At 65.6% G+C, this 57,671-nt stretch carries 44 protein-coding genes (2 of these 44 only partly in view); 12 read left to right on the top strand and 32 right to left on the bottom strand.

What is annotated here, in order from left to right:
- The 7 genes from CA951_RS24735 to CA951_RS24710 all read right to left on the bottom strand — a co-directional run.
- Positions 1–87: the beginning of a zinc-binding dehydrogenase gene (locus CA951_RS24735; RefSeq protein WP_256974053.1), read on the bottom strand. 609 nt of this gene lie to the left of the window's left edge; the window shows 87 of its 696 coding nt (coding positions 1–87); it begins with the start codon at positions 85–87; its stop codon lies beyond the left edge, outside the window.
- Between the two features lie 18 nt (positions 88–105).
- Positions 106–441: an alcohol dehydrogenase catalytic domain-containing protein gene (locus tag CA951_RS44445; RefSeq protein WP_256974052.1), complete on the bottom strand. Its 336-nt coding sequence runs from the start codon at positions 439–441 to the stop codon at positions 106–108.
- Positions 442–505: 64 nt separating this feature from the next.
- The gene (locus CA951_RS24730) at positions 506–2,020 is read right to left on the bottom strand and encodes a sugar ABC transporter ATP-binding protein (protein ID WP_087559343.1); all 1,515 of its coding nucleotides are present in this window, start codon (positions 2,018–2,020) and stop codon (positions 506–508) included.
- A complete protein-coding gene (locus tag CA951_RS24725) occupies positions 2,017–3,123 on the bottom strand; it encodes a hypothetical protein (protein WP_087559342.1) in 1,107 nt (368 codons plus the stop codon). The genes CA951_RS24730 and CA951_RS24725 overlap by 4 nt, the downstream gene beginning before the upstream one ends.
- On the bottom strand, positions 3,120–5,306 hold the full coding sequence (locus tag CA951_RS24720) for an SMP-30/gluconolactonase/LRE family protein (protein ID WP_087559341.1): 2,187 nt from the start codon (positions 5,304–5,306) through the stop codon (positions 3,120–3,122). The genes CA951_RS24725 and CA951_RS24720 overlap by 4 nt, the downstream gene beginning before the upstream one ends.
- Before the next feature lie 10 nt (positions 5,307–5,316).
- Complete coding sequence (locus tag CA951_RS24715; protein WP_087559340.1) at positions 5,317–6,396, bottom strand: substrate-binding domain-containing protein; 1,080 nt, start codon at positions 6,394–6,396, stop codon at positions 5,317–5,319.
- Positions 6,397–6,446: 50 nt separating this feature from the next.
- Entirely contained in the window at positions 6,447–7,460 is a 1,014-nt protein-coding gene (locus CA951_RS24710) for an ABC transporter permease (protein WP_087559339.1), read from the bottom strand.
- Positions 7,461–7,726: 266 nt separating this feature from the next.
- Between CA951_RS24710 and CA951_RS24705 the strand changes: the two genes are divergently transcribed.
- Positions 7,727–8,806 (top strand): LuxR C-terminal-related transcriptional regulator, encoded by a 1,080-nt coding sequence (locus tag CA951_RS24705; protein ID WP_087559338.1) that lies wholly within the window; start codon positions 7,727–7,729, stop codon positions 8,804–8,806.
- Positions 8,807–8,875: 69 nt separating this feature from the next.
- On the opposite strand, the gene CA951_RS24700 is transcribed toward CA951_RS24705, so the two are convergent.
- From CA951_RS24700 to CA951_RS24680, 5 genes are all read right to left on the bottom strand, one after another.
- The gene (locus CA951_RS24700) at positions 8,876–10,303 is read right to left on the bottom strand and encodes an aldehyde dehydrogenase (RefSeq protein ID WP_087559399.1); all 1,428 of its coding nucleotides are present in this window, start codon (positions 10,301–10,303) and stop codon (positions 8,876–8,878) included.
- 249 nt (positions 10,304–10,552) lie between these two features.
- Positions 10,553–12,043: an aldehyde dehydrogenase gene (locus CA951_RS24695; RefSeq protein ID WP_087559337.1), complete on the bottom strand. Its 1,491-nt coding sequence runs from the start codon at positions 12,041–12,043 to the stop codon at positions 10,553–10,555.
- 62 nt (positions 12,044–12,105) lie between these two features.
- Positions 12,106–13,122 carry an alcohol dehydrogenase catalytic domain-containing protein gene (locus tag CA951_RS24690; RefSeq protein ID WP_087559336.1) on the bottom strand — a complete coding sequence of 339 codons (1,017 nt, stop codon included), beginning with the start codon at positions 13,120–13,122 and terminating at the stop codon, positions 12,106–12,108.
- Positions 13,122–15,080 carry a hydantoinase B/oxoprolinase family protein gene (locus CA951_RS24685; protein ID WP_087559335.1) on the bottom strand — a complete coding sequence of 653 codons (1,959 nt, stop codon included), beginning with the start codon at positions 15,078–15,080 and terminating at the stop codon, positions 13,122–13,124. Before CA951_RS24685 ends, CA951_RS24690 begins: the two co-directional genes overlap by 1 nt.
- Before the next feature lie 2 nt (positions 15,081–15,082).
- Entirely contained in the window at positions 15,083–17,125 is a 2,043-nt protein-coding gene (locus CA951_RS24680; RefSeq protein WP_087559334.1) for a hydantoinase/oxoprolinase family protein, read from the bottom strand.
- A gap of 436 nt (positions 17,126–17,561) precedes the next feature.
- On the opposite strand from CA951_RS24680, the gene CA951_RS24670 reads away from it, so the two are divergent.
- Positions 17,562–18,542 carry an AraC family transcriptional regulator gene (locus CA951_RS24670; protein WP_087559332.1) on the top strand — a complete coding sequence of 327 codons (981 nt, stop codon included), beginning with the start codon at positions 17,562–17,564 and terminating at the stop codon, positions 18,540–18,542.
- A gap of 260 nt (positions 18,543–18,802) precedes the next feature.
- Here the strand turns inward: CA951_RS24670 and CA951_RS24665 are convergent, their stop codons facing one another.
- From CA951_RS24665 to CA951_RS24630, 8 genes are all read right to left on the bottom strand, one after another.
- Positions 18,803–20,230, bottom strand: coding sequence for an MmgE/PrpD family protein (locus CA951_RS24665; RefSeq protein ID WP_087559331.1), 1,428 nt, complete (start codon positions 20,228–20,230; stop codon positions 18,803–18,805).
- Positions 20,231–20,264: 34 nt separating this feature from the next.
- Complete coding sequence (locus CA951_RS24660; RefSeq protein ID WP_087559330.1) at positions 20,265–21,728, bottom strand: aldehyde dehydrogenase family protein; 1,464 nt, start codon at positions 21,726–21,728, stop codon at positions 20,265–20,267.
- Between the two features lie 107 nt (positions 21,729–21,835).
- Positions 21,836–22,600 (bottom strand): SDR family NAD(P)-dependent oxidoreductase, encoded by a 765-nt coding sequence (locus CA951_RS24655; RefSeq protein WP_087559329.1) that lies wholly within the window; start codon positions 22,598–22,600, stop codon positions 21,836–21,838.
- A 37-nt stretch (positions 22,601–22,637) separates the two neighbouring features.
- Positions 22,638–22,898 (bottom strand): hypothetical protein, encoded by a 261-nt coding sequence (locus CA951_RS24650; protein ID WP_087559328.1) that lies wholly within the window; start codon positions 22,896–22,898, stop codon positions 22,638–22,640.
- Positions 22,899–22,911: 13 nt separating this feature from the next.
- A complete protein-coding gene (locus tag CA951_RS24645) occupies positions 22,912–24,831 on the bottom strand; it encodes a hydantoinase B/oxoprolinase family protein (RefSeq protein WP_087559327.1) in 1,920 nt (639 codons plus the stop codon).
- A 10-nt stretch (positions 24,832–24,841) separates the two neighbouring features.
- Positions 24,842–26,908, bottom strand: a complete 2,067-nt coding sequence (locus CA951_RS24640; protein ID WP_087559326.1) for a hydantoinase/oxoprolinase family protein — start codon at positions 26,906–26,908, stop codon at positions 24,842–24,844.
- Positions 26,909–27,048: 140 nt separating this feature from the next.
- Complete coding sequence (locus tag CA951_RS24635; RefSeq protein WP_087559325.1) at positions 27,049–28,158, bottom strand: response regulator transcription factor; 1,110 nt, start codon at positions 28,156–28,158, stop codon at positions 27,049–27,051.
- A gap of 19 nt (positions 28,159–28,177) precedes the next feature.
- Complete coding sequence (locus CA951_RS24630) at positions 28,178–29,545, bottom strand: MFS transporter (protein WP_087559324.1); 1,368 nt, start codon at positions 29,543–29,545, stop codon at positions 28,178–28,180.
- 181 nt (positions 29,546–29,726) lie between these two features.
- Between CA951_RS24630 and CA951_RS24625 the strand changes: the two genes are divergently transcribed.
- Positions 29,727–30,494, top strand: a complete 768-nt coding sequence (locus CA951_RS24625) for a hypothetical protein (protein WP_087559323.1) — start codon at positions 29,727–29,729, stop codon at positions 30,492–30,494.
- A 107-nt stretch (positions 30,495–30,601) separates the two neighbouring features.
- On the opposite strand, the gene CA951_RS24620 is transcribed toward CA951_RS24625, so the two are convergent.
- From CA951_RS24620 to hppD, 3 genes are all read right to left on the bottom strand, one after another.
- Positions 30,602–32,977: an FdhF/YdeP family oxidoreductase gene (locus CA951_RS24620; RefSeq protein WP_087559322.1), complete on the bottom strand. Its 2,376-nt coding sequence runs from the start codon at positions 32,975–32,977 to the stop codon at positions 30,602–30,604.
- Between the two features lie 14 nt (positions 32,978–32,991).
- The gene (locus CA951_RS24615; RefSeq protein ID WP_087559321.1) at positions 32,992–34,539 is read right to left on the bottom strand and encodes an FAD-dependent oxidoreductase; all 1,548 of its coding nucleotides are present in this window, start codon (positions 34,537–34,539) and stop codon (positions 32,992–32,994) included.
- 68 nt (positions 34,540–34,607) lie between these two features.
- Positions 34,608–35,813 (bottom strand): 4-hydroxyphenylpyruvate dioxygenase, encoded by a 1,206-nt coding sequence (gene hppD, locus CA951_RS24610; protein WP_087559320.1) that lies wholly within the window; start codon positions 35,811–35,813, stop codon positions 34,608–34,610.
- A gap of 182 nt (positions 35,814–35,995) precedes the next feature.
- Here hppD and CA951_RS24605 point away from each other — a divergent pair, with 182 nt between their 5' ends.
- From CA951_RS24605 to CA951_RS24590, 4 genes are all read left to right on the top strand, one after another.
- Entirely contained in the window at positions 35,996–36,523 is a 528-nt protein-coding gene (locus CA951_RS24605; protein ID WP_087559319.1) for an Lrp/AsnC family transcriptional regulator, read from the top strand.
- Positions 36,524–36,728: 205 nt separating this feature from the next.
- Positions 36,729–37,955, top strand: coding sequence for a Glu/Leu/Phe/Val dehydrogenase dimerization domain-containing protein (locus tag CA951_RS24600; RefSeq protein ID WP_087559318.1), 1,227 nt, complete (start codon positions 36,729–36,731; stop codon positions 37,953–37,955).
- Positions 37,956–37,971: 16 nt separating this feature from the next.
- A complete protein-coding gene (locus CA951_RS24595; protein ID WP_087559317.1) occupies positions 37,972–39,393 on the top strand; it encodes an amino acid permease in 1,422 nt (473 codons plus the stop codon).
- Positions 39,394–39,530: 137 nt separating this feature from the next.
- Positions 39,531–40,700, top strand: coding sequence for an NADH:flavin oxidoreductase (locus CA951_RS24590; protein WP_087559316.1), 1,170 nt, complete (start codon positions 39,531–39,533; stop codon positions 40,698–40,700).
- Between the two features lie 193 nt (positions 40,701–40,893).
- On the opposite strand, the gene CA951_RS24585 is transcribed toward CA951_RS24590, so the two are convergent.
- The 6 genes from CA951_RS24585 to CA951_RS24560 form a co-directional block, all read right to left on the bottom strand.
- The gene (locus CA951_RS24585; protein WP_179220296.1) at positions 40,894–41,676 is read right to left on the bottom strand and encodes an SDR family NAD(P)-dependent oxidoreductase; all 783 of its coding nucleotides are present in this window, start codon (positions 41,674–41,676) and stop codon (positions 40,894–40,896) included.
- 117 nt (positions 41,677–41,793) lie between these two features.
- Positions 41,794–42,753: a sugar ABC transporter substrate-binding protein gene (locus tag CA951_RS24580; RefSeq protein WP_087559314.1), complete on the bottom strand. Its 960-nt coding sequence runs from the start codon at positions 42,751–42,753 to the stop codon at positions 41,794–41,796.
- 77 nt (positions 42,754–42,830) lie between these two features.
- Positions 42,831–43,856 (bottom strand): ABC transporter permease, encoded by a 1,026-nt coding sequence (locus CA951_RS24575; protein WP_087559313.1) that lies wholly within the window; start codon positions 43,854–43,856, stop codon positions 42,831–42,833.
- Positions 43,853–44,815, bottom strand: a complete 963-nt coding sequence (locus CA951_RS24570; RefSeq protein WP_087559312.1) for an ABC transporter permease — start codon at positions 44,813–44,815, stop codon at positions 43,853–43,855. The genes CA951_RS24575 and CA951_RS24570 overlap by 4 nt, the downstream gene beginning before the upstream one ends.
- The gene (locus tag CA951_RS24565; RefSeq protein WP_087559311.1) at positions 44,812–46,332 is read right to left on the bottom strand and encodes a sugar ABC transporter ATP-binding protein; all 1,521 of its coding nucleotides are present in this window, start codon (positions 46,330–46,332) and stop codon (positions 44,812–44,814) included. Before CA951_RS24565 ends, CA951_RS24570 begins: the two co-directional genes overlap by 4 nt.
- 568 nt (positions 46,333–46,900) lie before the next feature.
- Positions 46,901–48,355: an NAD-dependent succinate-semialdehyde dehydrogenase gene (locus tag CA951_RS24560; protein WP_087559310.1), complete on the bottom strand. Its 1,455-nt coding sequence runs from the start codon at positions 48,353–48,355 to the stop codon at positions 46,901–46,903.
- Between the two features lie 373 nt (positions 48,356–48,728).
- Between CA951_RS24560 and CA951_RS24555 the strand changes: the two genes are divergently transcribed.
- Complete coding sequence (locus tag CA951_RS24555) at positions 48,729–49,763, top strand: LacI family DNA-binding transcriptional regulator (protein WP_087559309.1); 1,035 nt, start codon at positions 48,729–48,731, stop codon at positions 49,761–49,763.
- Between the two features lie 50 nt (positions 49,764–49,813).
- Here CA951_RS24555 and CA951_RS24550 read toward each other — a convergent pair whose 3' ends face one another.
- The 3 genes from CA951_RS24550 to CA951_RS24540 form a co-directional block, all read right to left on the bottom strand.
- On the bottom strand, positions 49,814–50,779 hold the full coding sequence (locus tag CA951_RS24550; RefSeq protein WP_087559308.1) for a zinc-binding alcohol dehydrogenase family protein: 966 nt from the start codon (positions 50,777–50,779) through the stop codon (positions 49,814–49,816).
- 100 nt (positions 50,780–50,879) lie between these two features.
- Positions 50,880–52,178: a dihydrolipoamide acetyltransferase family protein gene (locus CA951_RS24545; protein WP_087559307.1), complete on the bottom strand. Its 1,299-nt coding sequence runs from the start codon at positions 52,176–52,178 to the stop codon at positions 50,880–50,882.
- Between the two features lie 3 nt (positions 52,179–52,181).
- Positions 52,182–54,359: a thiamine pyrophosphate-dependent enzyme gene (locus CA951_RS24540; protein ID WP_087559306.1), complete on the bottom strand. Its 2,178-nt coding sequence runs from the start codon at positions 54,357–54,359 to the stop codon at positions 52,182–52,184.
- A gap of 142 nt (positions 54,360–54,501) precedes the next feature.
- Here CA951_RS24540 and CA951_RS24535 point away from each other — a divergent pair, with 142 nt between their 5' ends.
- The 4 genes from CA951_RS24535 to CA951_RS24520 all read left to right on the top strand — a co-directional run.
- A complete protein-coding gene (locus tag CA951_RS24535) occupies positions 54,502–55,008 on the top strand; it encodes a VOC family protein (protein WP_087559305.1) in 507 nt (168 codons plus the stop codon).
- Positions 55,009–55,025: 17 nt separating this feature from the next.
- On the top strand, positions 55,026–55,706 hold the full coding sequence (locus CA951_RS24530; RefSeq protein ID WP_256974051.1) for a GntR family transcriptional regulator: 681 nt from the start codon (positions 55,026–55,028) through the stop codon (positions 55,704–55,706).
- Positions 55,707–55,771: 65 nt separating this feature from the next.
- Positions 55,772–57,175, top strand: coding sequence for a dihydrolipoyl dehydrogenase (gene lpdA / locus CA951_RS24525; RefSeq protein ID WP_087559304.1), 1,404 nt, complete (start codon positions 55,772–55,774; stop codon positions 57,173–57,175).
- 113 nt (positions 57,176–57,288) lie between these two features.
- On the top strand, positions 57,289–57,671 hold the 5' portion of the coding sequence (locus CA951_RS24520) for a DUF5709 domain-containing protein (RefSeq protein ID WP_087559397.1). 67 nt of this gene lie beyond the right edge of the window; only the first 383 of its 450 coding nucleotides appear in the window; it begins with the start codon at positions 57,289–57,291; the stop codon falls past the right edge of the window.

The raw sequence follows: 57,671 nt of genomic DNA, 5'->3' as shown, positions 1-57,671 counted from the left end.
CAGCTCATCGGGCAACCGGATCAGGGTGCGAGCGGGCACTTTGATGTAGTCCGCGTGCCCGCCGTGGGCGGTCGCGCCGTAAATCACGTTGCCGCGATCGCACAGTTAAGGCCATCCGGTCCGGCAATTGTCACAGAACCCACACCCGTCGTAGTGGTGCACCATCATCCGGTCACCGATACGGATCACGCTCGGATCGATGGCGGCACCGACCTCGACGACCACTCCGCACGGTTCGTGTCCCCCGATAAACCCGGCGTCGTCACCGGCCATCCCGAACGCGGCGAGCGCCTGCCCAGCAGGTGCCCGGTAGAAATGCAGGTCGCTGCCGCACATCCCGGATGCCTTCATCTCGAGCACCACCTCGTCGGGGCCGGGGTGGGGATCCGGGAAGTCCTGGATCTCGAGCACCCGCTCGCCTTTGAAGATCACTCCACGCATCTGGTACTCCTTCAAATTCTGTCAAGGTTTGGTGTCTGTCACCGAAGTGATTGCCGGACTACCGCTAATGCGCGGCGGCGAACATCAGGCTCTCCTCGTCGGCCTCGTCCGGGAAGAATTCGGCCGCGATGCTGCCCCCGCGGGCGACTAGCACGCGGTCGGAGAGGGCCTGGATCTCTGGGATGTACGACGAAATCACGATCACGGCAACACCTTCGTCGGCGAGGGCGCGGATCATGGCGTGAATCTCGGGGATGGTACCCAGGTCCACACCGCGGGTCGGCTCGTCGATGATCGCCACCCGCGGCTTGCGCGTCAGCCCCTTGGCCAGCACGACTTTCTGCTGGTTTCCGCCGGAGAGCTCCTCCACCACGGCCTTGCTCGGAGCCAAGGTCCGGACTTCGAACTGCTCAACGAATTTCTTCGCGATCGCCCGGCCCAACCTGGGACGGAACAGCAGCGGCAGGCGCAGCGCGCTGCACAGATGCCCGAGGAAGATGTTTTCCGAGATGGTCAGGTGACCGAAGAAGCCGGATGCCTTCCGATCCTCAGTGATGTACACGATCCCAGCTTTCCGAGCGTGCCGTGGGGTGCGGAAACGGACCCGCTCGCCACCCAGCCACACCGTGCCGCCACGCATGCGCCGCCGCTTCACCACACCGCTGATGATTTGCGCGACTTCCGAACGCCCTGCCCCGACCAGACCGTACAAGCCGAGGATCTCGCCGCCGTAGGCGGAGAAGGACATACTGCGAACCGCCGGGAGCAGGGTAAGGTCCTCGACCTGGAGGGCAGGAATGATGTCGGGCCTTCGGCTCGGTGACTTTCTGCCCATCTCGACGGTGCGGCCGACCATCATCTTCACAACCCGGTCGTGACCGAACTCTGAGCGATTCAGGGTGCCCTGGACCACCCCGTCCCGCAAGACGGTAATCCGGTCCGCCTGCTCGAATGCCTCATCCAACATGTGGGTGATGAAAACCACCCCGATGCCGCGACGACGAAGACTCTGCATCGACATGAACAACTGCAGGCGTTCCTCCGGGGTCACCGAAGCGGTGGGCTCGTCCAGGATCACCACTTTGGCATTGCGGTGCACGGCCCGCGCGATCTCCACCATCTGTTTCTGGCCGATGCCCAGCGCACCGGCCTCTGCGTCCGGCCGGATGTGGAAGTTGTGCGACTCGAGCAGTTCGCGGGCAACCACATTCAGAGTCCCGAAGTCGTTGAACACCCGCTCGTCCCCGAGGAACAGATTTTGCGCCACTGTCATGGATTCGACGAGCGAACCCTCCTGGTAGACCATCGCCACCCCGGCTTCGGTGGAGTCCCGCGGCGCGGCGAAGCGCCGCTCGGCACCCTCGACTTCGAGAGTTCCCGCATCTTGGGTGATAGCTCCCGAGATGATCTTCACCATCGTGGACTTGCCGGCGCCGTTCTCACCCAGCAGCGCGTGGATCTCACCAGGCCGCACGTCGAAGTCGACACCCTGAACTGCGAAGGTCCCGCCGTAGCGCTTGCTGACAGCGGCCAGTCGGATAACTGGGGTGATGTCGACACCAGTGCTGTGCTCCGTCATGAGCGCCCCTCCTGTGAAATCTCGTCGGTGTGCAGTCGCAGAACTGAGCCGTGACCCTGCAGTGCGGCCACGACCCGGCCGTCGGCGACGGCCACGCCGGTGACTCCGTGCCGCGGACTGTCCACCCGGGCATGTGCGCTCTCCGCGATGCGCCCGGTGTCGTCGAGCCGGAACACCACGCCACAGGACCTTGTGGGCGCCCAGCTCTTGACCTGACCGAACACCCGCAACTGCCCCATCTGCATCGCTTCGGTGAACAGATTCCCGCTGCGCAACTGCGGAACGAACCACTCCTCCCGATCGATCGTCTCGACCATCTCCGAAAGCAGTGACCGCTCATCGAGAAGCATCTCGGTGATCCGATTCCGCGGGTACGGCGCAACCACCCAGTGGCCATTCGGCACGGCGACGATTCGTCCGGGATACACCGGTAGGTTGGTAGCTATGGATCGGACCGGCTCGCTCGGATCGCTCAGCGATCGGATCTCCAGGCGGTGAGTCAGGCTCGTTGCCACAATCACCTGACCATCACTGCTGAGGGCAATTCCGGATGGCCAGGCCAACCCCTCGGCGACCACAGTGGCAGCGCCGTCCCGCACCCGCACGATCCGTCCCGACGCGTCGCCGGCGAGCAAGGCACGCGCCCAATCGCCGCGCACCTCGGCGGTAGTGGATCCGACCGTGACCAGCAGGTCACCTCCGGATACGCCGGTCAGCGCGGTGACACCGCGTGCGACCGCTGGGTCGGCACACAGGGGAGTCACCACTCCGCTCGCGTCGACCGTGACCAGACCGGTGCCTTCGACGGCCGCGACCACCGCGTTCCCGACCGTCGTGACCGCGGCGATGCGCGCGGCACACCGGGCGAACAACCGGATACCGTCTCGCTCCAAACGCAGCAGCTCACATCCGCTGGAAAGTACGACGGTGCCGTCCGCGGTGACCGTGATGTCGTCCGGAGTGTGCACACCGGCGGCAAGCAGCTCCTCGGCCTCGTCCAGACGCAGGTTCGGGCGGAGGCCGGTCTCCATCCGGGGCACAGAGCGATGCCGCACCCTGTCCGGATTGATCCACTCTTTGACGGTGTCGAGGATCGAACTCATGAGCCCACCTCCGCGGCGGTCCGGGTGCCGAACGTGCCAGGCACCAGATTGGTGTCGATAGTGCCGACCTCGTCGGGGTCGAGCTCGAGCCGGCCCAACCGGTTGTTCGAGACGCCGGCGAAGTAGAGGTAGCCATCCCGCTCGGTCGCGGCTGTCACCATCGGATAGTTCTTCAGGCTCTTGTCCCACTTGACGGCAATGATCTCTCCTTTGTCGGAGAACTTGACGATGCAGGAGACGTTGAGCTGCGGCACCATCCAGTTGTCCAGCGAGACCTCGCGCGTCATCCGCCGCCGCACCTCCGGATAGCGGTTGAGCAGATCCGACATCGGCGTCCGCAACGCGACCAGGGGCATCCAGTAATTTCCGTCCGACGAACGGTGGATGTTGTCCGGATAGCCCGGCAGATTCTCCAGGACCGGCTCGAGCAGGCCCTCTTTCGGGCCGGAGATCCACAGCCGATCGACCCGGCACAATCCCGTGCTGGAGACGAGGATCGATTCGCCGTCGTGCGCGGTGCATACACCGTTCGGGAACACAAAGTTCGAGGCCACGACCTCCGCCTTCCCGTTCGGAGCGATTTTGATCAACCGGCCGTTCGGGCGGAACTCCACCAGTTCCAGGAGGAAGTCGGTGGAATTGTTGCGGATGGAAAAGTCCGAGGCGTAGATCGATCCGTCGGGTGCCACGTCCAGGTCGTCGACAGCACGCAGACCGGAGTCGTCGACCAACGACAACGGGCTCCGTGAGACTCGGTTCGCCACCATCTGCGGTTCCCCGTCGGCGTCGATGCGGTAGACGCCCATGCCGCCGACCGCCACCAGCATCCGTCCCTCCCGGTCCCATGCGTGCCCGCAAGGGAAGCCTCCGGTGCGCGAGAAGATCTCACCCTCGGTGTCGTCCGGTCCCCGGAAGCGCCATACCCAGCCGCGCTGGTCACCGGCGTAGATGTTGCCCTCGGGGTCGACGGCACACGCCTCGGCACCGCGGATCCTGCCAAGTCCCACAGGCGGTGCGTCGGTCAACGCGCAGTTCGGGGTCCACACGGTGCCTGGCGCCGTAACATCGGTCAGCGGGCCGAGTCGCACGCGCGCCGGATCGATCTTGAGCTTCTCCACCGCACGTCGGCGGTACTTTCCCCACTGCAGGTCGAGGATGGTGAAGGCGAGCAGCGCTGCGGCGAGGATCACCGTGTAGTAGTTGAAATCGAGTCCTTCGGCGATGGTTGCCTGCCGGATGACGGCCACGACGATGACACCGACGGTGGCACGCAGGACCGACCCGCGACCGCCCTTGAGGCTGACTCCGCCTAGTACAACCGCGGTAAGCACGATGAGTTCCCAACCGCGTCCGATCGCCGCATCGGTGCGACTCAGCCGGGCGGTGGTCAGGATGGCGGCGCTGCCTGCCATCGACCCGGAAAGCACGTAGGCCCAGAACGTCACCGCGCGCACGGGGATGCCGTTGCGGCGGGCGGACCGACGGTCGGATCCGGTAGCGGTGACCCACCATCCCCAGCGCGAACGAGTGAGCATCACGTGTGCGACCACGAGCACGCACAGGAAAGTGAACCACGCTGTCGGGATGCCAATGATCTTGCCGTAGGGGATGGCGTCCCACACCAGCGCCGGGCGCGCGATCCCAATTTGGGTGGTGTGCGCGTTCTGCAGGGCCACTGCTGCACCACCGAATGCTATGAGCGTTACCAGGGTGGTGATGAACGGCCGCATACGCAGGAAGGCGATGAGATACCCGTTGACCGAACCGAGCAACGCACCGAGAACTACGGTTGCAGGGATCACCCATCCCGGCGGCCAGTACCAGACCCGGTCGGAGATCAGTGCGAACATCGAGCACAGACCGACTATGGAACCGATGGAAAGATCGATGCCGCCGGCGACCAGCACCACCGTCAGACCGATGGCGAGTAATCCCCATTCGGCGACGTCGTCGATGGCGAGCGGTGCGTTCGCGGTGCCCACATCGGTCGTGGCGATCACTGTGAAACACAGCAGCAGTGCCAGCACCAACGGCACCGCGCCCTCCATCCAGCGTTTCTCGAACAGATCGGATACGGCGCGGTAGCGGGCGATCCGATCGAAGGCCCGGCCCCCGGTCATCCGGTAGGCGTCGATTCCCCGGCGAAGCGGATTGGGTCCGCGGCGGAGTGTGGTCGTCGTCATTCGTCGACTCCTAGTTGGACCGGTAGCAGGCGATGGTCGTCTCGTCGGCGGTCTTGCCGTCCACCACGTGGTACGAGACGTAGCCCACGTCGTGGCGGCTCCCCGCGGGCGCGCCGTTGATCAGGAGGTTCTGCACCGCCACCGCGCCTGCAGCCCCGATACCCTGAACGTCGTACGCCGCTGTGGCGGTAACCGTGCCGCGTCTGAGTTCCTCGCAGGTCGCCGAGTTCGCGTCCAGGGTGTAAACCCCGATCGCGGCGGGCTGAATCTGCCTGCGGCTCTCGGCGGCCTTCACCGACTGCCCGACCGATACCGCGTTCAGGTCGAAGGTGACCAGGAAGCCGCACAGATCGTTGCCGTTCTGCTGCATCGCCGCCTCGGCCGCTGCCTGCGCCTTGGAATTGTCGAACTGCGAATGGCTGATCTGTACCTCGTAGCCCTCGTGCTCGGCGACATCCTTGATACCGGCGTTCCACAGCAGGGACGCCGGATCATTGCCCATGCCGTCGATGATCGACAGCTTCTTGGTGGTGCCGCGGGCGTTACAATCCGTGACGGCTCGCTTGGTGATCGCCTGGGCTGCACCGTATACATCGACGCCGACGAACGCGTCGCTGAGCCGGGTGGACATCATGTTCAACACCACGGTGTAGATACCCGCCTGCGCTGCACGTTCAATGACGTTGTCCAACAGTCCCTGCGCCGAACTCTGCAGCACCAGCACATCGGCCTGTTTCCGCGCGATTATGTCGTTGAGGATCGCCAGCATGCGATCGGGGTCGAAGTTCGGATCGTGGATGGTGACCTGGGCTCCGGAGGCCTCGAGCGAGCGTGTGAGCGACGTGCCCCAGTTTTCGGTGAGCTGATACCCCTTGTAGAGCATCGGAACGAATGCAACCCGTTTGCCCTGCATGATGTCCTGTACTTTCTGCCGGGCCGGCAGCAACTCGACGTTGGCGCTGAAGCCCTGCCCGTCTCCTCGCTCACCGCCGGTTCCGGCCTCGGCACCGGTGTTCACTGTGCAGCCGGCGATCATGCCGACTGCCAGCAGCACCGCACCGACACCTGTCCACTTCCTGTGTGATGACATGTGGTTCTCCTACGTTGGGATGATTTTCGGGGAGCGACGCCGGTGCGGCGTCAGAGCTCACCGGACTTATCGGTCTCGTCGTTGCGTGGATGCAGCCAGGCGTCGAAGCCGATGGCGCCGAGCAGAACCGCTCCCCGGATGAGGTCCTGCACCGCGGTGGACAGTCCGTGCATGACCAGCAGGCTGTTCAATATGCCGACGAACAGCGCACCGGCCAGTACTCCGAGGACAGTTCCGCGACCACCCGACAACGAGACACCGCCAATCACCACCACCGTCAACGCGGTGAACAGGATCGGGTCGAACGAGCTGGATGTGGTCTGGATACTGCCCTGGATTGCGACGGTGACGAATCCGGCCAACGCGGCCAGTAGCGCGGACACTACGTAGGTGAGCACCTGCAGAGGACGTACCGGGGCGCCGGAGGACCGGGCAGTGGCGAAGTTGTCGCCCATCGCCCGGATGAGCCGGCCCGGTGTAGTAAAGGTGATGAACAGCCATGCGGCGAGGAAGATGATCGCCGCAATCAGCACTGGCCGCGGAACCGACCAGAACGCGGTACCGCTCAGCTCGGCCAGCACAGAGTCCGCCGGAACCGAGTACACGTTCTGGTCGAGGATCAGTATCCCGATTCCTCCTATCGCCAGCATTCCGGTGGCCAGCGTGACGAACAACGCCGGAACCTCGACAAAGGCGATGATTACACCGTTGACCAATCCGATGAACGCCGCGAGCAAAATCATGGCCCCGACGGCCTCCCACTGTCCCCACCCCTGGTTTATCAGCGCGAGGGTGGCCTGGGCGCAGCCGAGACCGATTCCAGCAATCGACAGGTCGAGGCCCTTCCCGATCACTACGATCGCCTGCCCGACTGCCATGATGCCGAACGCAGCGGAGAGATTGAGGATGGTGCTCAAGTTCCCTGTGGTAAGGAAGTTCTCGGTGGTGGCACCGCCGACAAGTACCAGTACCAAGGTGATCGCCAGGACCAGGTATGCCTGGTCGAACGACCCGATCCTGGCCCGGAGCGAGACCCGGGGTCGCTCGGTAAGGGCTGCGGTCATGTCATCTCCTGGTCTGTGGGTGGGGCGTGGCTCAGCGACAGCTGTTCATCGGTCATGTACGTCTCGGGGTCCGGCGATGGCACACCCTTCGGGTTCTGGCGGGGAGTGAGCTGTGGCGGCCGGAGGGCCAAGTGGTGTCAATCAGTGTGAAGCCAGACACACCGGGCGACATCTGCCGTTGGTTCGATCTTCAGTACGACCTAAGGACGATGTTTTGGATCGCGTATAGTATATTATCTGTGATATGAAACACGCCTTGAGACGACGTGGAGGCCGTGGTCATGCGATCGAGTAATAGCCACCCCGTGCACGACGGCATACTGTCTCCGGACCTGTACGCAGAGGTCCGGTCAATGGGCATGCACGCCGAAGCGGTCCTCGACCGTCCCTTCATCGAACACGGGGTGATGTCCGCAGATTCGGCGAAGCGAATACTCGATCGTGTGTGGACGGTCGCTCTCGGCGAGCTCACCCAGCTTCCGCCCACGACTACTCCTGGCAGAATTAGTTGCTTGACTTCACTGCTCGGCTCCGTCCGCAATCTCGAAAGCCGCGTCAACGAGTCGCGCGTGGCGGCGAGCGTCGAAGTGATGCGGTCGATCCACCGCTCCTTCGTACGATTACAGTCCGCCAAGACAGTCGACGAGTTACTCGGAAGCGCCGCTGAGGAAGTAATCACCATCGGTTTCGACCGCGCCCTGATCTCCACTGTGGAACGCGGGCGCTGGAATCTGCACACGATGGTAATCGAGAAGGACCCTCGTCTCGCCGACGAAATGGTGGCCGCCGGAAGAGAACATCCGCCGACCCTGGACGGCACTCTGGTGGAGTCGGACGTCGTTGACCGTGGTGAACCCGGTCTCGTCTACGACGTACAGGACAACCCCAGGGTGGATCGCACACTCGTGGCGATATCCGGGTGCACGTCCTACGGGGTCGCGCCGATCAACGTGGGCGGGCGGGTCATGGGTTTGGTCCATGCCGACGCCTACTATGCACGTCGTCCAGTCGACAACACCGATCAGTCAATCCTCAACCTTTTCGGCGAGGGTCTCGGCCACGCACTGGCCCGGGCTACCGTGCTGGAACGAGTGTCGGCGCTCACCACCACACTGTCCGACCTCACCGGAGGCGCAGTCTCGCCGACTGTGCACAATTCCTCATACGGTCTGTCCGGCCGCGAAATCGAAGTACTCGAGCGGATGGCAGCCGGCGACAGCAATCGCATGATCGCCCGCCGCCTGACGATCTCCGAAGGCACCGTCAAGACCCACATCACGCATATCCTGCGCAAGCTGGATGCCGGCAACCGCGCCGAAGCAGTGGCGTATTGGCTGCGACGCTGACGCGTGTGCACGGCTCCGAAGCATCCCGAACGACGGTGGAGGCGAGGTCGATCGCCCCCCGCCGCATCGTCACTTGGCGCGGAACAGGGTCTTGTACTCGAGATAGGCGTCGAGCGCCTGTGGGCCGAGCTCGCGCCCCATCCCGCTATTCTTCACCCCACCGAACGGGGTTTCGATCGGCAGTGTCGAGGTATTGATCCCCACGCTTCCGCTCACAATCCGCCGCGCCACCTCGGTGGCCTTCTCACGATCTGCGGAGAACACCCCACCGCCCAGGCCATACTCGGAATCGTTGGCGATCGCCACGGCTTCGTCGACCGTCTCGTACGACATCACTGCCAATACCGGGCCGAAAATCTCCTCACGCGCGATGCGCATGTTGTTGGTGACGTCGGTGAAAATGGTCGGCTCCACGTAATAGCCCCGCTCGAGACCTTCGGGTCGTCCACCACCCAAAACCACAGTGGCGCCCTCCGCGCGGCCGAGGGCAATGTACGACTCGACCCGTTCACGCTGGGGAGCATTGACCAACGGCCCGAACATGTTCACCGGATCGCTGGGATCGCCTTGAGGGATCGAGCTCAGCGTCTCCTTCAGCATTTCGACGATCTCATCGTGACGGGAGAAGGGCACCAGCACTCTGGTCAGTGCGCGGCAGGTCTGGCCGGTGTTCGGCGAGCACGCCGACAATACGAGCGGCCGGAAAACATCGAGGTTGACATCATCCAGAAGAATTCCGGCGGACTTGCCGCCCAGTTCCAGAGTCACGCGCTTGAGTTGAGCTGCACATTCGGCGGCGATTGCCCGACCCGCGCGGGTGGAACCGGTGAATGCAATCTTTCGAACGCCTTGATCGGCAACCAAGGCCGCGCCCGTTTCTCGTCCTCCGGTGACGATGTTGACCACACCGTCGGGAACGTTCGCCTCGGTCAGAATCTGGGCGAGAATGAACGCATCGAGCGATGTCTCCTGCGCCGGCTTGATTACCACCGTGCAGCCCGCCGCCAATGCCGGACCCAGCTTCCAGGCGGTCAATGGCTGCGGACCGTTCCACGGGATGATCGCGCCGACCACGCCGACCGGCTCTCGCCGAACGATCGCATCACCACTGGCGGTTTCCACCAGTTCTTCTGGTTCGAAGGCTTCGGCGAGATCGGCGAAGTAGCGGTAAACCACGGGCACCTGGGACTGCATGGCTCGGGCGATCGAGATCGGCGTTCCGTTCTGCCTGGTGACCAGTGCCGAGATCTCATCCATCCGCAATTCGAAGGCATCGGCGATCGCCCGCAACACGGTCGCGCGTTCGGCGGGGCTCTTCGCCGCCCAGGCCGGGGCGGCCGCTTCGGCTTCTCCGACGGCTGCTGCGATGTCACTGCCGTCACCGTCGGCGATCACCCCGATGACCTCTTCCGTGGCCGGGTCGATCACTGTGATGCGACCAGCGGAGTGTGAGTCCACTAGCTTCCCACCGATAAAATGCTGATGGTGCTCGATCATCATGTGTGGTTACCTCATTCCGGTGAACAGAATCTGGGGTCGTAGCTGTGAAAATCATCGTCGGGCTGTTTGACAGTGAATCTCATCGCTGTGTTGCCGTGCATCTGCCGCTGTTCGTATTGCGCATCGTCCGAAAGGGGGAGTTTGCGCCCGCGCTTCGATGAAGTCAGGCCCGCCGACGGCGCGTGCGTCGGCGGGCCTGACTCCTCGGAAAAATCCGCAGCCTGATCGGACTACACCATTACCCCATCAACCGAGGTTGATGTAGACCGCTTTCGGATAGAGATAGCTTTCGACGTGCTCCTTGGCGCCCTTCCAGCCGTACCCGCTCATTTTTGTGCCGCCGAATCCGACGGCCGGATCGAGTACGCCGTAGCAGTTGACCCATACCGTGCCCGCATTGATTCCGCGTGAGACCTTATGTGCAGTAGCCAAGTTTTGCGTCCACACCCCACCCGCCAGTCCGAAGGGTGTGTCGTTGGCGATGCGCAGCGCGTCTTCGGGTTCATCGAATGGGATCACGGATGCGACGGGACCGAAAATTTCTTCCTGCGCGATCGTCATCTCGTTGGACGCACCCGCGAATACGGTTGGCTCCACGAAGAAGCCGTTCGCAAGTGCTCCACCGAGTCGGCCACCGCCGCTGGCCAACTGAGCGCCTTCGCCTCCGCCGATGTCGATGTAGTTCATGACGCGGTCGAGTTGCCGTTGTGAGATGAGTGGGCCGAGTTGCGTGTTCGGGTCCAGCCCATCTCCGACCTTGATCGTTTTCGTGAATTGTGTCATTCGCTCCACGAATTCGTCGTGGATCGAGCGCTGAACGAGTATGCGTGTACCGGCGACGCATACCTGGCCGCTGTTGGTGTACACGCCCATGGACGCACCGGGAACGGCCTTGTCCAGATCGGCATCCGCGAAAATGATGTCCGGTGATTTGCCTCCCAGTTCCAACTGGAGACGCTTGAGGTTGCCTGCAGAGGCTCGGACGATCGACTGGGCTGTGCCGATGGACCCCGTGAACGCGATTCGGTCTATGTCCTTGTGTTCCGCCAATGCCTGTCCCGCGTCTCGACCGAATCCGGTCACGACGTTGATCACGCCGTCGGGTAGACCGGCTTCCGACATCAACTCCGCCACGCGTAGCACCGACAGTGATGCGTCTTCGGCGGGCTTGAGGACCGCGGTACAACCGGTGGCGAGCGCCGGCCCGAAGATCCACCACAGACCGATCAACGGCCCATTCCAGGGGATGATTCCACCCACCACACCTACAGGGGCAAGACTTCGCAGTGTGAGAAAATCACCTGGCAGCGAGTTCTCCGGAGTCGCTACGGTTCCGGCGCCACACTGTGAAGCGAAAAAGTGCAGAACTTGCGATGTCCACTCTGCGAGCCCCTTCGTTCGCGACAGCGGAGCACCCATGTCGAGGGTTTCGATCAGAGCCAGTTCCTCGAAGTTCTCCAGAACGAGATCGTGAATCCTCAACATCAACTTGCGGCGCTGATGCGGGGTCCACCGGCTCCACTCACCTTCGAACGCCGACCGCGCCGCCGATACTGCGAGATCGATGTCGGTGCTGTCACTTGCTGCGATCTCGCACATCTTTCCGCCGGTAGCGGGATTGACGACATCTATTGTTCTTCCGGATGTAGCGTCGACCCACCTTCCACCGATCAGGTTCTTCTTTCTACCCGCGATGAAGTCGGGCCGGGGAGGTGAAAGCACTTCTTGTGTAGTCATAATGACTCCTTCTTGGTCTACCGCGATCGCTCGTGATGTCGCGTGCGTACGGACGGGACGTATCAGTCGAACTCGAAGACACCCTTGCCCGCGTCTTGCTTGGCGAACCACTCGTAGGCCTCGGCTGCCTGATCGATCGTCCAACGGTGCGAATACAGGTCGTCGACCGGCAGGTTGTGGGAGACCACGTAGTCGGCGCAGCGCGCTTGTTCGATGGACGACATGGTCCACGAGGTCATGACCGTCCACTGCTTCTTGTATACGGCCTGCGTCGTGAATTCCACGTCACCGGGCAATCCTGAGAAACATGCCCGGCCGAATGTCCCCAGCACGCTGAAAGCGTCTTTGGTCGCCCGCCCAGACGTCTCCATCACGACATCAGCCAAACGCCCACCGGTGTAGTCACTGACAACGTCGAACAACGATTCCTCACGAGAGTTCACGACGACGTCCGCACCGAAGTGTTTCGCGCGCTCCAACCGCGTCGCATCGATGTCCACGCCGATTACGGTCGCACCCATGGACGCCGCGAACATCGTGGCGGAAAGTCCGACTGGACCCTGGCCGATAACAACGGTGACGGTGTCACTGACTCCGCCGAGTCGCTTGATCGCACCCCAGGCAGTTCCTGTACCGCACCCGATCGCCGCGCCGGCTTTGAAGGACAGTTCGCTGGGCAGCGGCAGTATCGAAGTAACCGGTACGACTGCGAACGGTGCATGTCCCCCGTTGACGTGGACAGCCATCGTCTTGCCTTGACCTGTTTCACACATCTGTGGCCAGCCTGCGCGACAGCGCCTGCACATACCGCAACCGAAGTAGTGGTGGATCATGACGCGGTCGCCGACGGTTGCGGCGGTGGGCGCGACACCTTCACCGATTGCGTAGATCTCTCCGCACGGCTCGTGTCCCTGGATTACAGAGTGGTCGAAATCGAAATTGCCGTGATAAAAGTGCAGATCCGATCCACACATCCCCGAGGCCCGGATCTTGACGACCACCTCGCCGGGGCCGGGTGTCGGCTCCGGCACGTCCCCCAGCACGGTAGTGCCATCACCCGGAAACAGTACGCTTTTCATCACTGTGCCTTTCCACGGAGCGCATCGGTACCGGCAACGTCGATCCGCAGACCTTCCGGGTCGTTGCGTGGGTCACCGACGACGACGACGCCGTATTGTGTTGCAGCAGCCTCGATGCTGACGTACTCGTTGCGTACGTCGGCCAGTACTCGTTCGGGGTCTCGAGCGAAGGGATCACCCCAACCCCCACCTCCGTTCGTCAAACAGCGCAGGATGGTGTTCGGTGCGGTCGTCCACACCTGCTGACGTGCGAAATAGTTATACTCGCCGTTTTCGGGGTCGAGCGCATGCGTCGACGGATCGAGAACGCCGGCGACCGGTTCGCTGTGTTCGTAGGCGCTGTCCGCGGTATCGACGAGGCCTTGCACCGGGGCACCGGTCGTCGGTGGAAATAGCCACATCGCCCCGTTCGGTCCTGCATCGCCCCCGTTGGCGCCGACACCACTCGGCTTCTTCGTCCGGAAAGGCGACAAATAGTGCTGGCCGGCAGTCAGCCATAAGGTGTCTTTCAGATTCGCCGCTCCACCTCGGAACGTACCCGCGCCACCCGTGTCGATCGCGTGCTCTTTCCGCAGAACGACGACCGGTGAGTCGTGTTCGATCGTTTCGGTTGCCGGGTCGAGGTTGTTGAGGGTCAGCAGCACGGTGTAGCTGTCGCCGTCACCGGCCTTCGATGCACCCCACGGACCGTGCTCCCCTCCACATTGGGTCGCGCTCGTCCATGGTGTGCCGTCCGGCCGCACGCCCGAGGCATTGTGGGTATTGGTGGAACCGTAGTCTCCCCCCACACCCTGCACTCCGAGAACAGGATTGAGCGCATCGAAGATTGCCGATGCGATCGCGCCCGAGGCCTCCCAGAACATCATGATGCCGCCGTCCGGGGGCAGCGAGGAGACGATAGTCCCAGCGGGAGCGGCGATGTCGATGTTTCGCCAGGTTCCGGATGTGAACGGAACCTTCGGATCCAGCAGGATGGTCAAGGCGACACCCACCGCAGTCTTTGCATCGAGTACCCCGCAGTTTATGCATGTCCGCGCTTGAGCCGAGGTCCCTGACAGATCGACCTCGATATCATCTCCTCGTTTGCGCACCAGCACGCGGACCGTGTAGTCGAGGGTGTCGTCCAATCCGTCCGCATCGATCAGCGCAGACCCGGCGTAGTCGCCGTCGGGAACGCGTCCGATAGCGTCGCGCATCCGTTCGGCCGACGTGTCGCACGAATAGTCGAGTGTCCCGAGGTAGGAGTCGAGTCCGTAGCGGTCGATGTTTTCCAGGATCAACCGCTCCCCGAGCTTCAGTTGCTGATAGATGCTCTTGAAGTCCGGGAGCAGCATTCCCCCCCATCGGGTGTTGTCGAAGATCAGGCTGAAGGTGGATCGGACCGGCTTGTCTTCCGACCACAACAACATCGGTGGGATGACGAGGCCATTCTCGTAGACGTTCGACTTGGTGGCCGAAAATCCGCCCGGTACCGTGCCACCCATGTCCAACTGGTGGGCGCACAGGTTGACGTAGGACACGATCTTTCCGTCCACGAAGACCGGGCGCGTGAACGCGACATCGTTGACGTGCCTGCCTCCGCGGTACGGGTCGTTGCAGATCAGAACATCTCCGGGGCGCAGATTTTCGGGGCCGTACTCCTCGACGGCGTTGCGAACCGCGTCACCCATGGTTCCCAGGAAGACGACGAGGCTGTTGCTCACGACGGCCATCGGGTAGTCCCGGTCCGCCGGGCCACTGATGGTGCACGCGAAGTCGTACCAATCGCGGATGATCGGAGAGAACGCCTCTCGCATGAAACCGGTGGACATATGCTCTACGGCGTATCGCAGCCGGTTCAAGATTACGGATGCGCTGAAGCGGTCGCACCCGTAGGTGTCCTTGAATTCGCTGTCGCTGAGGTCGCGAAGTCGCCGAGTCGATTCCGGCGACACGGCCGGGACGGTCAGAGTGGACATAGCTATTTCCTCCGAATGATCAGTTCGCCGTACTCGCCGACGGTCGCCTGCTGGCCGGCGCCCACATGGGTGGTGGACAGTCCCTCGTCGATGATGGTCGGGCCGGGAAGCACATCACCCGCGCGCAGCGTCGACCGCTCGTATACGTGGGCCTCCTGAGCACCGTCGCCGCCCCCATCGATGTCGCCGAGGAAACGCAGTGTGGTTGTGCGCACCGGCATCAGGGGCTCGTCGGCTCGGCGAACGGGGACATGTGGGAACTCGATTTTCGACGTCTCGACCACGGCGCGTATCCGAAATGTCACGCCTTCGACCGGCATGGCCTCGAAACGGTTGCCGGAACGACTCTCATACGTGTCGTGGAACGAGGTCACCATCGTCGCTACGGCGTCTGCGTCGATCACGCCGTCGGGTACCGGCACGAACGGTGTATCCCAACTTTGACCGACGAGATGCGCGTCCATGCTGCGGAGGAAGGTCACCGCGGTGGTATCACCTACCTGTTCGCGGAGCTGAGTCTCCATTTCGGTGAACACCGCGTCGATCGACGGTGCCTCGTCCGGCGACAGCAGCAGGTATGCGCTTCGGTTGACCGTGAACACCTGGTCGGCGGCCAGCAGACCGATAGCCGAGAACAGACCGGGATTCGGCGGCACGATCACCTGCTTGCAATGCACGGTGTCGAGAACGGCGGGTAACAACATCGGTCCGGCTGCACCGAAGGCGACGAGACTGTAGTCACGCGGGTCGACGCCGTTCTTGATGGCGACATTGAACACGCCTTCGGCCATGTTGTTGACCGCCATCTCGTACGCGTAGCGGACTCGCTGTGCGAGGCTGAAGTCGGTGTCGAGCCCTTCGAACGCACGCTCGGAGGCCGTGATGTCAAGATCGAGTTCACCGCCGGCAAAACCTTCCGGTTCGATGATTCCGATCATCAGACACGTGTCTGTGGTCGTGGGTACGGTACCGCCGCGCCCGTAGCACGCGGGGCCCGGCTGTGCCCGTGCACTGTCGGGACCAACCAGAATTTCCCCGGACTGGCCGATCGCGACGATGCTTCCGCCACCGGCGCCGATGCTGGAGATGTCGTTGGCGAGTGCGTTGACGACCAGATCGTGTTCCAGTTCGAAACTGGTGTTGACGAACGGAGCCCCGCCCGTTACTACGCTGATGTCGCACGAGGTTCCGCCGACATCGGCACACAGTAGGTCGGTTTCACCGATGAGGTCGCCGAAGTGAGCGCATGCGACTGTGCCTGCGGCCGGTCCCGAGAACACGATCCTGAACGGCAGGTCCATTGCGCGCGAGGCGGGAACGAGGGTTGCCGCGCAGTCTGCAAAGTTGAGTTGTCCGGTGAAGCCGAGTTCGGTCAACCCTTCTCCCAAGCTCGCCGAGTACTTGGTGTAAATGATTTTCATCAAGGTGTCGATCACGGTCGTCGATGCGCGTGCGTACTCTTTGGCGAGGGGCGACACCTCACTGGAGATGGAGCACGGGACGTCGCCGAGCACCTCGGTGACCAGCTCGCGTAGCCGGATTTCGTGGACGGGGTTGACGTACGCGTTGATGAGGCAGATCGCCACCCCGGTCACATCGCACCTGCGCAGAACTTCCAGCTCCGCACGGGCCTGCTCCTCGTCCAATTCGAAAAGCACGCTTCCATCGGAAGTGAGCCTTTCGCGGATGCCTCGGCGGAGGTAGCGATCGACGATCGGCCTCGATGCGTCGCCGAAACTGCGGCGCCAATGCGGATCGAGTATCGCTTCCGTGGGTCGCCAGACCCGTCCCATGTCGAGAATGTCGCGATGTCCCTCGGTGGTCAAGAAACCGATTTTGGGTAGCTTTCGAGTGATGACCGCGTTGAGGCCGTGGGTGCTGGCGTGGTTGAAGACGGCCGAGCCTTCGACTCCGAGCAGCTGCGCGCCCTTGAGCACCGGTCCTGCGACCTCTGTGTAGTCGGTAGACACCTTGGTGGTCAGAATCTTGCCGTCGCGCCATGCGACGACATCGGTGAAGGTGCCCCCTACGTCGACTGCAATCATATTGTCGTACTCCTCGATGGTTGGCGATTAAACGAGATCGGCGAGCAGCTGGATGTGTCCAAGACGCGACCACCGCTCACGCTCGACGGAATGGAGACAGTTCTGACACTTGACGACGTGGAGCCAGCCGGTCTCGGCGACGACGGGATACGCGCGCAGCTTCTCCTGCCCGCATCGGGGGCACGCCCCTTCTCTCGGGATCCTGTCGACTTCAAGCCGTGGGGCTTCGTGCGTGGGTTCTGACATTGATCGAGTCCTCCTGTGGCAGCGACGGTCTAGTCGCAGAACGCTGATTCACAACGTTAAGCAGGAGAGATGCGGGTCACAATCCTCAGAGCGAAGCCGCGGTGTCCACGATGCGAAGGTGGCGCATTCCGCTGGTAAGGCATAATATATTTACTAGGTGTGATACGGGTCACCACAGGAAGGAAGGGTCTTGCTACAGGTAGCAGCGGCGTCGAGCCTCCAAAAGTTTCGAACCGGCGATGCCGACGTCGCCCACAGACACGTAGCCACGACCTTTGCGAACCACGAGTTGGAATTGGACGATCGGCAGCCGGTCGACTTTCGTCTCGACACGATTTCGCCGGGACGCCTGACGCTGGGTCGCATGTCCTACGGGGCGGCGGCCATTCTCAACGGTCCCCCGATGCAATCCTGCTATCACGTCAACTTCTTGATAGAGGGCAGCAGTGTCGTCGAGCAGCGGGGCGTCCGGAGGAACTTGGATGCGAGGCGAGATGGCGTTGTCTTCGTACCCGATGCGCCCGTGATGATCAATTGGAGCGCGGACGCAACGCAATATCATCTGAAGCTGCCCATCGACACGCTGGAGACCCATGCGGGTACGTTGCTCGGCCGACCGGAGAAGCAGGAAGTCAGCTTCGACTTGACCTTCGATACGGCTGCTGGAACAGGTAGGTCGCTCCTCGCCGCCGTGAAGTTCCTCTACCGAGAACTCGCGCGTGAGGGAGGGATAGCCACGATGCCTCTCGCACGTCACGACTTCGAATCGTCGCTCATGACCCAACTGCTGCTCACCGTTCCGAATCAGCTGACAGAAGCACTGGTCGGGCCGTCCCCGCGCGCTGGGTCGCCAACGGTGCGCCACCTGATCGACTTCATCGACGCACACCCCGACGAGGCTATTACGACCGCCGACCTTGCCGCCAAGGCAGGCGTGACCGCACGGGCCTTGCAACTCGGATTTCAGCAGGCCGTTGGAATGCCGCCCAGTGAGTACGTACGTTCGGTGCGGCTCGATCGAGTCCGCACCGATTTGGCGACGGGTCGATCGGAATCGGTGAGCGCTTCTGCCGCACGGTGGGGGTTTTTCCACCTCGGAAGGTTCGCCCGGCAGTACCGCGCAAAGTTCGGCGAATTACCCTCCGAGACACTGAACCGCTCGAAAAGGTGATCGGAGAACGGAACGGCCGGAAGCAGCTGGGTGGTGAGGCAGGTCGTACCGTGCCGTGCCGGTGAATTCCGTTACAAGCCATACATTTCGGCGAACAATACGTCGTGGGGGGTGAATTGACTCCGAGGGAACTCGGGGCTGCACGAGCATGCACCCGCCGGCAGAGGGAGCCCGGGTGAAGACTGTAACGAGTGCCTGCACAGAACCGCGCCGCTCTCGCGGTCGAATCTCCAACAAGAGCGGCGCAGTATTCCATCCGATCAGTCAGCGGAGTTGGGCTGCAGTCGGTTCAGGATCGTCGAGATGTCGTCGACGTTCTCGAGGTCGTACACAGCCTCGACGACGGCGGCCGCGTCTGCGTCGCTCACGACGCCGTCGACGTTGTGCCGGAATTTCGCGATCAGTTCGTCGTCGGTCATGTAGGTGACCGGGTCGGGGGACGGACTGCCCTTGGGATAGCCGCGTTCACCGGAGAACGTGGTGCCCCGGGCGTGGACCTCGACGCGCGAGCGGCGCGCGGCCGGGTTGCTCGCCAGCGCCGCCGTGTAGTCGGGGTGTTCCTGGAAGGTCGTCTTCGTGGTGAGCGCGAGGACGGACGGATCGAGGACCGCTTCCGGTGTCTGCCAGTCCTTTCCGGGGGGAATCCGGTGGGCGGCGAGGGCGAGGCCGTGGGTCATGCTGAACTGGGCGTCGCGCGGATTGCGGATGGTCTCGTTGACCCACACGGGCTGCATCACGAAGCTCTCACCCCAGGCGTCGATGGCGTCGATCTCGCCGGGCGCGAGGTCGTTGGCCTCGACGATCTCGGTGAGGGCGTCGAACAGCGCGTGCATCACCCGGCAGTGGGGGTAGGGCTTGAACGACTGGAACGGGGTGAAGGTCCACTCCGTCCCCAAGCCTGCCGTGATCGGCGCCGGCTCCCAACGCGAGGTCCCGATGAACCGGGGGAAGCCGTACTCGCGGTCGTCGAGCATCTGGCGATCGCCGGTGTGCCCGAGTTCGGCCAGGTTCGCGGCCGTCACCGCGGACAGGGCCATACCCCCCGCGAGCTGGTACTTGATGGTGGTCGACGGCGCGTGCATCATCCACGCGCGCTGGGTGTTGGTGGGCATCGTCGAGCCCATGATGCCGAGCGCATCGGCCAGCGTCTCGCCGGAGAACCCCTTGATCACGCCGATCGCGGCCGCCGCACCGAACAGCGTGCTGCTGTAGCCGATGACCTTGGGGATCGTGACCACACCGTCTTTGATGTCGCGCAGATAGTCGGTGGCCTTGCCGATGCGGTACGACATCTCGTGCGCCACCGCTATCGCCGTGAGCAGCCGCTCACCCGAGGAGTGCAGGGCCTCGGCGGTCGCCAGCGCACCGGGGACGACGTACGGCGTGACGTGACCGGGCGGCAGCACCGCGTCTTGGTCGAGCGCGTTGACCAGTTCGGCGTTGGCGAACGCCGCACCCGGCACCGACGTTTTCGTGCCCGTCCCGAGGATCGACGCCGAGCCTTCCGAACCGCCCAGGATCCGGCCGTACTCGACCCCTCGTTGCGCACCCGCGTCGCCGAGCGATGCCACCGCGCAGCCGAGGGTGTCCAGCAGAATGCGCTTGGACTCGGAAACCACGTCCTCCGGAAGTGACCGCCCGTCGGCGCCGGCGGCGAAATCCGCGAGGTGTTCGACAATTGTTGGCATCAGGTTCGTCCTCTTTTTTGTTTCTGTGATGGGGTTACAGGGGCCACTGGAGGTGTTTGACTTCGAAGAACTCGCGGAGGCCTTCCTCGCCGCCCTCGCGGCCGATGCCGCTGTGCCCGGGCCCGCCCCACGGGGCGTCGGCCCGCATCCCGCCGCCGCCGTTGATGGTGACGGTCCCCGACCGCAGCCGCCGCGCGAACGCCAGCGCCTCCGCGGTCGGACCCCACACGTTGGCGTTGAGGGCGTACCGGCCACCGTTGGCCATCCGCACCGCCTCGTCCAGATCGGTGTACGGCATCACCACCGCGACCGGGGCGAACAGTTCCTCCTGCGCGATCTCCGCCTCGTTCGTCACCCCGGTCACCAGGGTCGGCTCCAGGAAGAACCCGTCGTCGAGACCGGCCGGTCTGCCGCCCCCGACCGGCACTCGGGCACCGTGCTCCACGGCCCGCGCCAGGAACCCCTCCACGTTCACCCGATGCTCGTCGGTGATCAACGGCCCCAGCACCGTGCCCGGCTGGTGCGGGTCACCGACCGTCAGGCCCTGCAGGAACTCCGCCGACCGCTCGACGTACTCGTCGAACTCGGACTGGGGTACCAGGGTGCGGGTCGTCGCCCCACACGCCTGACCACTGTTGCGGGTGAATCGCAACGCCGACGCGGGCACCGCCGCCGCGAGGTCGGTGCCCGGCAGCACGATGTTCGGGGACTTGCCGCCGAGTTCGAGAACGACCTTCTTCAGCGTCGGTGCGGCAAGAGTGAGGATCTTGCTGCCGACGGCGGCGGACCCGGTGAACGTCACCATGTCGACCTCCGGGGCGGCGACCACCTGCGCGGTCACCTCCGGCGGCCCGAACACCAGGTTGACCGCGCCCGGCGGGAATCCCGCCTCCTCGATCAGCCGCACGATCGCGGCCGTCAGCAGCACGGCCTTCGGTGAGGTGACCAGCACGGTCGAGCACCCCGACGCCAGCGCGGGTCCGAGTTTGTACGCGCACATCATCACCGGGACGTTGTAGGCGACGATCGCGGCGACCACCCCGGCCGGATCCCGCACCAGCATGCTGTTCGAGGTGATCGGGTCGTGATGCAGCGGAAGCGGCTGCTCGTACCCGTCCCGCGGCCCGCGGGCGGCGGCGTCGGCGAACCACCGGAAGAACCGCACCGGCAGATCCACGTGCAACGTCGCGGCGCTGCTGACCGGGGTGCCGATCTCGGTGGCGGCGAGGTCGACGATCCGGTCCCGGTCCCGCTCGAGCAGATCCGCCAGCCGGTGCAACAGAACGCCGCGTTCACCCGGTGTGAGGCGACTCCACGGGCCGCCGTCGAACGCCTCCCTGGCCGCGGACACCGCCGCCGCGACCTGCCCGCTGCTCGTCGCCGGGGTCAGCGCCAGCTGCCTGCCGGTCGTCGGGTTGACCGAGGCGAACGGCTCCCCCTCACCGGCGAGCCACCGCCCGCCGATATGGCATTCGGCCTCGACTATCGCTGCGGTCATGACAATGAACCTCTGTCTCTCGATCTGGCACGGCGCCTTGCACGGCTCGATGCCGGACAAGGACACACCATACTCAATATATTATGTTCTTACCCGTCTTTGCGCGGCTATCCCGCCATGTACCCGCCGTCGACGACGAACGACCCGCCGGTTGCATAGCCGGCGCGATCGGAGAGGAGCCAGCACGCCATCTCGGCGATGTCGTCGGGTTGGGCGAGGGCGCCGAAGGGAATTCGGGCCATGATGGTGGCTCCGCTGCGGCGCTTGGCGTCCTTCATCAGATCGGTGTCGGTGTAGCCCGGGCACACCGCGTTGATCCGGATCGTCGGCGCGTATTCGATTGCGGCAGTTTTGGTCAGGCCGACGACGCCGTGTTTGGCCGCCGCGTACCCGGCCGTGGTCTTGAATCCGGTGAGACCCGCGAGCGACGCCGTGTTCACGATGGCACCGCCACCCTGCGCCACCATCTGCTTCAGCTGCGCGCGCATACAGAGCCACACGCCCTTGAGGTTCACCGCGACCGCGCGGTCGAATGCCTCCTCGTCCCACTCGGCAACGGATCTGCCTCCCTGGCCGATCTGCCCGCCGCTCACCCCGGCGTTGTTGAACGCGCCGTCCAGGCGGCCGTAATGGTCCACGGCCGCGGCGACCATCGCGTCCACCGAGACTCCGACCGTGAGGTCGGCGGGAAGCGCGATCGCCTCGCCGCCGGCCGCGCGCACGAGTTCTGCTGTCGCCCCGACGCCTTCCTCGGACACGTCGGTCGCCGCGACCCGGGCGCCTTCCTTCGCCGCCAGCAGGGACGTCGCGCGCCCGATCCCTCCCGCAGCGCCGGTGACGAGTACTACTTTCCCGTCGAGTAATCCTGACATTTTCGTCCTTCTTCCGAGCAGATGATGTGGCGGTGATCTATCCGACGCGGGATGCCGGCCAGTCGCGTGCCGGCGAACGCCACGCGGGCCAGTTGTCCTCCGGCTCCGGACGTGTCACCGACACGTGGTGAAAGCACTCCTGACACTTGACGACCAGGCGGGGGCCGAGGTGGTTCGCGACGGGATAGCGGGCGAGACTCGTTGCGCCGCAGGACGGGCATTCACCGTCGACGGCGGTGCGTTCGACGTAGACACGGTCGGTCTCGGGGCGGGGGAACAGTAGCCGGTCGACAGCCATGGGGTTTCCTTTCTCAGAGATTCCAGTTGCGGGGGTTGGCCACCGGCACGCTCCAGCAGCCCTGTTCGCGTTCGGCGGCCAGTTGTGCGCGCCGTGCGGTGGTGGCGTCGTCGTCGATGTCACCGTTCGCGATCACGACACCGTGGGCGTCGGCCGCGAACTCGGGGCTCACGAGTCCGCTACGGACGTCCTGCAGCACCTTCTCCGGGACGCGTTCCAGGGGATCGCCCCAGCCGCCGCCACCGCCGATGACGAAGCGGAGCGCGTCGCCTGCCTTGAGGATCAGCCCGGAGAACTTGCCGGTCTGATAGCGGGCACCGCGCCCGAACTCGCCGTTGTTCGGGTCCGGTCTGCCCTGTTCGTCGAACATGCCGAACAGCGGTTCGGCCCCGCGCAGGTCGAGGGGGTCGCCGTGCTCGGCGAGGTCGAAATTTTCGATGTACCAGCCGAAGGCTGGCGAGCCTGCGCCACCTCCGTTCGAACCCGGAGCGCCGAGGCGGACCCGGTCGGCGGTGATGGTGACCATCGTGTCGGACTCGGCGAAGATCGAGTACACCGAGCCGAGGCCACCACGGAACTGGCCTGCCCCGGCGGTGTCGATCACCATCTCGTGCTGGACGATGACGAGCGGGCTCTCGATCTCGACGTGCTCCTGCACCGACGTCCGGCAGTTGCCGATCGGGATCACGCAGAAGGAGACTCCGTCGTCCTTCCAGGTGCCGCCCCAACCGCCGCCCGCGAGCGCGAACGCACCCCACGGCGTGCCTTCGTGGCCGGGCCGGGTGTCGATGCCGCCGAGGCTGACGACGACGGCAGTGCCTGTGTCACAGGCGAATGCCTCGTCCATCGCCTGGCTCAGCGCCTGGGTCACGACGTTGATGCCCCGCGCGCCGATGTCGGCGTGGTTGGAGCAACTCGACGGCGGCAGCACCTGCACCACGCTGCCCGACGGCAGCAGGGTCTCGATCGGCCGCAGCGTGCCGCTGTTGACCGGGGTCGACGGGTCGACCATCAGCTTGACCGCCTCGATGCAGCGGGAGGCCTCGCACCAGGCGGTGCCGCAGTTGCCCAGCGGCTGCCGACCCGAGCCGGAGAAATCGATCTCCATGGAATCGCCGCGCACCTTCACGGTCACGTTGACCGGAATCGGCTCGTCGGTGACGCCGTCCTCGTCGAGGAAGTCCTCGGCGGTGTAGTCGCCGTCCGGGATGCTCGCGATGCCGCGCCGCATGCTGGCCTCGGTGGCTTCGATGGCGTAACGACCGGCCGCGTGCACCTTCTCCAGTCCGCCGCGGGCGATCAGCGCCTGGAGTTGGCGCTCACCGACCACCAGGCAGCCGTGCAGGGCCCGCAGGTCCCCGAGCACGAGTTGCGGCACCCGGTTGTTCTCCAGGATGAAGTTGAACAGCGGCCGCACAGGAACGTCGTTGGCGTACAGCAGTGTCGGCGGCAGCTTCAGCTGCTCCTCGAAATGCGTCTGGGTGCCGTTGGAGAAGCCACCCGGGATCGCCCCGCCGAGGTCGACGAGGTGAGACGTCGAGTGCAGCAGGAATTCCACACGGCCGTCGACGAATACGGGCCGGAGCAGATTGACGTCCGACTGGTGGATGGTGCCGCGCCAAGGGTCGTTGACGAAGATGACGTCGCCGGGCTGCATGCTGTCGACGTCCCAGTCGTCCATCACGAAATTCGCGATGTGCGGGGCGGTGAACGCGTGCTGCATGCAGCCCTCCCACAGCGCGACGGTCTCCCAGCCGTCGTCGGTGCGCATGTGAATGGCGCTGGTGCAGTCCAGGATGTCGCGGCAGACCGGGGAGAAGGCGCTGCGCATCAGCGAGTCGAGCATCTCCCGGGCGACCTCGGTGAGGCCGTACCGGAGGATGTCGAGTTCGACGTCGACCGCGGGGCCTGCGTCAGGGGTGGTGATCGTCATGGTCTGCTCCTCAGCTCTGCGGCTCGATGATGAGATTCAGGTCGCCGTCCACGTAGGCCGTCCGGCCCGGAAGGACGAGGGTGGTCGCGAATTTCTCGGCGACGAGGGCGGGGCCCTGCACCCGCTGGAAGGGTGCGAGGCGCTCCCGGACGTGGATGGCGACCTCAACCTGCTCGGTCGTGCCCGGCAGCGTGATCTCCGCCGTGCGGAGGAACGCCTCCCCGTCGTCGGGGGTGAGATCGGACTTGTGCTGCTCGCGCGGGATGATGGCCGTCACCTCCACCGTCGAGATCACCACGGGGATCTCCGTCGCCGCGAAACCGTAGGATTCCCGGTAGAAGTCGTGGAACTGCGGCACCAGACCGGTCACGCTGTCGGCGGTGAGAGCACCTGTGTGAATGGGCATCCGGTTGTCCCACGTCTGCCCGCGGTACATCGCGAAAACCGCTCGCTCGAACCGCATTCGATCCACGTCGGCACCCTGGCCGGCGAGTTCACTGCGGATCCGATCCTGCAATGCGGCGAACGCGGCCTCGATCGCCTCGGCACTCTCCGGTGCGAGCGGGGTCATGATCGACTGCGCCCGGGTGACCATCAGGTCGCTGCGCAGCAGTCCCAAGGCCGAGAACTGGCCCGGGTTGCGCGGCACGATCACCTTGTCCAGGCCGAGGATCTGCCCGACGCGGTCGGCGAGCATCGGGCCCGCCGAACCGGAGGGCTGCAGGGCGAACTCGCGGACGTCGAGACCCCGGTAGACCGAGATCGTGCGGACCTTCGCGGCGATGTCCTCACAGGCCACCTCGTAGGCGGCCGACGCGAGTTCGAGGGCCGTCATGCCCCACTGCTCGCCGGTCTTCCGCAGCGCCTCGAGCGACGCGTCGACGTCGAGCCGGATGGAGCCGTTGGCGAACAGGTCCGGCTGCAGGACCCCGAGCGCCGCGCACGCGTCGGTGAGGGTGGGCTCGACACCGCCGCGCTGGTAACACACCGGTCCGGGATTCGATCCGGCCGATGCCGGACCGACCGCCACGTTGCCGAGCGTGTTGGGCCGGATCAGGCTACCGGCGCCCGAGCCGACACTCTCGACGTCGACGAGCGGCATCGTCAGTGTGAGTCCGGTTTCCAGTGTCCACAGGTCTGTGAGCGGCGTCTTGCCGTGCACGATGGCCGCGACGTCCGTGCTCGTGCCGCCGACGTCGATGGTGAGCAGGTTCGGTGAGCCGCTCTCGTTGGCGAGCTTGACGCTGCCGCTCACGCCGCCGACCGGACCGGACACCAGCTGGAACACCGGCGCGCGGCCCGCGTCGGCGAACGTCGCGACACCGCCGTTCATCATCATGATCCACAGCGTCCCGGCGTAATTGCGATTGGACAGTGCGCTCATCAGACGGTCGAGGTAGCCGACCACCGCCGGGCCCACGTAGGCGTCGAGGGCCACCGTGGTGGTGCGCTCGTGCTCTTTGGTCACGGGGTAGAGCGCGGAGGTCTGAATGTAGGTGTCCGGCAACTCTTCTGCGACGATCTCGGCTGCTCGCCGCTCGTGGTCGGGGTTCGTGTACGAGTTCATCAGGCACACGGCCACCGACTTCGCACCCTGGCCCGCGAGAGCACGTGCGGCCTCGCGAACGGCCTTCTCGTCCAACGGCAACAACTCGGAACCGTCGTACCGCAGTCGCTCCGGGATCCCGAATCGGGATTCGCGCTGCACGATCGGGCGTTCCTGGTGCGGTCGCAGCCAGGTGGGGTCGTAGAACCGGTCACCGAACTCGCGGTGCATGCGACCGATGTCGAGCAGATCCCGGTGACCGCGGGTCGCGATCAGGCCGGTGCGCTCGCCGGTCCGGCTGAGCAGGGCGTTGATACCCACCGTGTGCCCGTGCACGATCTCGGCGACGTCCGGGATCTCGACGCCGATCGCCTCGATGCTCAGCAGCACCCCCTCCTCCTGCTGGAGGGTCGACAGCACCTTGCCGTCGCGGGTCTCACCCGTCTTGCGGTTGAGCGCAATGATATCGGTGAAGGTGCCCCCGACATCGATGCCGACTATCCAGTCGGCTGCCCGCTCACTCTGCGTCATATCCCGGCCTCCGTGCTGTGTGCTTCAGTGACGTGCGCAGTGCGTCTGCGCCACTCGTTTGTGTCGTGAGTCACTCTTCCGCACGGAGAGTGCGGGAACATCTGACGGAGGTCGTAGTTTCGTACGACTTTCGGCTGGCGTCAGCCTTGCGGTGCAGTGCGCGTGACGTCGGCGTTGCGCAGCCAGATCGACACGGCCTCGGCCCGATTGGATGCGCCCAGTTTGCGCAGGATCCGGGTGATGTGGGTTTTGACGGTCCCCTCGGAAATCACCAGCCTGCGGGCGATCCTGCCGTTGGAGTCCCCGTCCGCCATGAGGCGGACGATCTGCACCTCACGGCGGGTGAGGACGGAATCGTCGTCGCGGCCGAGCGCGACGGACTTCGCCACCCCCGGTCCGGTGGCCTTGTTCCAGCGTCCGAGCCCGTCCAACTGCGTGCGCACGGCCATAAGCCCCTCGAGCACAGTGACTCTCGACAGGTTCTGGCTCATTCCCTCCGCGAACGTCGACAACAGCGCCTGATCGACGGCCGTGAGATTGCGTTGCTGGTGATAGCAGTCGCCGTGAACCAGGCCGACGACGTCGCCGTCGACCACCAGCGGCGCGATGCCGTACGACGAAGATCTGGTGATCTCCGCGAGTGGGCGGTTGACGCGCGGGTTGTCCTGCACCTCGTGGACGAGCGTTGCGCGGGCGCCGGTCACCGTGTCGTTCTCGACGAGCGTGCGGTCGAGCACCGGCGGATTCTCCCTGCCCACCGCCACGATCTCCTCCGCCCAGCGCGGGTCCCGGACCACATGCATCGAATGCAACCGCCACGCCCCGTCCACCGTCGACAGCAGCGCACGGTCGAAGCCGAGGCTGCACACCGCCTCGGGCGCCCGCGCCAGCAGCGCGTCGACGGTCTGCGCGTCACCGACCCCCGCCAGCGCCGACTGCACCCTGGCAAGCACTTCCGCGGGGTCGGCCGGCCCCCGCCGCGTCACCGCCGCCTCCGCCTCGCGTATGCGGCCGAGCATCTCCGTCAGGGATGTGAGGACGTCCGACGACGAGCAGTGATCGCCGATCGCGCGCAGCATCTCCGCGGTCACGAGGTCCCACAGCCGACCCAGCACCTGCCGGTCGGAGCATGCGCCCGCCGGCCGCGGACCGCTGAGATCACGGTCCAGCAGCACGCCCACGTCATGGGTGATCTCGGCGACCGCATCCTGCACCGCGGCACCGTCCTGCCGGCTCGACGAGTTGCGCATTTCCTACTCCCTCGGTGGCCTACGCTCGCTGTGCATCCTGGCGAGCCGCGTCCAGGGCCTCCGCCGGTACGTTCGCGTCACGTGTCAGCCGACGGGACTGATCGAACAGGCCGCCGCCGATCACCAGCGCCGCGCACCCGATGATCAGCAGCGATACACCCCACGTCGAGTGCGTGGGCGACACGGTGACCATGGTCAGCGCGAGGATCGGCGCCAGGCCGCCCGCGGCCGCGCCGCTGACCTCCCGGCCCGTGCCGATACCCGACGCGCGCAACTCGGCGGGGAACTGGCGGGCCATGTACGGGCTCGCCGCGACCATGATCATCGGCGCCAGGACACCCGTGGTCACGACCATGACACCCCAGATGAGCGGGGAGCGGCCCGTGTCGAACAGCCAGAACGCCGGAAAGGCCATCAGGGCGACCCCGATCGCGCCGCCGATCATGACCCTGCGGATGTCCACGCGGTCGGACAGCCGCCCGATGAGCGGGCACGCGGCAATCGCCGCGATACTCGCGAACGTCACCCCGAGGGCGCCGACGTTCTTCGCCACCCCCTGAAACTCCGCGAGGTAGGACAGCGAGAACGTCTTGAAGGTGTACGAGATGGCGGAGTACCCGCCGTACACCGCCGCGACCACCACAAGGCCACGCCAGTTGCCGCGCAACAGATCTCGCAGGACGTCGAGGCCCTTGCGTTGCCGCGCCTCGGTTGCCACGCGTTCGAATTCCTCCGACTCGGGCATCGTTCGGCGAATCCAGTAACCCACGATGACGATCGCGAAACTCGCGACGAACGGCACCCGCCATCCCCAGGTGTACAGGGCTTCGTCGTCGAGGCTCGTGATCGCCGCGACCGAGAGCGACGCCGCGAGCAGGCCGATCTGTGCGCCCATCACCGGGTACGCGGCGTATTTGCCCTTGGTCTTCTCGTCGGCATGCTCGTACACCGCGGTGATCGCGCTGCCCAGTTCGGCGCTCGCACCGAAGCCCTGCAGGATCCGCAGGATGATCAGCAGCGCCGGCGCCGCCACACCGATCGCCGCATACGAGGGCACGAGTCCAATGAGCCCCGACGCGATACCCATGATCAGCAGGCTGATCGACAGCACCGCCTTGCGACCGATGCGGTCACCCAGAATTCCGAACAGGACGCCGCCCAACGGCCGGGCCAGGAATCCGACCGCGAACGTGGAGAACGCCGCGAGCGTGCTGGCCGACGAATTCGCCGACGGGAAGAACACTTTGCCGAACACCAGTGCCGCCATCGATGCGTACAGGTAGAAGTCGAACCACTCCAGCGTGGTTCCGACGACGACGGCCGCTCCGACCTTCCTCGCGCTCCTGGGGGATCCCTGCCGAACGGGTAACTCGCGTTTCTGCGCCACAGTCAAGCCCTCTCCATCGCCACCTTGTCGCGCAAAACTATTATGTATTATCTTTAAAATCAAGTGGCGGGGGTCACGAACGGGTCCGAGTGAGACTCGGGACACCCGGCCATGGGATCGTTCGTCCGGGATCCTGCCGACACGGCTCCGGCGGCATGCCCGACGCTTTACGCTGAATGGCATGGCCGCTCTTCGCGCGGAGTGGATCAGAATCTGGCGCAACCCGGCAGACACGCTCGCGACCGTTGTGTTCAATGCCGTCCTGATGATCGGGGCCTGGTTCCTGCTGCCCCGGAGCTGGTTGTTCGAGTGGACCGGGCCGTCGGGTTTCGCGCTGGCCCTGGCCGGCTGGATGTACGCCGACGTCACCGCCACCAACGTGCTGGCGCCGGATCGTGAGCGGGTTCTCGCCGCACTCGACGACCGGGACGCGCTGGGTGCGATGCTCGGCGCCAAGGCGGTGGCGCTGTGGATTCTGATCGCCCCGATCTGCGCGACCATCGCGATCGCGGTGGGTTTCGCCGACCAGGACTGGCTGTTCACCGCGGTGGTGGTGGTCGCGGTGGCGCTGTGCCCGTTCGGTGCGCTCGCCGGGTCGAGCCTGGTCGGGGTGTACTTTCCGTATCACCAGCGGCCGCTGCGGTGGCGATGGGAACAACGTGCCCGGTGGCGCACCGTCGTCGTCCGGTGGCTGATCCTGCTGGTGGTGCCGTACGGGGTGTTCCCCGCGTTCTCGGCGGCGATCGCCGTCGTCCCGGTCGTGCTGTGGAACCTCGTGCGTCCGGACGACGTGCACACGCGGATGGGCACCGCGGACTTCGCGCTGTGCGTCGTCCTCGCCGTCGTCATCTCCGCGCTGATGTGGGTGGTGGCACGGCGAATCGCCCTGTCACGCATACAGCGCCACGCACCGTTGGCCGCCTACCTGCGTGACCGGGACAGGGGCTGACCCGGGTTTCCTGCGCACGTGAGTGGGAATGCGTACCCGAGCACGCTTTGCCACTCACCTGCGCAGGTGAGTGGGAAAGCGTGCCGGGGCACACTTTGTCACTCACGTCAGGAGAGGTGCTTCGGCTGGGGGTGCGACTTGTGGACCCCGTCCGATCCGACCTCGTCCTGACTCGCCCCGGGTGGGCATTCGGCGCTGTACTTGCCTGCATGTTCCAGGGAGACGACGACGGACTTCGACGTCGGACAGTTGCTGCCGGTCGCCGTGGAATCGAGCGGCACCAGCGGATTGGTCTCCGGGTAGTATGCGGCGGCCGACCCCCGGGGCGTGTCGTATTCGACGATCCGGAAGTCGTGGGCGCAGCGGACGCGGTCGTCACCGTCCCAGTGGGTGAAGAGGTCGACCATGTCGCCGTCGTCGAAGCCGAGGGCCGCGATGTCGTCGTGGTGCAGGAAGATCACGCGGCGCCCGCCCTCGATGCCGCGGTACCGATCACTGAGCCCGTAGATCGTGGTGTTGAACTGGTCGTGGCTGCGGATCGTCTGCAGGATCACGTGCCGCGGGGGCACCTGCAGCACGTCAATCGGGGACACCGCGAATTCGGCGCGTCCCGAGTGCGTGGGGAACGTTCGGGAGTCGCGCGGCGGGTGCGGCAGGACGAACCCGCCCGGTTTGCGGACGTTCACCTCGTACCCTTCGCATCCGGGCACCACCCGCGAGATGTGCAGGCGGATGTTCGCGTAGTCGTCCCGCATCTTCTTCCACTCGATGCCGTAGCGGTCGCCGATGGTCGCCTCGGCGATGCGCGTGACGATACCCACCTCCGAATCAAGATGGGGGCTGGCAGGTTTCAGCGGACCCCGGGAGGCATGGACCGAGCACACCGAGTCCTCGACGGAGATGAACTGCGGCCCACCGGCCTGGACGTCCTGCTCGGTGCGTCCGCGCGTCGGCAGGATCAGGGCCGTGTCACCGCACACGAGATGCGAGCGGTTGATCTTCGTCGAGACGTGGACGGTCATCCGGGTCTTGCGCAGTGCGGCGGCGGTGACGTCGGTATCCGGGGCCGCCTGGACGAAGTTGCCGCCCAGCCCGAGGAAGAAGTGCGCCTTGCCGTCGCGCATGGCCCGGATGGAATCGACGGTGTCGTATCCGTTCTCTCGGGGTGGGTCGAAGTCGAACTCCTTCGCGAGCGCGTCCAGGAAATGCCGCGGCGGACGCTCCCAGATCCCCATCGTGCGGTCTCCCTGCACGTTCGAGTGCCCGCGCACCGGCAGCAGTCCGGCGCCGGGTTTCCCGATGTTGCCCTGTGCGAATGCGATATTGGCGACTTCCTTGATGATCGCGACCGAGTTGTGGTGCTGGGTGAGCCCCATCGCCCAGCAGAACACGGTGGCGTCGGAATCCCGCAGCAGTCGGGCCGCGTCGGTGATCTGTTCCCGCGACAGTCCGGTCGTCCGGGTGACGACGTCCCAGTCGAGGTCGGTGACGTGCTGCTTCCACAACTCGAATCCGATCGTGTGCCGGTCGATGAACTCGTGGTCGAGGGCGTCCCACTCGACGAGCAGTGCGCCGAACGCCTGGAGCAGGGCGAGGTCGCCGTTGAGTGCGATGGGCAGATGCATGTCGGACAGGTCGGTGCCGGGGCCCACCATGCCGCGGGGCGTCTGCGGATTCTTGAAGTTGACCAGACCCGCCTCGCGCAGCGGGTTGATCGACAGGATCTTCGCGCCGTTCTGCTTGGCCTTCTCCAGCGCCGACAGCATCCGCGGATGGTTGGTACCCGGGTTCTGACCCTGCAGGACAATCAGTTTCGCCTGATACACGTCGTCCATCGTGACGCTGGCCTTGCCGATGCCGATCGACTCCTGCAGCGCGATACTCGTCGATTCGTGGCACATGTTGGAACAGTCGGGCAGATTGTTCGTCCCGAACGCCCGGACGAACAGCTGGTACGCGAACGCGGCCTCGTTGGACGCCCGGCCGGAGGTGTAGAAGATCGCCTCGTCCGGACTGTCCAGGGCGTTCAACTGGTCGCCGATCAGCGCGAAGGCCTCGTCCCATTCGATGGGCTCGTAGTGGGTTCCGCCGGGCCGCTTCACCATCGGATGGGTGATCCGGCCCTGCTGCCCCAACCAGTGCTCGCTGTGGCAGTCGAGTTCGGCGATACTGTGGCGGGCGAAGAATTCGGGGGTCGCCCGGTCCCGCGTCGCCTCCTCCGCCACCGCCTTGGCGCCGTTCTCGCAGAACTCCGCGGCGTGGCGGTGACCCGGGTCGGGGTCGGGCCATGCGCAACTCATGCAGTCGAAGCCCTCGGCCTGGTTCAGCCGCAGCAACGTCTCGGCCGTGCGGACCAGGCCCATGTGTTCGAGCGAACGTTTCATCGACACCGCGACAGCGGTCGGCCCGGCCGCATGATCCTTCGGGTGCCCGACCTCCAGGTCGGCCTCGTCGTAGTCGAGTTCCTCGTCCTTGTGTCGCATCGTTCAGCCTCTCGTCACGATCTCCCCACCAGGCAGCCGAGGTAGTCGATGACGTCGTCGGTCGCGGTGGCCGGGGCGGTGAGCGCCACGTATCCGTCGGGGCGCACCACCACCAGCGTGCCACCGTGTGCCCCGTATGCGCTGCGCGCCAAACCGCGGTCGTCGACGACGTCCACGCCGGGGCCGCGGGAATCGCCCACCACCACGTATTTCACGTCGTCGGGCGCGTCTTCGGCCAGGGTCTGCAGGGCGTGCCGTGGCCCGCCGTCGAACCCGAGCACCGTGAAATGAGTGCCGCGGAAGACGTCGAACAGTCGCAGCGGGGTGCCGTCCGGGCTCAGGCACGGCGCGTCGGGTGCACGGTCACCGGCGCGGACGCCCGTCGTCACGTCCCCGTCCCGGGACAGCGAACTCCACGGGTAGCCGAAACCGAGTTGCTGACCGTCCTCGGTGACCGCGACGCCCAGGCCCTGCGAGTCCTCCTGCCCGAGGCTCGCGGCCACCTTCTGCAGGCCCTCACTGCTCACCCCGAGCGTCCAGCGGGCGAGCGGCAACCGCTCCTCCTGATACGTGTCGAGGAGCGACGGATCCGCGGACCCGGCCAGGACGAGCGCGAGTTTCCACCCGAGGTTGTAGGCGTCCTGGATTCCGGTGTTCATCCCGAGCCCGCCGGCGGGCGGATGAACGTGCGCGGCGTCCCCGGCGAGGAACACCCGGCCGTCGCGGAAACGGTCCACCATGCGCACGTTCACATGCCAGGTGGACAGCCACGTCGGCGCGGACAGGCGCACGCCGGGATCGCAGGCGACGTCGTTCAGAACGCGCTGGAAGTACTCCAGCGACGGCGCGGGCAGGTTCCCCTCCTCGTCGAAGTCCGCGAACGGCACTCCCTGGAACTGCCAGGAGTTGATGCCGCGGAACGGGCACAACGCGACGAATCCCTTCTCGGGGTGCGTCCACTGGTACCAGCGATCGGGGACCAGACCGTCGACGGCCACATCGCCGAGGAGCATGCCCTCGATGCCGCCCGTCCCCTCGAACGACACTCCGAGCGCCTTGCGCACCGCGCTGCGCCCGCCGTCGCAGCCGACGAGGTAGCGCGCGATGATGGTCCCGCCGCCGGCGAGCCGGACGGTCACCTTGTCGGTGGTCTGCTCGAATCCGGCCACCTCGACGCCGCGCTCCACGTCGATCCCGAACTCCGAGAGCCGCTCTCGCAGAATCCGCTCGGTCTGCCACTGCGGGATCATGAGCCCGCTGTCGTACGGGCGATCGGGCGTGGGGCCCAGGTCCGCGTGCGGGTCGCCGTCGCTCACCACCTGCCCGCGGACCGCGACCCGGCTGGGGAGGTGACGGAACCCGGCCGCTTCGACGTCGTCGACGATGCCGAGATCGTCCATCACCTCCTGGCTGCGCGCGGTCAATCCCTTTCCGCGCGAACCCGCGAACGGCTCGGGCGACTTGTCGAGAATCCGCACCTCGACGCCGCGCCGCGCCAGTTCCAGAGCGAGCGTGAGACCGGTCGGCCCGGCCCCGGCCACCACTGCCTCGGTAGGGCTCATGGCGTCATCGTATTCGCGACGGCACCGATCCCGCGGGAAAGTCGCCGCACCCGCTCATCGGCTCTCGCTCAGAAGTTTCCGCGGGCGGCCTGCTCGCGTTCGATGGCTTCGAAGAGGGCTTTGAAGTTGCCGATGCCGAAGCCGAGGGAGCCGTGGCGTTCGATGAGTTCGAAGAACACGGTGGGCCGGTCGACGAGGGGTTTGGTGAAGATCTGCAGCAGGTACCCGTCTTCGTCGCGGTCGACGAGGATGCCGCGTTTCTGCAGCTCCTCGATCGGGGCGCGGACGTTGCCGATCCGGGCCCGCAGTTCGGGGTCCTCGTAGTAGGAGTCGGGGGTGGCCAGGAACTCGACACCCTCGGCGGTGAGCCGGTCCACGGCGGTCAGGATGTCGTTGGTGGCCAGGGCCAGGTGCTGCGCGCCGGGGCCGCCGTAGAAGTCGAGGTATTCGTCGATCTGGGAGCGTTTCTTCGCGACCGCGGGCTCGTTGAGGGGGAACTTGACGCGGTGGTTGCCGTTGGAGACGACCTTCGACATCAGTGCGGAGTAGTCGGTGGCGATGTCCTCGCCGACGAATTCGGCCATGTTGGTGAACCCCATGACCCGGTTGTAGAAGTCGACCCAGTGGTCCATCCGGCCGAGTTCGACGTTGCCGACGACGTGGTCGAGGGCCTGGAACAGGCGTTTCGGGGCGCCGTCGCGTTTGGTGTGGGTGGAGGTCCGCGCCTGGTAGCCGGGCAGGTAGGGGCCGGTGTAGCGGCTGCGGTCGACGAGGGTGTGGCGGGTGTCGCCGTAGGTGGCGATCGCGGCGAGACGGACGGTGCCGTGCTCGTCGGTCACCTCGTGCGGTTCGTCCAGGATGGTGGCGCCCTGGGCGCGGGCGTGGGCGATGCACTTGTCGACGTCGGGGACGGCGAGGGCGATGTCGACGACGCCGTCGCCGTGCGCGCGGTGGTGCTCGATCAGCGGGCTCTGCGGGTCGACGGCGCCCTTGATGACGAAGCGGACGGCGCCGGATTCGAGGACGAAGCTGTGGTGGTCGCGGTTGCCGGTGGTCGGTCCGGAGTAGGCGACGAGGGTCATCCCGAATGCGGACTGGAAGTAGTGGGCGGTCTGGGTGGCGTTGCCGACCACCCAGACGACGGCGTCCCAGCCGCTGACCGGGAACGGGTCGCGGGTGCCGTCGTATTCGACGAGCCCGACCAGCTGTTCGAGCTGGCCGAGGTCGAGACCTGCCAGGCGTTCCTTGTCGGTGAGAGTCTGCTCGATCGTCATCGGTGTCTTCCTGGTTCGGGGGACGGGGACTTGGGCCTGTTGCCTGGGTCACTACGAAAACCCACACCGCTCACGTAGGCAACCGAGCCAGCAGAACCTAGCCGCACTGCCACCTTCGGCTGCCTCCGAGCCACATTTCTTATACAGTCGGACTAGTTGAATCCGCTCGGAGAGGTCTGGCCATGAAGGACGCTGTGCAGTTGGACGAACTCGACTTCGCCCTCCTCGACGCCATGCACGACGACCCGAAGGCCGGCGTGCTGGAACTGTCCCGCCGGATCAAGGTGGCACGGGCCACCGTCCAGGCGCGGGTGCGCAAACTGGAGGAGTCGGGCGTGATCGCCGGGTACGAGCCGCGCCTCGACATCGCCGCCGCGGGATTCGACGTACAGGCGTTCGTCACACTGGAGACCGCGCAGGGCGCACTCGACTCCGTGACCTCGGAACTCGAATCGATCCCCGGCGTGCTCGAGGCCTTCGCGACCACCGGTTCCGGCGACATCCTGTGCCGCGTCGCCGCCGGTTCCCATCTGGGGCTGCAGCAGACTCTGATCGATCTGAACAAGTCGAGCGTCGTCGCCCGGTCCACCAGCGTGATGGTGCTGTCGGTGATCGTTCCCTACCGGTCGATGCCCCTGCTGCGGACCCTGGACCGACCGCGTTCGGCGAAGGCCCCGGCCTACCGAACGGCGCCCACGGAACCGGATTAGCACCACGATCACCGGCTCTACTGCACAAACTGAATAGAAAATTCTGGAACTTCTTTCTCAGTGGTGTTCACCGCGGCTACCTGCGGGCCGCCCGGTTGCGGCGCACGAGTGGCGGCCACCACAGTGATCGCCGTAACAGCGCGGGTACCGGTCGGATTCCGACCGGATCGCCCCGGTCCCGGCAGTCGAGAAACCGAGAGAAGCCATGAAGAATCTGCTCACCCGATTCGAAGAGAAGGCCCCCGAGATCGTCTTCGAGTGGCACGACACGGAGACCTCCGCCCGCGGGTGGACGGTGATCAACTCGCTGCGCGGCGGCGCGGCCGGCGGCGGCACCCGGATGCGTCGCGGTCTCGATCGGCGCGAGGTGGAATCGCTCGCGAAGACCATGGAGGTCAAGTTCACCGTCTCGGGTCCGGCCATCGGCGGCGCCAAGTCGGGCATCGACTTCGACCCGACCGACCCGCGCAAGGACGAGGTGCTGCGCCGCTGGTTCAAGGCCGTGACCCCGCTGCTCAAGTCGTACTACGGCACCGGCGGCGACCTGAACGTCGACGAGATGGCCGAGGTCGTGCCGATCACCGAGAGCTACGGGCTGTGGCATCCGCAGGAAGGCGTCGTCAACGGGCACTTCGCGGCCAGCGACCGGGAGCGGGTGCAGCGGGTCGGGCAGCTGCGACTGGGTGTCGCCAAGGTTGTCGAGGATGCGCGGTTCACGCCCGATCCGCAGGCCAAGTACACGGTGTCCGACCTGATCACCGGCTGGGGTGTCGCCGAATCGGTGCGGCACTACTACCGCGTCTACGGCGGCGAACTGGCAGGCAAGCGGGTCATCATGCAGGGCTGGGGCAACGTCGGCGCCGCGGCCGCGTACTACCTGGCGCAGTCGGGTGCCAGGATCGTCGGGATCCTCGACCGGAACGGCGGGCTGTCGAACACCGACGGCTACGACTTCGAGCAGATCCGTGCGCTGTTCCTGGCGAAGGAGGGCAACGAACTCCGCGCCCCCGGCATGGTGCCGTTCGAGGAGATCGACGGGACGATCTGGGGTTCCGGCGCCGAGATCTTCCTGCCCTGCGCCGCGTCGCGTCTGGTGACCCGCGAGCAGGTCGACCGGTTGATCGCGGGCGGCCTCGAGGTGGTGGCGAGCGGCGCCAACGTCCCGTTCGCGGACGACGAGATCTTCTACGGCCCCACCTACGAGTACGCCGACAAGAGCGTCGCCGTCGTCCCCGACTTCATCGCCAACTGCGGCATGGCCCGGGCGTTCGCGCTGCTGATGGAGGGCGACATCGAGGTGTCGGACGAGGCGATCTTCGGTGATGTCTCCGCCACCGTGGCGACGGCGCTCGAGCGCTGCTTCGCTCGTTCGTCGCAGCCGACCGGAATCGCCGGTACCGCGTTCGAGATCGCACTCGATCAGCTCGTCTGACGGCACGGGAGATCCCATGAACACAGTTCACGACCCACCGGCATCCACCACGCGCCTGCAGCAGGCGATGAAGCCGCGTCAGCTGGTGATGATGAGCCTGGGCGGTGCGATCGGTGCCGGACTGTTCGTCGGTTCCGGCGCGGGCATCGCCGTCGCCGGGCCCGCCGTCCTCGTCTCGTTCCTCATCGCCGGGTTCCTCGTCGTCCTCGTGATGCGGATGATGGGCGAGATGGTGGCCGCCGACCCCGACAGCGGTGCGTTCTCCGTCCACGCCGAGAAGGCGATGGGCCCGATCGCCGGCCGGACCATCGGCTGGCTCTACTGGGTGCAGGTCGTCATCGTGGTCGCCGCGGAAGCGACCGCGGCGGCGGCGATCACCGCCGCATCCATACCGGCGGTGCCGCAATGGGTGGCGGCCCTGGCGTATATGAGTGTGCTGACCGCGGTGAACCTGGCGGGTGTCTCCCGCTTCGGTGAGTTCGAATTCTGGTTCGCCGCATTGAAGATCGTGGCGATCGTCGCGTTCCTGGCGGTCGGCTGCGCAATGATCCTCGGCTGGATCCCGAGTTTCGGCACCCCGGGTCTGTCGAACCTCACCGGCCACGGCGGATTCGCCCCCACCGGAGTCACCGGCATCGCCGCGGGCCTGCTGATCGTGGTCTTCGCGTTCGGCGGCACCGAGGTGATGGCCATCGCGGCCGCCGAGACGTCGGAGCCACGGCGCAACGTGAGCCGCGCGGTGCGGTCCATCGTGTGGCGGATCCTGGTGTTCTACATCGGTTCCGTCCTGATCATGGTGACGGTGCTGCCGTGGACCGCGGGCGAACTCGCGACGGGTCCGTTCGTCGCCGTCCTGAACGCCGCACACGTGCCCGGGGCCGGCGCCGTCATGACCGTCGTCGTGGTCATCGCGCTGCTGTCGTCGCTGAACGCGATGCTGTTCAGTGGTTCCCGGATGATCTACTCGCTGTCCGAGCGCGGCGCCGCCGCGAAGGTGTTCGGCCGGGTGTCGGGCAACGGCGTTCCCCGCGTGGCGGTGCTGGCGTCGGTGGCGTTCGGTTTCGTTACCGTCGTCCTCAACTACCTCGCCCCCGATCGTGTTCTTCCGCTGCTGCTCAATGCGGTGGGTTCGACGATCCTGGTGTTGTGGACGTTCGTCACCGTCTCGCAGATCGTGTTGCGGCGGCGCGCCGAGAAGTCGGGCCGGACGGATCTGCCGCTGAAGATGTGGGGTTTCCCGTACCTGTCGTACGTCGCCCTCGCGCTGCTGGCCGCGGTCGCGGTGCTCGCCTTGTTCGACGACGCGGCGCGCAACCAGCTGTTCGCGACATTGGCGTTCACGTGCGCGATCACGCTGGCCTGCTGGGTGCTCGGACTCAGGCAACGCGGCGCGACTACCGGTGCCGAGCCGGAGAAGACGCCCGAGACCGTCGGCTGAGACGTCGCTCCGCGGTCTCACGGACGTCGAGGGGTCGTCCGTGGGTCCGCGGTGGCGTCTCCCGCTGAGCGGACACATTCCGGTCGTCGAACCGCCCCGTGACCTACCGTCGAGCGCACACGACGAAGGGCCGGGGAATGACCGCACATCCAGACGTTTTCGCTCCGTCCACGTTGGGCCCCATCACGTTACGAAACCGGATCATCAAGTCCGCCACGTTCGAGGGCCGCACGCCCGACGCCCTGGTCACCGACGAACTGATCGAGTTCCACCGCCGGCCCGCGGCCGGCGGCGTCGGGATGTCGACGGTGGCCTATTGTGCCGTGGCCCCCGAGGGCCGCACCGAACGCGGGCAGTTGTGGATGCGCCCGGACGCGGTACCCGGGCTGCGCAGACTGACCGACGCCATCCACGCCGAGGGTGCCGCCGCGTCCGCCCAACTCGGTCACGCCGGACCCGTCGCCAACGAGAAGTCCACCGGACTACCCGCGCTCGCGCCCTCGCGATCCTTCAATCCGCTGAGCATGCGGATGATCCGCAGCGCCACGGCCGCCGACATCAGCAGGATCACCGCCGCCCACGGCACCGCGGCACGGCTCGCGGTCGAGTCCGGCTTCGACGCGGTCGAAATCCACTTCGGCCACAACTACTTCGCCAGTTCGTTTCTCAGTCCGAAACTGAACCGTCGCACAGATTCCTACGGCGGATCACTCGAGAACCGGGCCCGGGTGGTGCGCGACGTCGCCCGCACCGTGCGCGACGCCGTCGGCGGCCGGGTCGCGATCCTCGCCAAACTCAACATGGACGACGGCGTCCCCGGCGGCTTCTGGCTCGACGAGGCCGTCCAGGTGGCCCGGTTGCTCGAGCTCGACGGCAGTGTCGATGCCCTCGAACTCACCATGGGCAGTTCACTTCTCAATCCGATGTACCTGTTCAAGGGCGACGCGCCGGTCCGCGAGTTCGCCGCCGCCATGCCGCAACCGGTCCGCCTCGGCGTCCAACTGGTCGGGAAGTCGATGATCCACGCGTACCCCTACCGCGACCTGTTCATGCTCGAGCACGCCCGCCAGATCCGCGCGGCGGTGACGCTGCCGCTCGTCCTGCTCGGCGGAGTCACCGACCGGGCCGGAATGGACACCGCCATGGCGGAGGGCTTCGAATTCGTCGCCATGGCCCGGGCCCTGCTCCGCGAACCCGACCTGGTGAACCGCATCCGGTCCGAATCCGGCACCCGGTCGCTGTGCATCCACTGCAACAAATGCATGCCCACCATCTTCAGCGGAGCCCGCTGCGTGCTCGTCGAATAGCGCGCGAACCCTGCGCGGGCCGCATACGCACCTTGATTGCAACCAATTGCAATATGCTGCCACCTCGACGACATAAAACTGCTCCCCGAGAGTCTGCACTGAATTACTCAGTCCAACTCCCGGGGAGCAGTTCACGACGAGGGGTCTTCCGTCGGCCCTAACCAGAGCTCGATTCGATCATCCTCGTTGGGCGTCAGGACATCTCGAAGCCGCCATCGACATTGAGCGCCTGTCCGGTGATGTTCTTCGCGAGGGGGGAGGCGAGGAACGCGGCAGCGGCACCGATGTCCTCGGGCAGCTGCGGTCGAAGCAGCGGGATGCCGGCGAGGGTCTGGGTCCAGGCCTCTTCGATCGTGATGTTCTTCGCCTCGGAGATTTCGGCCAGTTCGACTTCCCACATCTGGGTTCGGACGATTCCGGGGCAGATTGCATTGACCCGGACATTGTCGGCGGCCAGTTCCAGGGCGAGCGACTGGGAGAAGCCGATGACGCCGAATTTACTCGCGCAGTAGTGCGTCATGTTCTTCTTGCCGGAGCGGCCGGCCACGGACGAGATGGAAATGATGCTGCCGTGCCCCTGTGCCTTCATCAGAGACGCGACGGCGCGGCTGGTGCGCTGAACGCCGGTGAGATTGACGTTGATCATCGCGTCCCACTCCTGATCGGTCATTTCGATCAGGGGAACCCGGCCGGAGATGCCGGCGTTGTTGACGAGGACGTCGATCTGGCCGAATTCTGCGACGACTGCTTCTGCCATCGCGGCTCCGGACTCACTGCTCGTCACATCGTGCTGCACGCCGAACGCGGTGATTCCCACGCTTGCCAGGTGGTCGACGCGCGATTTGACCTTGGTCTCGTCGATGTCGGTGATCACGACCTTCGCTCCGAAGCCTCCGAGTGCTTCTGCGATTCCTGCGCCGATTCCTCCGCCGGAGCCGGTGACGATCGCGACCTGGTCCTTCAGCAACGGTTCCATGTTGTGCCTCTTCTCGGTTCTCTGTGTGTTGTTTCGCGTGGTACTGGGATGAATCGACATCGTTCTCTCTCACGATGCACGATTCAGCAATCGATTGCTGCCGTCAAGGCCCCGAGTTCACCACTCGGGCGGATACTGGCTTGCGTTGTCCTGGGTGACCAGCGGCATCGGCATGAAGGTGTCGGAAACTGTCTTCTTCTCGATGACATCGGCGATCGTGTTGATCGCGTATTCGCCGTCCCAGATGGGTGATTGGAACAGGGTGCCGTACTGCGCGCCTGCGAGGACGTTGGCTTGTCCGAGTACGGTGTTTCCGCATCCGACGATGATCCGCGACGCCGGATCGATGCCACGGTTCTTCATGGCTTCGACGACGCCGGCCGCCATGGTGTCGTCTTGGGCATAGACGCCGTTGATCTGATCGCCGAATCGGGTGACGAGTTCCGAAGTGGCGGTGATCGCTTGTGCCTTGTCCCAGTTCGCGGGCTGCTCTCCGAGAATCTTGATACCCGGATACTTCGTTGCGAGCTGAGCTTTGAAGCCGTTGAGGCGATCGACCGCGGTGGAGTTACCGGACGTTCCCGCGATGACGATGATGTTTCCCTGGCCACCCATGCCGGTGTTGAGCAGGTCCGCGTCCAGGCGGCCCACCTCGTCGTTGGAGGGTCCCGAGTATGCGCGCACGAGTGACTTGTCGTCGGCTTTGACGTCGGAATTCGTGGAGGTGACCGGGATCCCGGCCTTCTCGGCCTTCAACAGACAAGGTCGCACGGAGGCGGCATCGGCCGGCCAGAGGATGATTCCGTCCGGCTTCTTGGCGATCGCTACGTCGCATTCCGATGCCTGCCTCGACGGGTCGTACTTGGAGTTGGTGATTTCGAGGTCGATTCCACGCTCCTCGGCTTGCTTACGCAGTGTGGCGACGTAAGTGGCGCCGTACGGCTGGTCGTTGCCCTGAGGCAGCAGCGCGACGACCTGGGGTGCGTCCGAGGCCGAGGAGGTGCCGCAGGCCGCGAGGGTTGCGGCGGCGACGGTGATGGTGAGCGCGACGCCTGCTGTGCGTACTGCCTTGTGCATTGCGTTTCTCCTGGTGTGAAAGACCCGGGCGGTGTTGCTGGAACGGCGGGGAGGGTGGCCCGAGGTGTGAGGGGCGATCAGAATCGCGGGTCGTTGTCGGGTTCTTGCCTGAGCCGGCCGACGAGGTCCTTGGCACGTTCACGGAGCAGTCGCAGTGATGCCGGATCAGTCGTGATCGCGATGAAGAGGACGACGCCGATGAGGATGTCCTTGATCTCGGGTGCGTAGCCGCCGAAGTCGAGGGTGATTTGAAGGATGCCGAGCGCGGAGGCACCGATGAGGGTCCCGACGATCGTCCCGCGGCCTCCGTTGAGGAGGATTCCGCCGACCACCGCTGCCGCAATGCCCACCAGAAGGACGGTCGAACCTGCAGTCGGGGTGGCCGAGGTCAGCTCGAGAGTATTGATGATGCCGGCCACCGAAGCCAGCAGGGCACACATGACGAACGAGGTGGTGAGCCGCCGTCGGACCGGCAGTCCGGCATCGACCGCAGCCTGGCGGTTTCCGCCGACGGCATAGAACTCGCGGCCGACCTTGGTGCGGGTCAGGAAGATGTGCAGGGCCGCGAACACCGCCATGAAGATCAGGATCCGGGGGGTGAAGCCCCAGAAGACCGGCTGGCCGAAACTGACTCCTGCATCGGTGTTCTCGATCGGGACCGGCTGCCCGGCTGTCAGCACGAAGGCGAGGCCACGTACCGCGAACATGGTCCCCAGCGTCGCGATGAACGAGTTGACCTTGAGGAAGACGACGAGAAACGCGTTGACCAGGCCGATTGCGAGGCCGAGGATCAGGGCGAGCGCGATGCCGACCCCCAGTGAGCTGTTCAGTGCGACTACCGCTCCGGAGGCCGCCAGGACGCTGCCGACGCTCAGGTCGAGTTCACCCTGCAAGATCACCAGGGTCAGACCCAGTGCGACCAATCCGTCCAGCGCGATGCGGGACAGGGTCACGTTGTAGGCGGTGAAGATGACCGGTTGTGTGATCAGCGCGTAGATCAGGACGACCGCGAGCAGGATGATGGCGCGTGTCTCGGTGCGCCGGGCGAAGAACGTCTTCGCGGGGAGTTTGTTCACACGGGCTTTGCCGAATGTGGTGGTCATCGGTTACCTACCTTGCGGGTCAGTGCATCGAGGGCGACGGCCGCGACGATGATGGTGCCCGTGACGAGTTGCTGCCAGGCGAACGAGAGGCCGAGGAGAACGAGGATGTTGGAGACGATCGCGATGAAGATGACACCGATCAGCGTGCGCTGAATGCTGCCCTTACCGCCGAAGAGGCTGTTGCCGCCGACGATGACCGCGGCGAGGGCGGAGAAGTCGAAGCCCGTCGACATGGTGGCGACCGATGTATTGGAGATGCTGGTCAACGCCCATCCTGCGACCACGCAGCACAGGGAGGACACGACGAAGGCTCCGGTGACCGTGAGTCCGCCGCGGACACCGGAGAAGCGGGCCGCCGCTCGGTTGGAGCCGAGTGACTTCAGGGAGAAGCCGAACACTGTGCGCGACAGCAGGAACCAGCCGATGACTGCCATCACGATCAACGAGCCGGCGACGAGGGGAAGGAAGCCGATGTGGGTGGTGCCGAACTTGTTGACCAGGCCACCGACCTCGCCGTAGTAGATGGCTCCGTTGGTCAGGTACGACAGCAGGCCGAGGGAGATGCCTCCGGTCGCGAGCGTGACCACCACGGCGTTAGCGCGCAGGGCGCCGACCGCGATGCCGTTCACGATTCCGACGAGGACGCAGATGGCGACGCCGAGGACCATTCCCATGCCCAGGTCGCCGACGCTGAGAAGCATCACGCCGGCGATCGCGACCTGGGCGACGACGGAAAGGTCGATGTAGTTGGCACTGATGACGACGAAGGTCATTCCGATCGCGACGATGCCGACCGGTGCAGCGCGGTGGAAGATGTCGACCACGTTCGAGGTGGTTGCGAATCCGTTGACGGACAGTGCGGCCACGAGGACGAGGGCGGCGGTGACGGCGAAGATGCCGTATTCGCCCATGGTCGACGCGACAGGCGCTTTCGACTTTTCGGGGGTCAGGACGCTCATACTGATTCTGTCTTCCTTCCAGCGGCCATCCGCATGACGGCACTGTCGGTGGCTTCGGCGCCGGGGAGAGTTCCGACGATCCGCCCGTCGCGCACGACGTGGATGGTGTCGGACAATTCGAGCAGTTCGGGCAGATCGGAGCTGACCATCAGCACTGCTGCGCCGTCGTCAGCCAGCTTGCGCACGAGGTCATGGATTTCCGCCTTCGCACCGACGTCGACTCCACGCGTGGGTTCGTCGAGGACCACGAGGCACGGATTGGTGGGCAGCCACTTTCCGATGACGATCTTCTGCTGGTTTCCGCCGCTGAACTGGCCGCCCTCGCGCCGAGGCAGGGCGGGGTGCATTCCGACCTGCCCGATGACGTCGTCTGCCAGCGCTGCGAGGGCTCGGAAGTTCAGTACTCCGAACTTGTTCAGCTTGCTGCGGGAGGGCAGAGCGATGTTGTCGGCCGCGGTCATGGTCAGGGCGAGTCCCTCGGTGCGACGTTCCTCGGGGACGTAGGCGACGCCGAGCCGAACCGACTGCTCGTAGGCGCGTAGTGCCTTCCACTTGCCCTCGCTCCGGAGCCGGACTTCGCCCCCGGTGCGCGGGTCGGCGCCGATGATGGCGCGGACGATCTCCGACCGGCCCGAACCGACCAGTCCACCGAGTCCGACGATCTCCCCCGCCCTGACGGTGAACGAGACGTCGTGGACCTTGTCGGCTCTGACGTTGCGCGCCGACAGCGTCACCGGTCCCGGGTCGAAGGTCCTGCGAGGCTTGTGGAGGTCGGCGGCGAGTTCGCGTCCGACCATCATGTCGACCAGTTCGTCACCCGTGGTGATCGACAGATCGGGGCGCCCGACCACGCGCCCGTCACGCAGCACCGTCGCACGTTCGCACAGCGACATGATTTCCGGGATGCGGTGCGAGATGTACATCAGCGCGATGCCCTGCTCGGACAGTCGCATCAGCAGGCCCAGAAGATGATCGGTCTCGGACGGGGTCAGTGTCGCCGTCGGTTCGTCGAGAATCAGCACTCGGGGCTTGCGGGCGACCGCGCGGGCGATCTCCACGAACTGCCGCGACGCGACGGACAGCCGACCCACCGGTTCGGTGACATCGAGTTCGACCCCGATCTCGGCGAGCGCATCTTTCGCGAACTGGCGCTGCGCGCTGCGTCGGACGAATCCGAACTGAGTCGGGCACTCGCCGAGATCGATGTTCTCGGCAACGCTCAGCTCGGGAACCAGGCTCAATTCCTGATGCACCAAGGCGATTCCGGCGCCAAGGGCCGAACGCGCGCCACCCTCGATGGAGGTTCCGCCGAGCGAGACCGAACCGGTGTCGGGGGCGAGCACTCCGGCGATGATGCGCATCAGTGTCGATTTTCCGGCACCGTTCTCACCCACCACCGCGTGCCGCTCGCCCGGCTGAAGTGCGATCGAGACATCGTCGAGGGCGAGGGCGCCGCCGAAGCGCTTGGATATGCCGGTCGCCTCGAGGATGTGCTGCGTCGTTGTCTGTGCTGTCATGTGGACCCTGATCTTTCGTACGGATCGACGTCAGTGCCGTGTTCGCAGATGACGTTCAGTTGTCGCCGTGATGTCGATTGAGGCGGCCGGTGCGCCCGCCTCCGGTGGAGGTGTCGCCGCTACCAGATCCGGCCGGGCGGGCAGAGGTTCCGTGACCTGCCCCGCTTGCACTGATTGGTCGGGCCCGCGAACTTCGTTCCGCAACACGGTCTCGACCGAATCGTCCTGGCAGATGTCAGACGTGGTTCCGCATGACGAGCGATCCCGCCTGACCAGAAGTCGCAATCGTTTACATCCCGATCTTCTGTCTGTTTACTGCGTAATTGCTTCACTGTAACGAACTCTTGCAATCCATTGCAGTCGTGATAATCATCACTGCCCACCGAGCGAATGTCAACCCCGGCGAGGGGGCGGGACGAGCCCACCGAACAGGCAGGGAGAAAATCGGCCCCGGCCTGCGCACGCGCGGGTCGGCGGCGACGCCGGACAGGGTTCGCGGCCGGCACTGTCCCACCGGCCGTGCGGCCGAGTGCGACCAGATCCCTCCTCGCCCCGTCCGGCGCCGGCGTCACCAGTCGATGGCGACGTACTTGGTCTCCATGAACTCGTGGATCCCCTCGCTGCCACCCTCACGGCCGAGGCCGCTGTGCTTGACACCGCCGAACGGTGCCGTCGGATCCGAAATGAATCCACGGTTGACCCCGACCATTCCGGCCTCGAGCGCCTCGGAGACGCGCAGTGCGCGTGCGAGGTCCGCGGTGAATACGTAGGAGGCCAGACCGAGCTGGGTGGCGTTGGCCAGGTCGAGCGCCTGCGCTTCGGTGTCGAACCGGACCAGCGGGGCAACCGGCCCGAAGATCTCGTGCTCGAGGATGGGGTTGTCCCCGTCGATGCCGGTGATCACGGTCGGCGGATAGAAGGCGCCCGGACCGGCCGCGGCTTCACCTCCGGTGGTCACGGTGGCGCCTGCCTCGACACTCTGGGCGACCAGACCGGTCGTCTCCTCGACGGCGGCAGCATTGATCATTGCGCCGACCTCCACCGAACGGTCCAGACCGCTGCCCAGCGAGAGCTCGGAGAGCGCCTTGGTCAGCCGGTCGGCGAACTCGTCGTAGATGCCGGATTGGACGTAGAAGCGGTTCGCCGCGATGCACGATTGTCCGCCGTTGCGCATCTTGGCCACCACGGCCCCCGCGACGGCCGTCTCCAGGTCCGCATCGTCGAATACGAGGAAGGGGGCGTTGCCACCGAGTTCCATGGAGACGCTGAGGATCTGCTCGGCCGCGTCGCGCAGCAGCGCGCGTCCGACCTCAGTGGAGCCGGTGAAGGACAGCTTGCGGGTGGCGGGATGGGCGAGCATGGCCTTGACCACCGCACCCGATCGGCGAGCGGGGAGGACGTTCACCACACCGGCCGGGACACCGGCGTCGGTCAGCACCTGCGCGACGGCCAACGCCGTCAGCGGGGTATCGGACGCGGGCTTGAGTACCACCGGGCAGCCGGCGGCCAGCGCGGGCGCGATCTTTCGGGTCGCCATCGCTGCGGGGAAGTTCCACGGCGTGACCAGCACGGCGGTGCCGATCGGCTGCTGCAGCGTCAGGATGCGCTTGTCGCCCTGCGGCGAGGTCTGCAGATGTCCGGCCACCCGCACGGCCTCCTCGGAGTACCAGCGGAAGAATTCGGCGGCGTACTTGACCTCACCGGCCGCGTCGGCCCAGGACTTGCCGTTCTCACGAACGATCAGTTCGGTGAACTCGTCGATGCGCGAGGTCATCAGCTCGAAGGCGCGCCGAAGGATCTCCGCGCGGGCACGGGGCGGGGTCGCCGCCCAGTCTCGGCCGGCCTCGTCGGCGGCGTCGACGGCCCGGCGCGCATCCTCCTCGGATCCGCTGGCCACGGTCGCAAGCACCTCGCCCGTGGCGGGATCGAGCACATCGAAGGTGCTGGTGTCGCTCGCGTCGCACCATTTCCCGCCGATGTAGAGCTGGTTGGGGACGTCGGCGAACGGACGTGGTTCGGTCATGGTGACTCCGATCGGTCGGAGTAGCCGGCGACTGTCGCGCACAGACGGCGACAACGTCGACAACTCGGTTTGCTTGCAGCGCCTCGGTCCGGGTGAACCGGCCGGCGAGCGTGACACGTCACGAATCTGCAATCGATTGCTACACGAAGCATAGGATTCGGCTCGTCAGCACGTCAAGGCTCGAATGGAGACCCGGGCGGCGACAAGCACTTGCGCCGGAAGCCGGACTGCGCAATGATACGGTTTCATTGTTGCAAACCATTGCAATTTGGCCGACGGAACAGAGACACCACTGCCGTCGGTTCCACTCCCACGACCCCGGTCCAGCGTGGCTTGCGGGAACGTGAGAGGCCGTCCGAGCAGAAGGGGGCGCATGTCCGAGGCAACTCTGAAGGATGTGGCCCGTGTGGCCGGAGTGCACGTGGGGACCGCATCCCGGGCCCTCGACCCCGAGCGATCCCACCTGGTCAACGAGGTCACCCGCAAGCGTGTCCAGGCGGCCTCGGAAAGCCTCGGGTACAAGGTCAATGTGATGGCGCGCGGCCTGCGCAAGGGGTCGAGCGGACTGATCGGCATGGTCGTGGCCGATGTGGGCAATCCGTTCTTGTCGCCACTTCTGCGGGGGATCGAGCAGGAACTCGGGCCGCGAGGCTTCATGACGGTGGTGGCGGAAACGCATGAGAAGTCGGAGAGTTTGCAGCAGATCTGTGAACAGCTGCTCGCTCGCCGCGTCGACGCCATCGTGATCGCCGCCGCGCACCTCGGTGACGAGCCGTTCATCCGGTCCCTGGAGGCGCTCGTGCCCGTGGTGCTCGCCGTGCGGCAGGTCGGTGGGACCGGCCACCACACCGTGACCCACGACGACGTTCTGGGTGCGCGGCTCGCGACGGCGCATCTGGTCGATCTGGGACACGACACGCTCGCTCAACTGCACGGCCCCGCGGATGTGTCGTCGTTCGTCGACCGTGCAGCAGGATTCCGGCAGGTCGTCTCGGAGCGTGGGTGCCGAGACGTCTCACTCACCGAGGTGGCGGCGAAGCCGACCGTGGCCGAGGGGAAACGGCTCACCGGGCTGCTGCTCGGGCGGGCCGCCATCAGGCCGACCGCCATTTTCGCCCACAACGACCTGATGGCGGTCGGCGCCGTCGAGGCACTGACCGAGGCGGGTCTGTCCTGCCCCGAGGACGTCTCGGTGATCGGCTACAACGACTCCCCGATGACCGCCCACCTCGAGCCGGCTCTGTCGACGGTCCGGCTTCCCAGTCATGCACTCGGCAGGCAGGCCGCCGCGCGCGTGCTTGCCCAACTCGGTGGGCAGGAGCCTGCCTCGACGCTGCAACTGCAGCCCGATCTGGTGTTGCGGAGTTCGACCGCCGGGCGCCGGGGCGTTCTGTCGACCACCGCCTGAACTGCCCGGTCCCCGGAACGCAGCCGTAGGGAAAGAGCACCCCGCCGGAATTACCCGGCCGCGACATCGAAGACATATTTCTCGGTCGATCCCCCGCTGACCTCCCGGTACGTGTCGATCGCCGCGGCGAGGGGCCGCACGACCACCTCGCCGGGAGCCGGCAGCGCGCCGGTCTCGAACGAGACTCGCAACGAGTCGAGGGTGTCGGCGCACGTGATCGTGTCGGTCAGAAGGGAATTGACCCCGACGATGTTCGCCCCGCGGCGGTACAGCTCGCGGAGAGGGATCCGCTCGAATCCGTCGTCGGGCGCGGCGATGACGGCGATCCGGCCGCCGACCGCGATCGCGGAGATCGCAGCCGACAGCCGATACCCGGTGGTATCGAACACCACTTCTGCCCCACCGGGGAAGTGGTCACGGACCGCGCCGGCGACGTGCGTCCGCTCGCCCAGCATGATGGCGGGAAGGCCGCGGGCGGTGAGCGTATCGAGGTGGCGCTCGCGGCGCACCGCGACCACCGGTCGGGCGCCCCGGGAGGCGGCCAGGGCGAGCGCGGCCCGGGCGACGGAACCGAAACCGATGATGAGCACCGACGTGCCCGACCGGACCCCGGCACGGTCGAGCGCTTCGAGCGCGGTCAGATACGGGACACCGCATCCGGCGGCCGCGGCGAAGGACAGATTGTTCGGTTTGCACGAGACTCCGCGGGCGGGCAGGGTCACGAATTCTGCATGGGTGCCGTCTCGGGTGAACCCGAGTTCCCTGCCGCTTCCCCACACCTCGCGCCCGAGGAGGTGCTCGGGCCCCTCGACCACGACACCGGCGAAGTCCCGCCCGGGTGTGCGGGGCAGGGTGGTGCTCGAGAATCCACCCAGCACATTCTTGACGTCGCTCGGATTGAGGCTCGCGGCGTGGATGCGGACACGCACTTCGTCCGAGGCCGGTTCCGGTACGGGGACCTCGTCGTACACGAGCGAGTCGAGCGTGCCGGTTCGGGCAAGTCGCAGTGCCTTCATGGGTTCCTTCGATTCGGCAGGGCACAGGGGTGGCCCCGCGCGGGCGGCCGGACCGAAGAACTGATCGATCCGGCCGCGTCCGGTCGTGCTGCGGTGTGGCCTACAACAGGATCCGCATCGGCGACTCGATGATGCCGATGAACTCTCGCATCCATTCGGCTGCGGTGGAGCCGTCGATCGGCCGGTGGTCGACGGACAGCGTCACGTGCATCACTGTGGCGACTGCGAGTTGACCGTCGGTGACGACCGGTTCCTGACGAGCCGCGCCCACCGCGAGGATCGCCGACTGCGGCGGATTGATGATGGCCGCGAATTCCTCGGTGCCGTACATGCCGAGATTCGAGATGCTCAGCGAACCGCCCTCGAGTTCCGCCTGGCGTAGCTTGCCGTCCCGGGCCCTCGTCGCCAGATCCTTCGTCCCCGCCGCGATCGCGGAGATGCTGCGCTGTCCGGCGTTTCGCACCACCGGTGTGACCAGGCCGCGTTCGGAAGCAACGGCCACGGAGATGTCGACCGTGTCGAACGTGCGGATCGCGTCCTGAGTCCACACCACGTTCATCGCCGGAACAGCGGTGTGGGCCTGGGCGGCGGCCTTGATCACCAGGTCGTTGACGGAGACCTTGGTGGTGCCAGCCTCGTTCAGTTCCGCGCGCAGCGCCAGGAGTCGATCGACGCGAGCACTACCGCGCACGTAGAAGTGCGGAGCGGTCTGCTTGCTTTCGGTCAGCCGCGACGCGATCGCCTTACGGATCCGTGAATGCGGCTCCTCGGTATAACCGGTCGCCCCCGGCGGCGTCGCGGCCGCGACGTCGGGAACATCCTTCTCGGCAGTTTCGGTGCGGACCGGCTGCGAGACGGGTGCGGTGCCGTTGCCGTTGCGATGTGTTCCGTCGATCAGTGCGACGATGTCCCGCTTGACGATTCGACCCTGCGGGCCCGATCCCACGATGCCGGTCAGGTCGAGGTCCCCCTCGCGCGCCAGCCGGCGCACGAGAGGCGTGATGAACCGTCGAGGCTGTTCCGGATCGGCGGCGCCCGCCGTCGAGGCACCGAGCGTGCCGGCCGGAGCCTCCGGCGACGCGTCAGCGGGGACGGCGAAGGACTCTTCGGCCTGCACTCCCAGTTCTTGCAGCGTCTTGTCGAGGTCGGTGACCGTTTCACCCGGATTTCCCGTCAAGGCGATCGGGGCGCCGACTTCGACCGAGGTGCCCGGGTCGACGAGATACTTGATGATGACGCCGGCGGTGTCGGCTTCGATGTCGACGGCGGCCTTGTCGGTTTCCACGGTGGCGATCGCGTCGGCCTGCGCGTACGGGGTGTTCTCCGGTATCTGCCATTCCGCGAGGATCGCCTCGGTCGAATCGGCAGCCACACCGGGCATGCGGAGCAATGTGGGCATGTCTCAGGACTCCAGGATTTCGGTCAGCTTGGCGGTGACCTCGTCGGACTGTGCGATGGCGGCGCGTTCGAGGACCTTGCTGATGGACGGTGAGGCTTCTCCGCCGGTGACTCGTTCGATGGGGTGATCGAGCCAGTCGAAGAATCGCCGCTGGATCTCGTCGGCCAGCCAGGTGCCGTAGGACGTTCCGATCGCGCCCTGCTCGGCGATGACGATCCGGTTGGTCTTCTTGACGCTGGTCTCGATGGTGTCCCAGTCGATGCTGGCGCGGTCGAGCCAGCGGAGGTCGATGACGTCGGCGTCGAATCCGTTCTCGTCGACGGAGTCGAGGACGTACTTGGTCATGGCGAGGTAGGTGATCACGGTGACCGCGGATCCTTCGCGGCGCAGTGCGGCCTTGCCGATGGGCAGCAGGTAGTCGAAGTCGTCGACCGGCGCTTCGCCCTTGGCGTTGTACAGGTCGACGTGCTCGAGGACGACCACGGGATCCTTGCAGCGCAGCGCGGTGTTCATCAGGCCGACGTAGTCGAACGGGGTGGACGGGGCCACGATGCGCCAGCCGGGGGCGGTTGCGAAGATGCCCGCCGGATCCATCGAGTGCTGGGAGCCGTACCCGGTGCCCATCGCGACCTTGCTGCGCAGCACGAACGGCACGTCGTTTTCGCCGCCGAACATGTGTCGTGCCTTGCCGATCTGGTTGAACAGCTGGTCGGCGGCCACCCACATGAAGTCGGCGTACATGAATTCGACGATCGGCTTGTAGCGTCCGTCCAGGGCCATTCCGCCGCCGAGTCCGGTGAAGGCGTTCTCGCTGATCGGTGTTCCGAGGATCCGGTCGGGGAACTTCTCGGCCAGGCCGCGGGTGGCTCCGTTCGTACCGCCGTTGAGGCGGTGGATGTCCTCACCCATGATCACCACGGAGGGATCGGTCTCCATCTGGTGTCCGAGGACGCCGGCGATGGATTCGACGAACTTCGATTCCGTGATCTCGCCGCCGAAGGTGTCACGGTCGACGAACTGGACCCCGTCGAACTCGGAGAGGTCACCGCGGACGCCGACGTCCCGGAAGTCGGGGTCGGGCCACTCGTCGGGTTTGATGCGGCGCTGACCGGGCTTGCCGCCGGGCAGCGGCTCGAGGATGAGGGCCCCGAGTTCGGCCATGACCGCCTTCGCTCGGACCGAGACCTGCTCGATCTGTTCGGCGTCGAGGATTCCCCGGCGCTGCAGATGGCCGGCGAGCTGCTCGATGGGATCGCGGTGGCGGTAGGCCTTCTCCTCGTCCTTGCTGCGGTACCCGAAGGCACTGCCGGGGAAGGCGCCGTTCTGATGGAAGTAGCGGTAGACGTCGACCTCGATCATGGTCGGGCCCTTGCCGGTGCGCATGTGCTCGAGGGCTTCGTTCATGGCGGTGTGGACGGCGAGCACATCCATGCCGTCGACCTTCCAGCTGGGAATGTTGAACCCCAGGCCGCGCGCAGAGAGGCGAGGTTCGGCGGTCGCCTCCTCGACGTTGGTCGAGACCGCGTAGCGGTTGTTCTCGATGAAGAAGCAGATCGGAAGCTTCCACGCGGCGGCGAGGTTGAACGTCTCCAGCGTCGACCCGATGTTGATCGCGCCGTCGCCGAAGTAGGTCACGGCCACCGCGTCGGTGCCCGCATGGCGGTGCGCCCAGGCGTAGCCGGCGGCCAGCGGTACTCCACCGCCGACGATCGCGTTGGTGCCGATCGCGCCGGCTTCTTCCCACTGCAGGTGCATGGATCCACCGCGGCCGTGGCCGAATCCGCGGGAGAGTCCGCAGATCTCGGCGAGGCTGCGCAGCAGAACCGTGCGGATGTCGTCGGTGAGGTCCTCTCGCGGGTCGATTCCCTTCGGGGCGACGTGGTGCAGCGCTTTGGCCAGGAACTGGTGGTGCCCGCGATGGGATCCATTGACCGAGTCGTCGGAGGTCAGCGGAAGGACGGATCCCACCGCGCCGCCCTCCTGCCCGATGCTCGAGTGCGCCGGGCCGTGGATCAGGCCCTGTCCGGCCAGGTCCAGGACGTATTCCTCGAAGACCCGGATCAGGGTCAGGTGGCTGAGCATGTTTTCGAGCAGTTCGGGTGCGGCGGCATCCCAGTCGTCGATGGTCGTGGCGACCTCGACCCACGGGGACGCGGGTTCCAGGGGGGTATGGGTGCTCATGAAGTCTCCAAGCAGATTGAGTCGGCTGTCACACCCTAACCCGAAAATGGATCCAAAGCTAGAACTTGTCCTGGATCAAATGCGGAGTAGTCTGCCAATTGCATCAACAATGGCGCCATTATTGAAGTTGGAGTGACAGACGATGACCACCACGAGTGCAGGTCTTCCCGGAGTGCAGCGACTCGACCACGTCGGAATCACGGTTCCCGACCTCGACGAGGCGAGGCGATTCTTCGTCGACGTACTCGGGTGCGAGTACATGTACACCCTCGGCCCCTACCTGGACGAGGAAGGAAACTGGATGCACGAGCACCTGAACGTGCATCCCCGCGCGGTGATGAACCAGCTGCACTTCTTCCGATGCGGCGGAGCAGCGGTGTTCGAGGTCTTCGAATACAGCGCCCCCGACCAGGACACCACCCCTCCGCGCAACAGCGACGTCGGTGGGCACCACGTTGCCCTGTACGTCGACGACCTGGACAAAGCCGTCGAGTACCTGCGCGAGAACAACGTCACCGTGCTGGGCGAACCCACCGTCAGCAAGGGGCCCAGCGAGGGCCAGCGCTGGGTCTACTTCCTCGCTCCGTGGGGCATGCAGTTCGAGCTAGTGTCGTATCCGAACGGCAAAGCATTCGATCGTCAGAACTGAAGGCAGAAGACACGAACGTGTTGAAAGAAGAACCGGCCCCGGCGAGCGGCGGCGAAGCGGCCAGCGAACGCGTCGCGAAGCACCTGCGCGCGCAAATTCTCAGTGGCGCAATCGGTCCCGGTGAACGAATTCGACAAGAGGACATTGCCGAACAGTTCGGACTCAGCCGCCTACCGGTCCGCGAGGCCCTGCGCATGCTCGAAACCGAGGGGCTCACCGAACTGCAGGCCAACAAGGGTGCACGGGTACCTCACCTGAGCATGAGCGAAGTCGATGTCATCTATCGCATGCGGGAGTCCCTCGAGCCGCTGGCGCTCGGAGAGAGTCTTCCGCTGCTCGATACCGCCGACATCGAACGCCTCGGTTCGATCCAGAGCCGGATCGAGGCCAACACCGACATTCAGGGGTTCCTCGACCTCGATCGAGAATTTCATCTACTCAGCTACTCCGGATGCACGGTCGAACCACTGTCGTCGTACGTCGTCCGGTTGTGGAACACCACCCAGCACTACCGGCGGGCGTTCATCGCCCTGTCCGGGCCCGGGCGGATGTGGATCGTCAATGCCGAGCACCAGTTGCTTCTCGACGCCATCGTCCGCCGTGACGTCGTCGACGCGGGGAACATCCTGCGCGGACACATCCGCCGAACCCGAATCGAACTAGCCCAACATCCAGACATCTTCGGACCCGGAAAGTAAACCTCGCGCGCTTCTGAACACGCTCGCGCACAACGGTATCCGATACACATTCATGGGAGATCTGTATGCCTTCACACTATGACGTCGTTGTCCTCGGAGCCGGTCCCGGTGGGTACGTCGCTGCTATCCGCGCGGCACAACTCGGACTGAGCACTGCCATCATCGAGCAGAAGTACTGGGGCGGTGTGTGCCTGAACGTGGGCTGCATCCCCTCGAAGGCTCTTCTCCGCAATGCCGAACTTGCGCATCTCTTCACGAAAGAGGCCAAGCTGTTCGGTATCTCGGGTGAGGCGTCCTTCGACTTCGGCGCCGCGTTCGACCGCAGCCGCAAGGTTGCCGAGGGCCGCGTCAAGGGCATCCACTTCCTGATGAAGAAGAACAAGATCCCCGAGTACGACGGCAAGGGCACCTTCACCGACGCCAACACCATCGAGGTCGCGCTCACCAAGGGNGGCACCGAGACGATCACGTTCGACAACGCGATCATCGCCACCGGCAGCACCACCAAGCTGCTGCCCGGCACCGAGCTGAGCACCAACGTCGTCACCTACGAAGAGCAGATCATGACCCGGGAGCTGCCCGGATCGATCCTCATCGTCGGNGCCGGCGCGATCGGCATGGAGTTCGGGTACGTGTTGAAGAACTACGGNGTCGANGTCACCATCGTCGAGTTCCTCGACCGTGCGCTGCCCAACGAGGACGCCGACGTCTCCAAGGAGATCGAGAAGCAGTACAAGAAGCTCGGCGTCAAGGTGATCACCGGCGCNGCCGTGCAGAGCATCGACGACGACGGCTCCAAGGTCACCGTCTCGATCAAGAACAACAAGTCCGGNGAGACCGAGACGGTCGTCGTCGACAAGGTGATGCAGTCCGTCGGGTTCGCCCCCCGCGTCGAGGGCTTCGGNCTCGAGACGACCGGTGTGCAGCTCACCGACCGCGGCGCCATCGGCATCACCGACACCATGCAGACGTCGGTGCCGCACATCTACGCCATCGGTGACGTCACNATGAAGNTGCAGCTCGCGCACGTCGCCGAGGCGCAGGCCGTGGTCGCCGCCGAGACGATCGCCGGCGCCGAGACGCTACCGATCGACGACTACCGGATGATGCCGCGTGCCACGTTCTGCCAGCCGCAGGTCGCCAGCTTCGGTCTGACCGAGCAGCAGGCCANNGACGAGGGCTACGACNTCAAGGTCGCGACGTTCCCCTTCGCCGCCAACGGCAAGGCCCACGGCCTCGGCGATGCCACCGGCTTCGTCAAGCTGATCGCCGACACCAAGTACGGCGAGCTGATCGGTGGCCACCTCATCGGCCCCGACGTCTCCGAGCTGCTGCCCGAGCTGACCCTCGCGCAGAAGTGGGACCTCACGGTCAACGAGCTGGCCCGCAACGTGCACACCCACCCCACGCTCAGCGAAGCCCTGCAGGAGGCCATCCACGGTCTCGCCGGGCACATGATCAACTTCTGACCCGAACACCGGCGAGGGCCCGCACAGTCTCTGTGCGGGCCCTTGTCGTTTCGGGCCGGATCGGTTCCGCGATCCGATGGCGAACTGCCCGCCGCGATGGCATCGTGGGGAAGATGACCATGCCGGACAGCACGCCAGAAGGATCCGACGGCGAGTACAGCCTGGACGAAGAGGACCAGCTGCAGCCGGAGGACACGTTGGTCGACCGAGGGGTGGACGACGTTCTCGACGAAGGGTATTCGCCTCCGGAGAAGCCGCTCGGGCTCGACGCGTTCGGAACGACGGCCGCCGAGCAGCGCGAAGGCGAGACCCTCGATCAGCGGCTCGCCGAGGAGGAACCGGATCCGGCGTTCGAGGAGGACGAGAATGCGGAGATCCTCGACGACAACGAGGTCGGACGGCAGCGTTCGGGCAGGCTTCTCGCCGAGGACGAGGGTGTGGGGGAGGACGAGGAGAAGGATCTCGTAGCCTTCGACATCGGAATCGACGGGGGAGC

It is taken from the genome of Rhodococcus sp. NCIMB 12038 (assembly GCF_002165735.1).
In the GTDB taxonomy this organism is placed as follows: Bacteria; Actinomycetota; Actinomycetes; order Mycobacteriales; family Mycobacteriaceae; genus Rhodococcus_F.
This window is presented reverse-complemented; position numbering and strand designations above follow the sequence as displayed.

What these genes read in the sequence shown, in the direction of transcription:
- CA951_RS24590 (WP_087559316.1), top strand. Translation starts at nt 39,531, where the DNA reads ATGACCGCACATCCAGACGTTTTCGCTCCGTCCACGTTGGGCCCCATC.
- CA951_RS24715 (WP_087559340.1), bottom strand. Translation starts at nt 6,396, where the DNA reads ATGTCATCACACAGGAAGTGGACAGGTGTCGGTGCGGTGCTGCTGGCA.
- CA951_RS24730 (WP_087559343.1), bottom strand. Translation starts at nt 2,020, where the DNA reads ATGACGGAGCACAGCACTGGTGTCGACATCACCCCAGTTATCCGACTG.
- CA951_RS24650 (WP_087559328.1), bottom strand. Translation starts at nt 22,898, where the DNA reads ATGGCTGTCGACCGGCTACTGTTCCCCCGCCCCGAGACCGACCGTGTC.
- CA951_RS24720 (WP_087559341.1), bottom strand. Translation starts at nt 5,306, where the DNA reads ATGACGACGACCACACTCCGCCGCGGACCCAATCCGCTTCGCCGGGGA.
- CA951_RS24660 (WP_087559330.1), bottom strand. Translation starts at nt 21,728, where the DNA reads ATGACCGCAGCGATAGTCGAGGCCGAATGCCATATCGGCGGGCGGTGG.
- CA951_RS24655 (WP_087559329.1), bottom strand. Translation starts at nt 22,600, where the DNA reads ATGTCAGGATTACTCGACGGGAAAGTAGTACTCGTCACCGGCGCTGCG.
- CA951_RS24575 (WP_087559313.1), bottom strand. Translation starts at nt 43,856, where the DNA reads ATGACCACCACATTCGGCAAAGCCCGTGTGAACAAACTCCCCGCGAAG.
- CA951_RS24605 (WP_087559319.1), top strand. Translation starts at nt 35,996, where the DNA reads ATGAAGGACGCTGTGCAGTTGGACGAACTCGACTTCGCCCTCCTCGAC.
- CA951_RS24600 (WP_087559318.1), top strand. Translation starts at nt 36,729, where the DNA reads ATGAAGAATCTGCTCACCCGATTCGAAGAGAAGGCCCCCGAGATCGTC.
- CA951_RS24555 (WP_087559309.1), top strand. Translation starts at nt 48,729, where the DNA reads ATGTCCGAGGCAACTCTGAAGGATGTGGCCCGTGTGGCCGGAGTGCAC.
- CA951_RS24550 (WP_087559308.1), bottom strand. Translation starts at nt 50,779, where the DNA reads ATGAAGGCACTGCGACTTGCCCGAACCGGCACGCTCGACTCGCTCGTG.
- CA951_RS24560 (WP_087559310.1), bottom strand. Translation starts at nt 48,355, where the DNA reads ATGACCGAACCACGTCCGTTCGCCGACGTCCCCAACCAGCTCTACATC.
- CA951_RS24725 (WP_087559342.1), bottom strand. Translation starts at nt 3,123, where the DNA reads ATGAGTTCGATCCTCGACACCGTCAAAGAGTGGATCAATCCGGACAGG.
- CA951_RS24595 (WP_087559317.1), top strand. Translation starts at nt 37,972, where the DNA reads ATGAACACAGTTCACGACCCACCGGCATCCACCACGCGCCTGCAGCAG.
- CA951_RS24695 (WP_087559337.1), bottom strand. Translation starts at nt 12,043, where the DNA reads ATGACTACACAAGAAGTGCTTTCACCTCCCCGGCCCGACTTCATCGCG.
- CA951_RS24540 (WP_087559306.1), bottom strand. Translation starts at nt 54,359, where the DNA reads ATGAGCACCCATACCCCCCTGGAACCCGCGTCCCCGTGGGTCGAGGTC.
- CA951_RS24615 (WP_087559321.1), bottom strand. Translation starts at nt 34,539, where the DNA reads ATGAGCCCTACCGAGGCAGTGGTGGCCGGGGCCGGGCCGACCGGTCTC.
- hppD (WP_087559320.1), bottom strand. Translation starts at nt 35,813, where the DNA reads ATGACGATCGAGCAGACTCTCACCGACAAGGAACGCCTGGCAGGTCTC.
- CA951_RS24645 (WP_087559327.1), bottom strand. Translation starts at nt 24,831, where the DNA reads ATGACGATCACCACCCCTGACGCAGGCCCCGCGGTCGACGTCGAACTC.
- CA951_RS24710 (WP_087559339.1), bottom strand. Translation starts at nt 7,460, where the DNA reads ATGACCGCAGCCCTTACCGAGCGACCCCGGGTCTCGCTCCGGGCCAGG.
- CA951_RS24620 (WP_087559322.1), bottom strand. Translation starts at nt 32,977, where the DNA reads ATGCGACACAAGGACGAGGAACTCGACTACGACGAGGCCGACCTGGAG.
- CA951_RS24700 (WP_087559399.1), bottom strand. Translation starts at nt 10,303, where the DNA reads ATGATCGAGCACCATCAGCATTTTATCGGTGGGAAGCTAGTGGACTCA.
- CA951_RS24680 (WP_087559334.1), bottom strand. Translation starts at nt 17,125, where the DNA reads ATGATTGCAGTCGACGTAGGGGGCACCTTCACCGATGTCGTCGCATGG.
- CA951_RS24570 (WP_087559312.1), bottom strand. Translation starts at nt 44,815, where the DNA reads ATGAGCGTCCTGACCCCCGAAAAGTCGAAAGCGCCTGTCGCGTCGACC.
- CA951_RS24565 (WP_087559311.1), bottom strand. Translation starts at nt 46,332, where the DNA reads ATGACAGCACAGACAACGACGCAGCACATCCTCGAGGCGACCGGCATA.
- CA951_RS24625 (WP_087559323.1), top strand. Translation starts at nt 29,727, where the DNA reads ATGGCCGCTCTTCGCGCGGAGTGGATCAGAATCTGGCGCAACCCGGCA.
- CA951_RS24635 (WP_087559325.1), bottom strand. Translation starts at nt 28,158, where the DNA reads ATGCGCAACTCGTCGAGCCGGCAGGACGGTGCCGCGGTGCAGGATGCG.
- CA951_RS24685 (WP_087559335.1), bottom strand. Translation starts at nt 15,080, where the DNA reads ATGTCCACTCTGACCGTCCCGGCCGTGTCGCCGGAATCGACTCGGCGA.
- CA951_RS44445 (WP_256974052.1), bottom strand. Translation starts at nt 441, where the DNA reads ATGCGTGGAGTGATCTTCAAAGGCGAGCGGGTGCTCGAGATCCAGGAC.
- CA951_RS24640 (WP_087559326.1), bottom strand. Translation starts at nt 26,908, where the DNA reads ATGACGCAGAGTGAGCGGGCAGCCGACTGGATAGTCGGCATCGATGTC.
- CA951_RS24535 (WP_087559305.1), top strand. Translation starts at nt 54,502, where the DNA reads ATGACCACCACGAGTGCAGGTCTTCCCGGAGTGCAGCGACTCGACCAC.
- CA951_RS24665 (WP_087559331.1), bottom strand. Translation starts at nt 20,230, where the DNA reads ATGCCAACAATTGTCGAACACCTCGCGGATTTCGCCGCCGGCGCCGAC.
- CA951_RS24690 (WP_087559336.1), bottom strand. Translation starts at nt 13,122, where the DNA reads ATGAAAAGCGTACTGTTTCCGGGTGATGGCACTACCGTGCTGGGGGAC.
- CA951_RS24545 (WP_087559307.1), bottom strand. Translation starts at nt 52,178, where the DNA reads ATGCCCACATTGCTCCGCATGCCCGGTGTGGCTGCCGATTCGACCGAG.
- CA951_RS24585 (WP_179220296.1), bottom strand. Translation starts at nt 41,676, where the DNA reads ATGGAACCGTTGCTGAAGGACCAGGTCGCGATCGTCACCGGCTCCGGC.
- CA951_RS24580 (WP_087559314.1), bottom strand. Translation starts at nt 42,753, where the DNA reads ATGCACAAGGCAGTACGCACAGCAGGCGTCGCGCTCACCATCACCGTC.